Genomic DNA, 57,671 nt, shown 5'->3' with positions numbered 1-57,671 from the left:
CGCCTCCCTCCTCGCCTTCCACAACGCCATCAACCGGTACGTGCTCGCCCTCGCCGAGGAGGGCGTCCTGCCCGCCGCCCTGGGCCGGATCCACCCGCGCCACGGCTCCCCGTACCTCGCCGGGCTCGCCCAGACCGCCCTCGGCGCCGTCATCGTGCTCGGTTTCGCGCTCGCCGGAGCCGACCCGTACCAGCAGCTCCTGCTCTGGGTGAACACCCCGGGCATGATCGGCCTCATGGCCCTGATGCTGCTCGCCGCCATCGCCGTACCCGTCTACTTCCGCCGGATCCGCCACGACGAGGGCCCCTGGCGGACCCTGATCGCGCCCGTCGCCGCCGCGGTGCTGCTGGCCGTCGCGATCTGCCTGGTGATCTCCAAGGTGAGCCTGTTCACCATGGCCTCCACCACCGTCGACACCGTCCTGGTCGCCCTCGTCCCCGCCGTGTTCCTGGCCGGCCTCGTCCTCGCGCAGCGGCTCAAGACCCGCCGCCCCGAGGTCTACGCCCGGTTCGCCGAAGAGCCCGTAGCCGAAGAGCCCGTAGAAGCGCTCGACCCGCAGGCGCTCGACCCGCAAGGAGAAGCCCCGTGCCCGCTGCCGACACCGTCCTGACCGGAGCCCGCGTCCGCACCCTCGACCCCGCCCGCCCCGAGGCCCGCGCGGTGGCCGTACGCGGCGGCGAGATCGTCGCCGTCGGCGACGAGGCCGACGTGCGCGACTGGCGCGGCCCCGGCACCGAGGTCGTCGACCTCGGCGGCGCCACCCTCACCCCCGGTCTCACCGACGCCCACAGCCACCCCGTCTGGGGCATCGAGATGGCGGTCGGCACGGACCTCTCCGCCGTCGGCGACCTCGACCAGCTGCGCGCCGCCCTGCGCGCGGCCGACCGGGGCCCCGGCGGCTGGGTCACCGGCTTCGGCCTCGACCACAACGCCTTCGGCGGCCGCCCCGTGGACAAGTCGCTGATCGAGGAGGCCCTCGCAGGGGCCCCCGCGTTCCTGCGGCTCTACGACGGCCACTCCGCCCTGGCCTCCGGCGCGGCCCTGGCCGCCGCCGGGATCACGGGCCGGCGCACCTTCGCCCAGCGCTCCGAGATCGTCTGCGACGCCGACGGGCGGCCCACCGGCCACCTGATCGAGCACGCCGCGATGGACCTGGTCGGCTCCGTCGCGCCGAAACCCTCGTACGCCGAGCGCCGCGGCCGCCTCACCCGGCTGCTGGGCGACATGGCCGCCACTGGCCTGACCGGCGCGCACGTCATGGACCTGGGCGACGGGGACGTACCGGCCCTGCTCTCGACCGTGGAGTACGAGGGCGACCTGCCGCTGCGGCTGAAGCTCGCGCCCTGGTGCATGCCGGGCGCCACCTCGGAGGACCTGGACGAGCTGATCGGGCTCCAGCGGCTCACGGGCCGCCACTGGCAGGTCGACGGCGTGAAGTTCTTCATGGACGGCACCGTCGAGGGCGGCACCGCCTGGCTGGAGCACGCCGACTGCCACGGCCAGGGCACCGACGCCTTCTGGCCCGACCCGCACGCGTACGCCGCAGCGGTACGGGTCCTCGACGTGGCCGGGGTCCGCACCGCGACCCATGCCATCGGTGACGCGGCGGTCCGCCACGTCCTGGACACCGTGGCGGGGCTGGGCCCGCAGGCCCGCATGCGACACCGGATCGAGCACATCGAGACGGTCCCCGACGACCAGCTGGAGCGGTTCGCGCAGCTCGGGGTGGCCGCCTCGATGCAGCCGCCGCACACCGCGTACACCCGGGCCGACCACAGCGACGAGTGGTCCAAGCGGCTGGGCGGGGAGCGGGCCGGCCACGCCTGGCGCTGCCGTGACCTGCGCGACGCGGGCGCGGTGCTGGCCCTCGGCTCCGACTGGCCGATCGCCCACTACGACGCCCGCCAGGTGCTGTCCATCGCCCGCAGCCCGCGCGGCGCGGCCTCGGCCGGTACGGGGGCCGGGCCGGGCGCGGCCCTGACCGGGCTGATGGCCCTGGAGGGCATGACCTCGCACGCCGCGCTGGCGGCGGGGGAGGAGCGGGTGGCGGGCCGGATCGCGGCCGGTTTCCGGGCGGACCTGACCGCCTTCGGCGCGGACCCGGTGGACGCGACTCCGGAGGAGCTGGCCGGGGCTCCGGTCCGCCTGACGATGTCGGGCGGCCGGATCACCCACCGGGAGGCGGCGGTCTGATCAGATCCCGGACTCAGATCCCGGAGGCGGCCAGACCGCTGCGGAGCTCCTGCTCGGAGAGGTCGGCGAGGTGGGTCAGGAAGACCCACATGTGACCCGAGGGATCCCTGAGGATGACGGTGCGGTCCCCGTGGAACATGTCCGTCGGCGGCTGCAGGATCTGCGCCCCCGCGGCCTCCGCACGCTCCGCCAGCGCGTCGACGTCGGCGACGAACACGTGCAGGGTGACGGAGGTACCCCCGCCGAGCGCGGCCGGGGCGGCGAAGGGGCCCGCCCCGGTCGCCTCCACGCTCGCGTCACCCAGCATCAGGACCGACGGTCCGATGCTGATCTCGGCGTGCAGGACCCCGCCGCCCGGGGCGTCCAGCCTGAACTCCTCCCGGGCGCCGAAGGCCCGCTCGTAGAACGCGATGGCCGCGGCGGCGTCGTCGACCATGATGTGCGGGACCACGGCGTGGCGGTAACGCTCGGGGATGACGGGGGCCACGGGGTGGGCTGCACGCTCGGTCATGGGGAGCTCCTCCTGGAATCCCGCCGGTCGGTTCCGGCGGCCTCTGGAGCGACCGTAAAACCTCAAGCTCCCTTGAGGTCAAGGTCCGTTGCCGCGCCGAATCCTGGGCATGCGCATGGCATGATCCCGGCGTGAGAACACTGCCATCCGCCGTACGCGCCGTGATCCGCCACCGCAGGCCTGCCCCGTGGTGCTGGGAGGCCGTCGTCGCGGCCGTGGACGCCGGGGCGACGAGTGCCAATGGCGCGTTGGCCCAGGCGGGTCCCGCCGTCCGCGGGCACGCCGATCGGATCGCCGTGTCCCTCGACGGGTATCTCGACCGCCTGTTCCCCACGACCGACGGCTCCATCGAGGCCCTCACCCTCGCCCTCGCCGGGATGGGTGACGTCCGGGCGCTGCCCGGCGCGCGGTTCCTCGCGAAGAAGGGCCGGCTGCCCAGCCTCCGCCCCCGGGCCCACATCCTGGCCCTGCTGCCCGCCGCCGAGCTGCTCCCCGCGGTGCTGCCGGTCCTGCGGAAGAAGACGGAGCGCCACTACCAGAACACCGCCGTCTTCGAACTCCTCGCCGCCTGGGGTCCGGCCGCCGCGCCCGCCGCGCTCGACGTGGTCCGGTACCTGGAGACGGCCTTCGCCTACGACGCCCTGCGCATCCTCGGCCGCATCGGCCCCCCGGCCGCCGCCTTCGCGGACCGGTTGGCCGCCTTCGCCACCGGCCGCGATCCGCAGTCCCGCCGCCACCACGAGGCAGTGGCCGCCTGGGCGCACTGGAGGGCCACCGGGGACGACACCCTGGCCCTGAAGGTGTGCGGAGCGGCCGTGCGGTCCGGGGGCGCAGGCCGCGGCCTGCCCTACCTCGCCGATCTCGGCCCGGCCGCCGCCGCGCACGCGGACGCCGTGCGCGGCCTGCTGGAATCGCCCGGCGCGTGGACCCGGGTCGCCGCAGCGCACGCGTACTGGCGGATCACCGGGGACCCGGAGCCGGCCGTGCCGGTGCTGCTGGCGGCGGTGGACCCGGCCTGGACGGGCAACCCGGCCCTGCCGACGCGGGAGGCGGTTCGCCTGCTGGGGGAGATCGGCGGCCCGGCCGGGGCGGCGGCGCCTCTGCTGCGCCCGATCCTGGCCTCCGAGGAACGCCTCGGGCACCCCTTCGAAGGGGAACGGATCCTGGCCGACGAGAACTACGTCCGCACCCTCACCGAGGCCCTGGAGCGGATCGGGCCGGGCGCCGAAGGCCCCGTACCGGCTTCGCCGCCAGCCCTCGCGGCGGATCCTGCGCCCGCCGTCGGGGCCGGGTTCCACTTGCTGCGGGGATGGCGGGGGTGGCGGGCCCGCTGACCCGGCCCCTCGTGCGTGAGCTCAGGCGCGGGTGCGGACGCGGGCGCGGTTCAGGAGGTCCGCCACCGGGTGGCGGCCGGTCTCCAGCGGGCTGCGCGGCAGGCGGTGCGGGAGGGATCCGTACCAGGCGCGGGAGACGGTGAAGCCGAAGGCCAGGCAGAGCATGCCGCCCACGGCGTCGAGCCAGAAGTGATTGGCGGTGGACACGATCACGATCAGCGTCGCCGCCGGGTAGAGCAGGCCCAGGATCCGGGCCCAGGGGGCGGAGGCGACCGCGAAGATCGTCAGCCCGCACCAGAGCGACCACCCTATGTGCATGGAGGGCATGGCCGCGTACTGGTTCGACATGTGCTTGAGGTTGCCCGAGGCCATGGAGCCCCAGGTGTGGTGGACCAGCACGGTGTCGACGAAGTCCTGCCCGTTCATCAGCCTGGGCGGCGCGAGCGGGTAGAAGTAGTAGCCGACCAGGGCCACGCCCGTGGTGGCGAAGAGGACCAGGCGGGTGGCCGCGTAACGCCCCGGATGGAAGCGGTAGATCCATACCAGGACGCCGATGGTCGTGATGAAGTGGAGCGTGGCGTAGTAGTAGTTCATGCCCACCACCAGCCATGTCACCGAGTTGACGGCGTGGTTGACCGTCTGTTCCACGGCGATGCCGAGCGAGTGCTCCGTCTTCCAGATCCAGTCGGCGTTCGCGAGTGCGGCCGCCTTCTGTTCGGGTACGGCGTTTCGGATCAGCGAGTACGTCCAGTAGCTGACCGCGATGAGCAGGACCTCGAACCAGATCCGTGGCCGCCGGGGTGCGCGCAGCCGGGAAAGCAGGGTTCGCTCGGACGACGCCGGGCGGGTCTGGTCCTCGGTCACGGTGGGTGACGAGGCGTCCGTCCGGGTATCCAGTGTTTTCACGCTCGCTTCACCCATAGGAAAAGAGTCTGCCAGATGCGTTCTCGCCTCCGATCATCCCTTGGGACGGTCTTGGGCGCAGCATGTCCACCTCGCGGACTACTGGAGGCCATGCGCCCCTAGGGATTTTCCCGGGGGTACGGGACCGCGCAGCCTCAGGAGCGGGCCGGACCCCGGCCCTGCTGCGGGCCCGAGGCCGTCGATCCGCGGACCACCAGTTCGGGCAGGAACACGAACTCGCTGTGGGGCGCCGGGGTTCCCCCGATCTCCTCCAGCAGCGTCCGCACGGCCGCCTGGCCCATGGCCTGCACGGGCTGGCGGATGGTGGTCAGCGGCGGATCGGTGAACGCTATGAGCGGGGAGTCGTCGAAGCCCACGACCGAGACGTCCTGCGGGACCTTGAGCCCCTGCTGGCGGGCCGCCCGGATCGCGCCGAGCGCCATCATGTCGCTCGCGCACACCACCGCCGTGCAGCCCCGCGAGATGAGCGCGGCCGCGGCGGCCTGGCCGCCCTCCAGCGTGTAGAGGGAGTGCTGGATGAGCTCCTCGACCTCGTCCTCGCCGAGTCCGAGCCGCTCCTTCATGCCGAGCCGGAAGCCCTCGATCTTGCGCAGGACCGGTACGAACCGCTTGGGTCCGACGGCCAGCCCGATCCGGGTGTGCCCGAGCGCGGTCAGGTGGGTCACCGCGAGCTGCATGGCGGCCCGGTCGTCGGGGGAGACGAAGGGGGCCTGCACCTTGTCGGAGAAGCCGTTGATGAGGACGTACGGGACGCCCTGCCCGCGGAGTTGGTCGTAGCGGCCCATGTCGGCCGTGGTGTCCGCGTGCAGTCCGGAGACGAAGATGATCCCGGAGACCCCGCGGTCCACCAGCATCTCGGTCAGTTCGTCCTCGGTGGACCCGCCGGGCGTCTGCGTGGCCAGCACCGGGGTGTACCCCTGCCGGGTCAGCGCCTGGCCGATGACCTGGGCCAGCGCCGGGAAGATGGGGTTGTCCAGCTCGGGGGTTATGAGTCCGACGAGTCCCGCGCTGCGCTGGCGCAGCCGTACGGGGCGTTCGTACCCGAGCACGTCGAGTGCGGCCAGTACGGATTCACGGGTGCCTGCGGCCACACCGGGCTTGCCGTTGAGCACGCGGCTGACTGTGGCTTCGCTGACCCCCGCCTGGGCTGCGATGTCGGCTAGCCGTGCGGTCACGGATAGGACTGTACCGGTCACGCGTCACCTTGGTAACCGAGGTGCAGGGGGCTTCGGGACGCGGCCGCGCACGGGGTGCCGCTGGAAGGGCTTGCAAGCCGGGGGTCGGCCGACGTGCGGGTCGAACCGGGTCGAGGCGGGTATTCATCCCCTGGTCCGCCGCCTGGTCCGCCGCCTGGTCCGCCGCCTGGTCCGCCCCCTGGTCCGCCCCCTGGCCGCGGGCCTGGAGAGTCCAGGAAGGTTCGAATCAACAGCAAGCTGCGGCAACCGTACGGACACACGGATGTAACGATCACCAGGTCTTGCAGAAAATTGCCGCAAGGTCTTTCGGTCGGCTTGCAGGCTTGTTACGTTCTCGGCAACTCGGGACCGCGAGGCGCGGCCGGGATCATCGAAGGAGTTCATATGCGGCGTGGCATAGCGGCCACCGCGCTGGTCGCGACTCTGGCGCTCGCGGCGACGGCTTGCGGCGGTGACACCAAGGACAGCAACGGCGGCGCCAAGGCCGACGGGGAGCTCTCCGGCACCGTCACCTGGTGGGACACCTCGAACGACGCCGAGAAGGCGTCCTTCCAGAAGCTCGCCGAGGCGTTCACCGCCAAGCACCCCAAGGTGACCGTCAAGTACGTCAACGTCCCCTACGGTGACGCCCAGAACAAGGTCAAGAACGCCTTCAGCAGCGGCTCCGAGGCCCCGGACGTCATCCGCTCCGACGTGGGCTGGGTCGCCGACTTCGCATCCCTCGGCTACCTCGCCGAGGTCCCGGCCGAGACGGCCAAGAAGGTCGACGCCGAGTTCCTGCCCCAGGCCGCGGCCAGCGGCAAGTACGAGGGCAAGACCTACGCCGTCCCGCAAGTCATCGACACCCTCGGCCTCTTCTACAACAAGAAGATGCTCGCCGACGCCGGCGTCCAGCCCCCCAAGACGCTGGAGGAGCTGAAGACGGCCTCCGCCGCGATCAAGGCCAAGACCGGCAAGGCCGGCCTCTACCTGCGCGGCGACGAGTCCTACTGGTTCCTGCCCTTCATCTACGGAGAGGGCGGCGACCTCGTCGACGCGAAGACCAAGACGGTCACCGTGGACAACGCGGCGGGCGTCAAGGCCTTCAAGACCGCCCGCGACCTGGTCACCTCGGGTGCGGCGATCACCAACGCCACCGACGGCTGGACCAACATGCAGACCGCCTTCAAGTCGGGCGAAGTCGCGATGATGATCAACGGTCCGTGGGCCGTCGCCGACAGCTACGCCGGTGACCAGTTCAAGGACAAGGCCAACCTCGGCGTCGCCGCCGTCCCGGCCGGTTCCGTCAAGGCGGGCGCCCCGCAGGGCGGCCACGACCTCGCCGTCTACGCGGGCTCCAAGAACATCGCCGCCGCGAACGCCTTCGTCGACTACATGACCTCGCAGGAGGTCCAGGTCCAGTCCACCAAGGAACTGAGCCTGCTCCCGACCCGGACCGCCGCCTACGAGCAGCCCGACGTCAAGTCGAACGAGATGGTCCAGTTCTTCAAGCCGGCCGTGGACAAGGCCGTGGAGCGCGCGTGGATCCCGGAGAACGGATCCCTCTTCGAGCCGCTCAAGGTCGAATACACCAAGGCGATCACCGGGGCCTCGAGCCCCGAGGACGCAGCCAAGGCGGCCGGCGTCGAATTCCGCAAGATCCTCAAGGGTTGGAAGTAGCGAAGAAGATGGCTGCTCACACCAGCCAGTCGGTGGCGAAGGCCGCGGGCAGCGAGGCCGGTCCTGACGCCGGCACCGCCGCCCGCGGCCGGAGCCGCAGGACTGACGGCAAGGCCGGCGGCAAGGCCGGCGGAAACAACCGTCCGGGGCTGAAGCGGGCCCTCGCCACCCACTGGTACGCCTGGGCCATGGTCACCCCCGTGGTGCTCGTACTCGGCGTGATCATCGGCTGGCCGCTCGTCCGCGGCGTCTACCTGTCGCTGACCGACGCCACCGAGCGCAACGTCGGCCGCACCATCGGCGCCAACCACATCGAGGCGACGTACCAGTTCGTCGGACTCGACAACTACGCCGCCGTCCTGGCCGACCCGGTGTTCCTGCAGCGGCTGGTGTGGACGGTGCTGTGGACCGTCGCCTGCGTGTCGGTCACCTTCGTGCTCGGCCTCGGCCTCGCCGGAGTGCTCAACCGCGAGTTCAAGGGCCGCGCCGCCTACCGGATGGCACTCATCCTGCCCTGGGCCGTCCCCGGATTCGTCTCCGTCTTCGCCTGGCGGTTCCTCTTCAACCGCGACAACGGCATCCTCAACAAGATCCTGGACGGCGGCGGCATCTCCGCCGTCCCGTGGCTCGACGACCCGACCTGGGCCAAGTTCTCGGTCATCGCCGTGAACGTCTGGCTCGGCATCCCCTTCATGATGGTCGCCCTGCTCGGCGGCATGCAGTCGATCCCCGGCGAGCTCTACGAGGCCGCCGAGATGGACGGGGCCGGACCCTGGCAGCGGTTCCGCCACATCACCCTGCCGGGGCTGCGCACGGTCAGCATGACCGTGATCCTGCTCTCCACCATCTGGACCTTCAACATGTTCCCGGTGATCTTCCTGCTCACCCGGGGCGGACCGGGCGACTCCACCGAGATCCTGGTGACCCAGGCCTTCCGCGAGGCGTTCGTGACCAGCCCGCGCGACTTCGCCGTCTCGGCGACCTGGGGCGTACTGATCCTCCTGCTGCTCATGATCTTCGCGCTGGTCTACCGGCGCTCGCTGCGCAAGCAGGGAGAGGTGTGGTGACCACCGTGACGACGGCCTCCAAGACGGCCTCCAAGAAGGCGGCCCCCGTCCGCCCGCGCGGCAAGCGGTCCCCGCTCGCCTCCGCAGGCCTGCACGGCACTCTGATCGTCGCGTCCGTGATCGCCGTGTTCCCGGTGCTGTGGGTCCTGCTGACCTCCCTCAAGCCCGCGAAGCACGCCATCTCCACGGACTTCGTGAAGGAACCCACCCTCGACAACTACCGCTACCTGGTGGAGTCGACCTCCTTCCTCACCTGGTTCGGCAACTCCGTCCTGGTCGCCGGCATCACCACCGTCCTCGGGGTGTTCATCGCCGCCACCACCGGATACGCCGTCAGCCGCTTCAAGTTCCCCGGAATGAAGCCGCTGATGTGGACCCTGCTCATCACGCAGATGTTCCCGATGGCCATCCTCATCGTCCCGCTCTACAACCTCATGGGACAGCTGGGGCTGCTCAACCAGCCGCTCGGCCTGGTCATCACCTACCTCACCATCGCCGTGCCGTTCTGCGCCTGGATGATGAAGGGCTTCTTCGACACCATCCCGGTCGAGATCGACGAATCGGGCCGCGTCGACGGGCTCAACCCCTTCGGCACCTTCTGGCGCCTGATCCTCCCGCTGGCCAAGCCCGGCCTCGCCGTCACCGGCTTCTACGCCTTCATCACGGCCTGGGGCGAAGTCGCGTACGCCTCCGCCTTCATGGTCGGCGACGAGCACCTCACCCTGGCCGGAGGCCTGCAGACCTTCGTCACCCAGTACACCTCCAACTGGGGTGCGATGAGCGCGGCCTCCGTCCTCATCGCCATCCCCGCGGCCTTCTTCTTCCTCTTCGCCCAGCGTCACCTCGTCGCCGGGATGACGGCAGGCGCGACCAAGGGCTGACGCCCTCGCGAGCACGGGCTGACCACCCGCAGCCTGCCCCCTCTCACCCCCGGCCCGATCTCCCAAGGACGACATGACCCAGCACCTCGCCGCCGAAAGCTCGTTGGACGGCCTCCCCACCTCCACCGGCACCCTGCCCGGCTGGTGGAGAGAAGCGGTGATCTACCAGGTCTATCCGCGCAGCTTCGCCGACTCCAACGGGGACGGCATGGGGGACCTCGAAGGCATCCGCACCCGACTGCCCTACCTCAAGGAACTCGGGGTCGACGCCGTCTGGCTCAGCCCCTTCTACGCCTCCCCGCAGGCCGACGCGGGCTACGACGTCGCCGACTACCGGGCCATCGACCCGATGTTCGGCAGCCTCCACGACGCCGACGCCGTCATCCGCGAGGCACACGGGCTGGGCCTGCGCATCATCGTCGACCTGGTTCCCAACCACTGCTCCGACCAGCACGAATGGTTCAAGCAGGCGCTGCGCGAAGGCCCCGGTACGCCACTGCGCGAACGCTTCCACTTCCGCGCGGGGCGCGGCGCGGACGGGGCCGAGCCCCCGAACGACTGGGAGTCCATCTTCGGTGGGCCGGCCTGGACCCGGGTCGCCGACGGCGAGTGGTACCTGCACCTCTTCGCACCCGAACAGCCCGACTTCAACTGGGAACACCCGGCCGTCCAGGACGAGTTCCGCTCGATCCTGAGGTTCTGGCTCGACCTCGGCGCCGACGGCTTCCGCATCGACGTGGCCCACGGCCTGGTCAAGGCCCCCGGCCTGCCCGACCTCGGCCGCGGCGAACAGCTCAAGCTGCTCGGCAACCAGGTCCTGCCCTTCTTCGACCAGGACGGCGTCCACGAGATCTACCGGTCCTGGCGCCGCGTCCTCGACGAGTACGCGGGCGACCGCATCGGAGTCGCCGAGGCCTGGACGCCGAGCGCCGACCGCACCGCCATGTACCTGCGCCCCGACGAACTGCACCAGGCCTTCAACTTCCACTACCTGAACACCGGGTGGGACGCGCAGGCGCTGCGCGCCACCATCGACGAGTCGCTGGACGCGATGCGTCCGGTGGGGGCGCCGACGACGTGGGTGCTGTCGAACCACGATGTCGTACGCCACGTCACGCGGTACGGGGGCGGCGCGCAGGGCCTGGCCCGGGCGCGCGCGGCCGCGCTGCTGATGCTGGCCCTGCCCGGGTCGGCGTACGTCTACCAGGGCGAGGAACTGGGCCTGCCCGAGGTCGTGGACCTGCCGGACGGGGTGCGGCAGGACCCGGCGTTCGCCCGCGGCGAGGGCCAGGACGGGCTGCGCGACGGCTGCCGGGTCCCGATCCCGTGGTCGGGCCACGAAGCCCCGTACGGCTTCGGCGACGGCGGCAGCTGGCTGCCGCAGCCGGCCGAATGGGCGGGCCTGAGCGTGGCCGCGCAGACCGGCGACCCCGCCTCGACCCTGGAGCTCTACCGCACGGCCCTGCGGCTGCGCCGCTCGCACCCGGACCTGGGCGCGGGCGAGGCGGTGCAGTGGCTGGAGGCACCGGAGGGCGTGCTGGCCTTCCGCCGGGGGGACTTCATCTGCACGGTCAACACCACGGACCAGCCGGTACGCCTTCCCGCGCCGGGCACGGTCCTGCTGTCGAGCGGCGGCCCGCTCGAGGACCCCTCGTCCCTGCCCGCCGACACGGCGGTGTGGTGGCAGGGGTGACTTCCCCCCTGCGGCTGACGGACATCGCCGCGCAGGCCGCGGTCAGCGAGGCGACCGTCAGCCGCGTGCTCAACGGCAAGTCGGGCGTGGCGTCCGGCACCCGTCACAAGGTGCTGGCCGCCATGGACCTGCTGGGCTACGAACGCCCGGTGCGGCTGCGGCGGCGCAGCAACGGGCTGGTGGGACTCCTCACGCCGGAGCTCACCAACCCCATCTTCCCGGCGTTCGCCCAGGTCATCGAGCAGGCCCTGGCCGGCCACGGCTACACCCCGGTGCTGTGCACGCAGACCCCGGGCGGGGCCACCGAGGACGAGCTGGTGGAGCAGTTGGAGGAGCGCGGTGTCACCGGCATCGTGTTCCTCTCCGGGCTGCACGCCGACTCCTCGGCCGACCCGTCCCGTTACCAGCGGCTCGCCTTGCGGGGCGTTCCGTTCGTTCTGATCAACGGTTTCAACGAACAGGTCCAGGCCCCCTTCATCTCCCCCGACGACCGCGCGGCGGCCGAGATGGCCGTCCGCCACCTGGAGGACCTGGGCCACCGCAGGATCGGCCTGGCCATAGGGCCCACGCGCTACGTGCCTTCGGCGCGCAAGGAGGCGGGTTTCACCGCCGCCCTCCCGTCGGCGGCGGCCGAGGGGCTCATCCAGCGCACCCTCTTCACCGTCGAGGGCGGCCACGCGGCGGGCGGAGCCCTCCTGGACCGGGGCTGCACGGGCATCGTGTGCGGCAGCGACCCCATGGCCCTGGGCGTCATCCGCGCGGCCCGCGAACGCGGACTGCGCGTCCCCGAGGACATCTCGGTCGTCGGCTTCGACGACTCCCCGCTCATCGCCTTCACGGACCCGCCACTGACCACCATCCGCCAGCCGGTCCGCGCCATGGCCACGGCAGCGGTCGGAGCCCTCCTGGAGGCCGTGGCCGGCACCCCGGTCCAGCGGACCGAATACATCTTCCAGCCGGAGCTCGTGGTCCGGGGGTCCACGGGACAGGGGCCGGGGCCGGGGGAGTAGGGGTTGGGGGGTAGGGGGCTTCGCTTGGTCAGGGCCCTCGCCCCCTCGCGCCACCGCCCTCGGACGGTGGTTGCCCACCCGCCCCGGCGGGGGTGAGACGCCGGCGCGGAGCACTGCGGAGCGGGACTTCGGCGACCTGGGCTGCGGGGTGTTCGGTGGCTTTGAGGGTCCCTGGGGGCGTCCCTCCAGTCCAGTGTCCTTCCGGGCCGGGTCGGTCCCTCAAGGGCGCTCCCTTCGGTCGCGTCGCTGCGCGATGGCCTGCGGCCACCCTTGACCGACCGACCCGTCCCGGAATGCCACAAGACTTCCGGGATCCCCCCCCGGGGGATGGCCGGGGGTCATATACGGAGGGGCGGCCGTGTCGCAGCCCCCGGCCCCGGTCCCGCCGGTCGGCCGACGTCCGGACGGTCGGAAGCCGCCCGCCTGGTCGGGGTTGGGGGCGCCGGGGAGTTCGGGACATCCACCCGACACCGATCGAGGACCCTTCCCGAGCCCGTCGCACGCCAACCCGCACGACAGGACGATGAGATGGCCCTCCGGGGCCCTGAGGCGCATCAGATCGCTATACAGTCGCGCTCGGCTCAGCGACTGACTGCCGGCTGGGGTCGGTAGGGCTTCGGGCAGCCCCGCCTAGCCGATGGCCGGGACCGGCAGCGTCGCCTTGGACCAGGACCTCCCCGGTGTCCAGGTCCTCGTACAGGGTCGGGCAACCGTCGTTGCCGGAGTTGGTATCGATGAACCGGAGTCGCCGTGCCATTGCCGTTCCCCTCCTGCCAGCGGGCAAGTCCCGATCAGGATGGGACGAGCAGGGGCTCCCCGTCCTGCGTGATTCGCAGTGATTCTCGGGGCGTGAGGCAAAAGGCCCCCGGCAGCGCGGAACCTGCCCCGTCCGCCAGCTGTCTTGGGCCGGCTAGAGGCCGGTTGGACGGCGGCGCATCACCACGCGCCAGGCGCCGAACTTCAGGCCTGCCGGGGCCATGTCCCAGGACTCGGCGGTCCAGCCCTTCGCCTCCAGCGTCGCCACTCCCCAGAAGATCTCGTTCGGTGTCGAAGCGCCTCCCCGGGCTATCAGGAGGAGGAAGGAGTACGGGTACGCGTCGATGGCGTTCGGGTTGGCTCGCAGGGTTTCGACGTGGACCGCTCCTTCCGCGAGGAGTGATTCGGCTGCTGTGTCGGTGGTCGACTTCTTGTCCGGGCGCATGGCCCCCACTGTGGCACCCCGGAGCCAGTACTGGCCGGGTGCGGGGGGCGGGGTGTCCGTGATGATGTGCGGATGATCGAGAAAGAGCATGCCGTGCGGTTGGTTCAGGTGCTTGTGGAGCGGAACAACGAGGAGGCTCGGGCGGCCGGGCCGCCTGTGGTGGAGACCGCGGTCTCGCAGGTGACGGAGCATCCGTTGTGCTGGGTGGTGGCCGTGGACAGCGCGGAGTACGTGCGCACGGGCGACTACAGTCACCGGCTGATGGGCGGGAGGCTTTATCTCGTGGACCGGGTCAGTGGCGGTCTCTACGAGATCGGTGGGCGGGCCTTCGCCATTGAGGACTGGGAGCCCAGCTACCGCCGGTTGGTCCGGGGTGAGTCGCAGGACTCCGGCGGGGTGGTGCGCCGGTTGTTCCGGCGAGGGGCGCGCAAGGGCGTGCAGTGGGTTGCTCCCGCGGGTGGTCCGTACTCCTCCTGATTTCGGGGTTCCCCCGACTCCGGCCTGAAACAATTCTGCAATCTCTTGCGCAAGGTCTTGCAGGGCTTCCTCCTGGCACCTACGGTCGCTCCAATCCCCAACTCGGCCGTGACCGGTCCCCACCCGGTCGCGTACCTCTCCGCCAGGAGGAACACCGCATGCTCACCCGTGCTCGCGCCGTCAGAGCCGCCGCCGCGCTGCTTTCCGTATCCGCCATATCCGCCGGAGCCGCCCTCGCCGTCGTCGGCGGGCCCGCGCCGCAGGCCTTTGCCGCCGCGCCCGGTGAGAAGGACGTCACCGCCGTCATGTTCGAGTGGCGGTTCGACTCCGTGGCGAAGGCCTGCGGGGAGAGCCTCGGGCCCGCCGGGTACGGGTACGTCCAGGTCTCGCCCCCGCAGGAGCACATCCAGGGGTCGCAGTGGTGGACCTCGTACCAGCCCGTCAGCTACAAGATCGCCGGGCGGCTCGGTGACCGGGCTGCCTTCAAGGCGATGGTCGACGCCTGCCACGCGGCCGGTGTGAAGGTCGTCGCCGACTCCGTCATCAACCACATGGCGGCCGGGGACGGGACCGGGACGGGCGGGAGTTCGTACACGAAGTACAACTACCCGGGCGTCTACTCCGGTACCGACATGGACGACTGCCGGGCGACGATCTCCAATTACACCGACCGCGCCAACGTCCAGAACTGCGAGCTCGTGCAGCTCGCCGACCTGGATACGGGCGAGGAGTACGTGCGCGGACGGATCGCGGGCTATCTCAACGATCTGCTCTCGCTCGGCGTGGACGGCTTCCGGATCGACGCCGCCAAGCACATGCCCGCCGCCGACCTCGCCAACATCAAGTCGCGGCTGACGAACCCGAGTGCTTATTGGAAGCAGGAGGCGATATACGGGGCCGGGGAGGCCGTCTCACCGACCGAGTATCTGGGCAACGGCGACGTGCAGGAGTTCCGGTACGCCCGCGACCTCAAACGGGTCTTCCAGGGCGAGAAGCTCGCCTACCTGAAGAACTTCGGCGAGGCCTGGGGGTACATGCCCAGCGGTCAGGCGGGCGTGTTCGTCGACAACCACGACACCGAGCGCGGCGGGGACACCCTCAACTACAAGGACGGGTCCGCCTACACGCTCGCGAGCGTCTTCATGCTGGCCTGGCCCTACGGGTCCCCCGACGTGCATTCCGGCTACGAGTGGACGGATCGGGATGCAGGGCCGCCCAATGGGGGTGCTGTGAACGCCTGTTACGCCGACGGGTGGAAGTGCCAGCACGCCTGGCGGGAGATCTCCTCCATGGTCGGCTTCCGCAACTCCGCACGCGGGCAGGCAGTCACCGACTGGTGGGACAACGGTGGAAACCAGGTCGCCTTCGGGCGGGGGACCAAGGCGTACGTGGCCATCAACCACGAGGCTTCGGCTCTGACCCGGACCTTCCAGACCTCCCTCGCGGCCGGGGACTACTGCGACGTGCAGAGCGGTCGCGCGGTCACCGTGGACTCCGGCGGACGGTTCACCGCGACCCTCGACGCCGGGACGGCCGTGGCCCTGCACGTCGGCGCGCGTAGTTGCGGGAGCGCTACTTCTACGCCGACTCCGACCCCCACCTTGACTGCCGCCGCCGGGGCTTCCTTCGCCGTCAACGCCACCACCGCCCTCGGCCAGAACATCTACGTCACCGGCGACCGCGCCGAGCTCGGCAGCTGGAACACCGGCAGCGCCCTCAAGCTCGACCCGGCCGCGTACCCCGTCTGGAAGCTCGACGTCAGCCTCCCGCCCGGCACGGTCTTCGCGTACAAGTACGTCCGCAAGGACGCCGCCGGAAACGTCACCTGGGAGAGCGGAGCCAACCGCTCCGCCACCGTCCCCGCGAACGGCAAGGTCACGCTGACCGACACCTGGCGCAACTGACCCTCCCGCTCCGCCCCGTCCCGCACCCGAGGAGATCCGCCTTGATACGCCCCGCCCTCGCCGGCGCGGCGGGAGTGCTCGCAGCCACCCTGGCCGTGACGCTCCTGCCCGCCCTCCCCGCCGCCGCGGCCGTTGCCGCCAAGGCGCCGCCGGCCCCGCCCTCGGACGCCAAGCTGGCCGCCGAGCCCGCGCGGCACGACCTGACCCGCGAGCAGTTCTACTTCGTGCTCCCGGACCGGTTCGCGAACGGTGATCCCGGCAACGACCGGGGCGGCCTGACCGGTTCCCGGCTGGAGACCGGGCTCGACCCGACGGACAAGGGGTTCTACCAGGGCGGTGACCTCAAGGGGCTGACCGACCGGCTGGACTACATCAAGGGGCTCGGCACCACGGCCATCTGGATGGCGCCGATCTTCAAGAACCAGCCGGTCCAGGGCACGGGCAACGGGGGCACCTCCCAGGCCGAAGGCTCTGGGGGAGTATCGGCCGGCTACCACGGCTACTGGATCACCGACTTCACCCAGGTCGACCCGCACTTCGGGACCAACGCCGACCTGGAGCGGCTGATCGACAAGGCGCACCGCAAGGGGATGAAGGTCTTCTTCGACGTCATCGCCAACCACACCGCCGACGTGGTCGACTACCGCGAGGCCTCGTACGGGTACCTGTCCAAGGGGGCGTTCCCCTACCTGACCAAGGACGGGGTGCCGTTCAACGACTCCGACTATGCGGAAGGGAAGGGGAAGTTCCCCGCCGTGGACGCGGACTCCTTCCCCCGGACTCCCTTCGTCCCGGAGGCGAAGAAGAACCTCAAGTCCCCGGCCTGGCTCAACGATCCGACGATGTACCACGACCGGGGCGACTCCACCTTCGCCGGAGAATCCTCCGGCCAGGGGGACTTCTACGGCCTCGACGACCTGTGGACCGAGCGTCCCGAGGTCGTGGAGGGGATGGAGAAGATCTACGAGAAGTGGGTCAAGGACTTCGACATCGACGGGTTCCGGATCGACACGGTCAAGCACGTCAACACCGAGTTCTGGACCCAGTGGGCCACCGCCCTGGACAAGTACGCGGCCCAGCACGGGCGCAAGGACTTCTTCATGTTCGGCGAGGTCTACTCCGCCGACACCGCCGTCACCTCCCCGTACGTGACCCGGGGCCGGCTCGACGCCACCCTCGACTTCCCGCTGCAGGACGCGATCCGCGCCTACGCCTCCCAGGGCGCGGGGGCCGGGCGGCTGGCGTCCGTCTTCGGCGACGACTACCGGTACACGACCGACAAGGCGAACGCGTACGAGCAGGTCACCTTCCTCGGCAACCACGACATGGGGCGCTTCGGGACCTTCCTGAAGCAGGACCGGCCGGCGGCGGGGGAGCAGGAGCTGCTGGACCGCTACCGGCTGGCCAACGAGCTGATGTTCTTCTCCCGCGGAAATCCGGTGATCTACTCCGGCGACGAGCAGGGGTTCACCGGCGCGGGCGGGGACAAGGACGCGCGACAACCGCTCTTCGCCTCGAAGGTGGCCGACTACCTGGACGACGACCAGCTCGGAACGGCGCGCACGCACGCGAGCGATGCTTACGATCCGGAGCACCCGCTCTACAAGGAGATCAGTGCTCTCTCGAAGCTGACGAAGGAGCACCCCGCCCTGCGGGACGGCGTTCAGAGCGAACGTTTCTCCGACGGGTCCGTCTACGCCTTCGCCCGTACCGGCACCGGCTCCGGCAAGGACGCCCGCACCCGCACCGAATACCTGGTCGCCGCCAACAACGGCACCGAGCCCCGCACCATCGAGCTCGACGCCCCGGCGGGCGCCCAGTACCGCACCCTCTACGGAGGGGGAGCGGCCGGAAGCAACGCCCTGACCCGCGCCTCCGCCGCCGGCAAGCTCACCATCACCGTCCCCGCGCTCGGCTCCATCGTCCTCCAGGCGGCCACCCCGACCGCCGAGCCCGCCGCCAAGCCCACCCTCACCCTCAAGGCCCCGGCACCCGGCGCCACCGGCACCGTCGAGCTCACGGCCGAGGTGACCGGCGACCCGCTGAGCCGCGTCGTCTTCGCCGCCCAGACCGGCACCGACAAGTGGCAGGTCCTGGGCTCCGCCGACCACGCGCCCTACAAGGTCACCCAGAACATCACCGCCCCGGCCGGCACGGCCCTGCGCTACAAGGCCGTGGCCGTCGACCCCTCCGGCCGCACCGCGAGCGCCCTCGCCGCGTCGAGCACCGGCCAGGCCCCGCCCGCCGAGGTCCCCACCGCCACCCAGCGCGAGTACGCGATCGTCCACTACAACCGCCCCGACGGCGACTACACCGACTGGCGCCTGTACGCCTGGGGCGACCTCGCCGAAGGTGAGGCCACTCCCTGGCCCGCCGGGCACGCCTTCACCGGCCGCGACGCCTACGGAGCCTTCGCCTACGTCCGGCTCAAGCCCGGCGCGAGCAGCATCGGCTACCTCGTCATCGACAAGGACGGCAACAAGGACGTGGCCGCCGACCGCACCGTCGACGTGACGAAGACCGGCGAGATCTGGCTCGACCAGGGCAAGGAAGCCCCCCGCCCCGAGCGCCCCGCCTACCCCGCGCAGGACCAGACCAAGGCCGTCCTGCACTACCAGCGCCCCGACGGCGCCTACGAGGGCTGGGGACTGCACGTCTGGACGGGCGCCGCGACGCCGACCGACTGGTCCAAGCCGCTGCTCCCCGTCCGCACGGATTCCTTCGGGGCCGTCTACGAGGTCCCGCTCGCCGCCGGGGCCACCAGCCTCAGCTACATCCTCCACAACGGTGACGCCAAGGACCTCCCCTCCGACCAGTCCCTCGACCTGAAGGCCACCGGCTCCGGCCACGAGGTGTGGATGCTGGGCGGCAAGGAGAAGTACCTCCTCCCGCAGCCCGCCGGTTCCGCCGCCGCCCTGGACCTCACCAAGGCCCAGGCCGTCTGGATCGACCGCGACACTCTTGCCTGGAACGCACCGCCGGCCGCCGCCTCGCTCCAGCTCCTGGCCTCCCGCGACGGCGCGATCACCGCCGAGAACGGCGTCCTCCACGAGGGCGGTGCCGCGTGGCTGCGCCTGTCGAAGACCGAGCTCACCGCCGCCCAGAAGGCGAAGTTCCCGCACCTGGCCCAGTACGCCGCCTTCACCGTCGACCCGCGCGACCGGGACCGGGTCCGCGAGGCCCTGCGCGGCCAGCTGGTCGCCAGTGCCCGCGCCGCGAACGGCGCCGTCCTGGCGGCGACCGGGGTCCAGCTCGCGGGCGTCCTCGACGACCTGTACGCGAAGGAAGCCGGAACTGCCCCGCTCGGCCCCGTCTTCAAGGACGGCCGCCCCACCCTCTCCGTCTGGGCACCCACCGCCCAGCAGGTCGCCCTGGAGCTCGACGGCGGCCGCACCGTCCCCATGCGCCGCGACGACGCCACCGGCGTCTGGTCGGTGCGCGGGGAGCGCGACTGGACCGGCAAGAAGTACCGCTTCGCCGTCACCGTCTGGGCCCCCAGCACCCGCCAGATCGTCCGGAACCTGGTTACGGACCCCTACTCCACCGCCCTGACCGCGGACTCCACGTACAGCCTGGCCGTGGACCTGGCCGACCCGAAGCTGGCCCCGCCCGGCTGGCGCGAGCTGAAGAAGCCCGCCGCCGTCCCCTTCGCCTCCGCCCAGATCCAGGAGCTCCACATCCGCGACTTCTCCGTCGCGGACCGCACCACCACCCACCCCGGCCAGTACCTGGCCTTCACCGACACCGGCTCGGCGGGCATGGGCCACCTGCGCGACCTGGCCGCCGCCGGGACCTCGTACGTCCACCTGCTCCCCGCCTTCGACATCGGCACCGTCCCGGAGAAGGCCGCGGACCGCACCGAGCCCGCCTGCGACCTGAAGGTCTACGCCCCGGACTCCGAGGAGCAGCAGGCCTGTGTGGCCGCCGCGGCCGCGAAGGACTCGTACAACTGGGGCTACGACCCACTGCACTACACGGTTCCCGAGGGCTCGTACGCCAGCGATCCCAACGGCACGGCCCGCACGGTGGAGTTCCGCCGGATGGTGCAGTCGCTGAACGGCGCGGGCCTGCGCACGGTCATGGACGTGGTCTACAACCACACCGTGGCGGCCGGGCAGTCGGACAAGTCCGTCCTGGACCGCATCGTCCCCGGCTACTACCAGCGGCTGCTGGCCGACGGCTCCGTCGCCACCTCCACCTGCTGCGCCAACACCGCGCCCGAGAACGCCATGATGGGCCGCCTCGTCGTGGACTCGGTCGTCACCTGGGCCAAGCAGTACAAGGTGGACGGCTTCCGCTTCGACCTCATGGGCCACCACCCGAAGGCCAACATCCTGGCGGTGCGCGCCGCCCTCGACGCGCTGACCGTGGCCAAGGACGGGGTCGACGGGAAGAAGATCGTCCTCTACGGGGAGGGCTGGAACTTCGGCGAGGTCGCCAACGACGCCCGCTTCGTCCAGGCCACGCAAGCGAACATGGCCGGCACCGGCATCGCCACCTTCTCCGACCGGGCCCGCGACGCGGTGCGCGGCGGCGGCCCCTTCGACGAGGACCCGCGCGTACAGGGCTTCGCGTCCGGGCTGTTCACGGCGCCGAACTCCTCGCCCGCCAACGGCACGGCCGCCGAGCAGCGGGCCCGGCTCCTCCACGACCAGGACCTGATCAAGGTCGGACTGACCGGCAACCTGGCCTCGTACGCCTTCACGGACTCCACGGGCAAGGCGGTCAAGGGCTCCCAGGTGGACTACAACGGCGCCCCGGCCGGTTACGCGGCGGCGCCCGGCGACGCGCTGTCCTACGTGGACGCCCACGACAACGAATCGCTCTTCGACGCCCTGAAGTACAAGCTCCCGGCGGGCACTTCGGCCGCCGACCAGGCCCGTATGCAGGTCCTGGGGATGTCGGTCGCGACCCTCTCCCAGGGCCCGTCCCTGTCCCAGGCCGGCACGGACCTGCTGCGCTCGAAGTCCCTGGACCGCAACTCCTTCGACAGCGGCGACTGGTTCAACGCCGTCCACTGGGACTGCCGGGACGGGAACGGCTTCGGCCGCGGCCTGCCGCCGGCCGCCGACAACCGCTCCAAGTGGCCCTACGCGAAGCCGCTGCTGGCCGCCGCGACCAGCGCGGCCCCCGGCTGCACGGAGATCACCGGCGCCTCGGCCGCCTACCGGGACCTCCTGAAGATCCGCACGAGCGAACCCGCCTTCGGCCTCACCTCGGCCGAAGCGGTCCAGTCCCGGCTGGCCTTCCCGCTCTCCGGGCCCCAGGAGACCCCGGGCGTGATCACGATGACCCTGGGCGAGCTGGTGGTGGTCTTCAACGCCACCCCCGCGCCGCAGGCCCAGCGCCTCCCCGCCCTCGCGGGCACGGCCTACGGACTGCACCCGGTCCAGGGCTCGGGCACGGACGCCACGGTCAAGGGGTCGGCGTACGACGCGGGGACGGGGGAGTTCACGGTCCCCGCGCGCACGGTGGCGGTCTTCAAGCGGAGCTGATTCGCTCGGAGGGGCGGCTCGGACCAGGCTCGGACCAGGCTCAGACCAGGGTGAGCTGATCGAGCCGCTTCTCCAGCAGGATCACCCCGTACACCTGCCCGTTCTTGCCCACCTTGTGGGGGAACTCCCCGACCACCCGGTAGCCCGCACCCTGGTAGTACGCGATCAGCCGGGGGTTGGTGGAGACGCAGTCCAGCCGCGCCCGTTCGCGGCCGGTCCTGGCGATGCGCCGCTCGGCATGTTCGAGCAGCCGCCGGCCGGCCCCGGCGGGCGCGGTCTCGCGTTCGACCATGAGCCGGTGCACGTAGCCCGCGACGGGCGGCTGGATGCCCCAGGCCTCCTCGTCGCACCACCACAGCTCGTACGCCCCGACGGCGTGCCCGTCGCCGTCCGAGGCGAGCCACACCTCGCCCTGCCGCATGACCGCCAGGAAGTGCGCAGGGTCCCTCTCCCCGGGCTTCCACTGCTCGATCCCCTGCGCGCGCATCCAGCGGGCGGCCTGGTCGTACAGCTGCACCAGCGTGCCGGCGTCCTTCTCCTCGGCCTGCCGGAACAAGATCCCGTCGTCAATGATCACGCGGGCATTATCGCCCGACGGATGATCAAGGAGGGTCGTCCGGAGCGTGGTTATCGACGCGGCGCGGGCACGCCCGCCTCCGCGGCAGCCGGTACGAGCGCCGCGAGCCGCCCCACCAGCTCCCCGAACGGCCCGTCGGCCGGCTCGTCCACGAGGATCCGTACGAGGATGCCCGCCATCTCCGCGTCGTAGGCGGCGCTGACCGCGGCCAGGGCCGCGAAGTCGTGCACCAGTTGCAGCTCCAGCTCGGCGCGCGGGATCCGCCGCCCGTCCAGCCAGATCAGCGCGGTGGACTCGGCCAGCGACACCCACGAGCGCACCACCAGCTCCAGCCGTGCGGGCGGAGCCTGTGCGGGGACCCCCAGATGGGCCAGGATCTGCTCGTACGCGGCCTGGCGCACCTCGTCGATCATCGCGTTGGCCCGGTTGCTCCCGACCGCCGGCCCGCCCCGCATCAGCGCCGAGAACCCGGGCCCGTGATCGTCCACGAAGGCGAAGAAGCGCCCCATGACCCGCAGCAACCGCGCCCCGAGCGGCCCCTCCTGCGGCTCCACGAACCGCAGCGCCAGCTCGTCGGCGGCCCGGCGCAGCGCAGCCTCGTACAGGCTGAGCTTGCCGGGGAAGTAGTGGTAGACGAGCGGCCGCGATATCCCGGCGGCCGCCGCGATCTCGTCGATCGACACGTCGTCGGGCGAGCGGTGGCTGAACAGCTCCAGCGCCACCCCGATCAGCTGCTGCCGCCGCTCCTCGACACCCATCCTGCGCCGCACCCCGGTTGTCATGCGGAACACCCTACTGCGCGTCCCCGCGGGGCCGTCCGGACCGTCCCTCAGAGGTCCAGGACCAGGTGGTCCGTGGCCGCGCGGGAGACGCACAGGAGCATCGAGTCCTCGCGTTCGCCGTCCGTCAGGAGGGTGTCGCGGTGGTCGACGGTCCCCGACAGCACCCGGTGCTGACAGGTGCCGCAGAAGCCCTGCTCACAGGAGTACGGGGTGTTGGGGAGTTCGCGGCGCACGGCCGTCAGGGCGGATTCCTCCGCGGCTACCTCCACCAGCCGCCCCGAGCGGTGGAGTTCCACCGTGAAGGCCCTCGCGTCGCTGCCCGAGGCCGCCGGGGTGAAGCGTTCCAGGTGGACCGGGACGGACTCCGGGACCGCCGCCTCGACCGCCGCCATCAGAGGGGCCGGGCCGCAGCAGTAGACCAGGGTGTCCGGGCCGAGCGCGGCGAGCGGCGACAGGTCGGGGAGGCCCGCCTCGTCCTCGGGCACCAGCGTGACCCGGTCCCCGTACGTGGCCGCCAGCTCGGTGGCGAAGGGCATCGAGGCGAGCGAACGGCCCCCGTAGAGCAGGGTCCACGCCGTACCCGCCGCCGTCGCCGCCCGGAGCATCGGGAGGACCGGGGTGATGCCGATGCCGCCCGCGACGAAGGCGTACGAGTCCGCGGGCTCCAGCGGGAAGCGGTTGCGGGGCGGGCGCACCGGCAGCTCCGCGCCCTCCACCAGCTGGGCGTGGGCCTCGCGCGAGCCGCCGCGGCCGTCCTCGACGAGGCGGACGGCGATCGTGTAGCGGCCCTGTTCGGAGGGGTCGCCGCACAGGGAGTACTGGCGGACCAGGCCCGACGGGAGCTGTACGTCCACGTGCGCACCCGGGGTCCAGGCCGGGAGTTCCGCCGATTCCAGGGTCAGGGACAGGACGCCGTCCGCGGGCTCCGTACGGGACACGATCAGGGCCGGGATCCACCGCCGCGGCGAGTACCCCGAGACCGGGGTCTCCAGCGCGGGCAGGGGCCACAGGGGCGACCCGGCATTGATGCGCCTGCCGATCGCCCGCTTCGTCAGCCAGGCGGCGCCCGCGAGCGCCCCCACCGCCAGTGCCTTGCTCCGCCTCATGCCGTGAAACCACCGTTCGCGCCGGGGGAGGAGGCCAGGTAGGCGACGGCCTGGGCCGTCGAGCCCTCCTGCGAGGGGTGGTAAGTGCGCGACAGGTACGTCGGGATCGACTTCAGCATCGCGCCCGTGGACGGCAGGGTGCCCTTGCGCCCCGAACGGTGGAACTGGCCCACCGAGGCCTTGGAGCCGGGCGGCAGTTCGGGGTCGTGTTCCATGAAGTAGCGCGAGCCGCGCTGCCACAGGAAGACCAGCGCGGTGAAGGCGGTGGCCCAGGTCCGGGCGCGGCGGCGGTAGTTGCCGTCCAGATGCATGAAGAGGTCGAAGGCCACCGAGCGGTGCTCGACCTCCTCCGCGCCGTGCCAGCGCAGCAGGTCCAGCATCACCGGGTCCGCGCCGCGCCGGTCCAGCTCCTCGGCGTTGAGCACCCAGTTGCCCAGGAACGCCGTGTAGTGCTCGATCGCGGCGATCATCGCCACGCGCTCCATCAGCCACCACTTGCGCGCCTTGCCCGGCGGCAGGGTCCGGTCGCCGAGCATCTTCTCGAAGAGCCAGTCGACCTGGGCCGTGTACGGGGTCGGGTCCAGGCCCAGCCGCTTGAGGTGCGGGAGCACGTCGTCGTGCGCGCTCGCGTGCATGGCCTCCTGGCCGATGAACCCGACGACGTCCTCGCGCAGCCGGTCGTCCGTGATGTACGGGAGCACCTGCTTGTAGACGTGCACGAACCAGCGCTCGCCCGCCGGGAGCAGCAGGTGCAGCACGTTGATGGTGTGGTTGGCGAAGGGGTCGCCGGGCAGCCAGTGGAGCGGGGTGTCCTCCCAGGAGAAGGACACGTTCCGCGCCTTGAGTTCTATGTGTTCCGACGCCACGGGGGCGGGCGACGCGGGCGGCGTATTAGACATGGCGTCAATGTACTGATGGGTATGGGGGAGGGAAACCCCTCTGCGTCCATCAAGTTCCGCGCCCCCCGGGGCTCGGGGGGCGCGGTCCGGCTACCGACCCGTCCGCCCGCTCGCGAGCGCCCACTCACGGTTGAGGGTGCCCAGCGGGATGCGGCGCTCGAGGACGGGCGTGCCGAACAGGGACAGCTGGAGGTGGAGCTGCCCGCTCAGGTCGAAGCCGCCGTACAGGGCCCACGCGCCGTCGAGGGAGGTCTTGCCGTCGGTGGACGCGCCCGCCTTGGCGTCGGCCTCGCCGCGCAGGTACGGGGCGAAGTCCGCGCTGACGCCGACGGCCCCGTACAGGCCGACGGAGGCCTCGGCCCCGAGCGCGCCCCTGACCTTCCCGGCGGCGGTGACGCTCGCCCGGAGCGGGGTGCTCCGGACGGTGGACGCGCTGACGGGAGTCCAGCCCTTGCCCGTCGCGTAGGAGCCGCCGACCTTGAAGTCGCCCTTGACGTCCTGCTGGACGTCCAGGGTCACGCGGCCGTCGGCCTCCACCTGGACGTAGCAGGTCAGGTCGAGGTTGACCACGACCGGCACCGGTCCGACCTGGATGACCGGAGCGCTGTGCAGCTTGGCGAACGGGATCCGCTTGGGCGCCCCGGCGCTCGCGGCGGCGCGGCCCTGGAGCTTCCACTGCGAGGACCAGTCGCCGCTCATGCCGAGGAAGGCGGAACGCGGCCCGGCGGCGCCCCCGCCCGGGCTGCCGTCGTACGCGAACTCCACCTGGGGGGCCAGCTGGACGAACCCGGACACCGAGGCGCCGGCCGAGGCGGGGGCGTCCGGGGCGGTGTCCACGGCGGCGTTCACGTCGAGCCGCAGGGTGCCCAGGGGCAGCTTCGCGCCTTCGGGGCCGAAGGTCGTGCCGTGGCTCTTGGCCCAGGAGAAGGTGACGCCCTTCATCAGGGGTTCGACGGTGACCGACGCGGGATCGACGGGGACCTTGCCGTCGGCCTTGTCCTCGTTCAGGACGGACGCCAGTGTCGCGGAGGCGGTTTTGACCTCGGTGCCGAGGTCGGTCTTGCCGACGACCTCGGTGACCTTGGCGAGCAGGCCGTTGGGGGCGCCGGGAGCCGGTGCGCTGGCGATGACGTCGCCGACCGCGACGGGCTTGTCGGCCTCGGGCTTCTTGCCGGGCTCCGGGTTCTTGCCCGGCTCCGGCTTATTGCCGGGCGAGGACGACGGTGCGGCCGAGGACGACGGGGCGGGCCCCTGCGGGGCCTTGGCTATGACGGCCCGTCCGCTCGCCTGGTCGTACGAGGCGACCTTCAGCGAGGACTGCCCGGCCCTGCCCTTCCCGTCGGCGCGGGACACGGCCGCCGGTGTCGGTGTGCCCTGTGGCGCCGCGGCCACGTCGAGCTGCCGCGGCGTGCCCTGGTCCGCGGACGCGAGGGCGGCGGGGGCGGCCGGGTCGGCGGCGCCGGTGTGCGGCGCGGAGGAGCAGCCGGTGGCGGTGAGCGCGAGTGTGGTCAGGCCGGGGAGCAGGAGCCGTCGGGCGAGCATGCGCACGTGGGTGAACCTTCGGTACGTGAGGGGGGTGGGTCGGTTACCTGTCGGTAACCGGAATCCGATCATGTCATGTACGCCTACTGGCAGTCATGTCCGGATCGCGCCAACTACCCGCCCGTTCGCGACGGTTGAAGATTCACCCACCTGCGGGTGCGACTACCGCAGCACCCCCGCCTTCGAGCCGTCCGTCAGCTTGCCCGACAGCTCCACCTGCGCCCCCGCCGGAGCCTTCACCGCCAGCCGGTTGCCCACCGCGGACCCGCTCACCTGGCCGCCGCCCACCGTCAGCGAGGCGAACTGCGCACTGCCCGCGGCCAGGACGTACCACTGCCCGGCCTTCGACTTCCACAGCACCCCGGCCAGCACCCGGGGCTCGCGCGCCCCGCACGCCGGCGAGCCCTCCGCCTTGGCGGCCTGCGCCGCCAACGGAGCCCCCGGGGCCAGGAACTGCGCCTGCACCCGGTCCGCCGTGCCCTGCCAAGTCTCCGCCCGCGTGCACAGCCAGGTCGCCGAGCCGTCGCCCTCGGGCAGCGGCTGCTTCGCGTACGTCCACGCGTTGACCGTGCGCACCCCGTGCGAACGCACCGAAGGCAGCAGGCAGGCGATCCGCGACCAGTCGCCCAGCTCCGCGCCCTCCGTCACGTTCCGCTCGGCGCCCGGCGCCCCCGAGGTCAGCCGGGCCGGGGTCAGCTCGCCCAGGTCGGTGATCAGCCGGGTCGCGCCGTCGCCGGTCAGGGCCAGCGCGTTCCAGCTGGTGCAGGTCCCGTCGGGGGCCGGGCTGGGCACCGGCGGAGTCATCCCGCCCGGCGTCAGCTTCAGCTCGGAGGGGGCTTCGCCCGGCTTGAGCAGGTCCCGCAGCGCGGCCCCCGTCACCCAGGGCGCCGCCAGGTAGCGGACGTTGCCGTCGACCCGGCTGAGTACGAGCGCGGTCGCCGTGTCCGCGGAGGCGCCGTCGGTCCGGGCGAAGTCCAGGGCCGCGATCTCGGTGCCGGAGCGCGGTTCCGCGTACCGGGCCACGCGCAGCCCGTCGTAGAGCAGCACCACGACGGCCTGGTCGACGGTCCCGGCGAACAGCAGCTGCGGCGGCCCCATCGGCGGACCCGACGGGGTGCCGGGGGTGGCCGAGACGACCACCGAGCGGCCGGGCCGGGCCCAGACGGCCAGCGCCCGCCGCAGCAGGGCGGTGTCGTCGGCCCGGTCCCCGCGCGCGGGCCAGGCGGAGTAGTCGGTACGGGAGGACGTGCGCCAGGCCCCCGGCGCGGCCCGGACCAGCTGCCCGGGATCCAGGGCCTGCTCTGCCGCCGCGTTCTTCGCGTACAGCGGGGCCGCGGCCCCGTCGGCCCCCCAGCCCCCGCCGGGCAGGGCGAGCAGCGCCCCGCACACCACGAGGGCGGCCCCGGCGGCGATCCCGGCCCGCGCGAAGCGGCGTCGGCGCAGCAGATCGGTGGGCCGGGCCTGGAGCACGCACGGATCGAACTCGGGGGAGGCGAACAGCTCGTCGGTCCCCGGATCCCCGGACTCGGCGACGGCGGCGGCTGGATTCACGACCCCGGCCTCCGCCAGCACCCGCAGCACCTCCGCCTCGGGCAGCCGCTCCAGCGCCCGCAGGACACAGGCGGCCCGCCCCGGCCCGTCGAGGGTGGCCAGCCACTGGTCGAGCGCCAGCTCCTCGGCGCCGCCCGAGCGCGGGAACAGCCGCAGCCCCCACACCTGGGGGAGCAGCGGCGGCAGTTGGGCCCGCCGGGGCAGCGCGCGGAAGGTCAGCGGGATCCCGGCCTCCAGGGCGGCCCGCAGCACGCGCAGCCGTACGTACGCGTACCCGGACTCGGGACCCGCCCCGCCCCGCTGCCCGGGAACCCCGCCCTGCACCGCGGCCTGGGCGGCGACCGCCCCGTCCCGGCGGCCGCGCGGCAGGGCGCGCTGGGCCAGCGAGTGGGCGGTGAGGACCCGGCGGTTGCGGCCGAGGGCGGGCGGCAGCACCAGGTAGGCCAGCCGCACCAGCCGCGGATAGTGCTCGACGATGGCGGCCTCGGCCTGCTCGACGTCGGGCGAGAGGGGGCGGGTGGCGGTATCCGGCGCAGTCACATTCAGCAGAACGAGCGAATGGTCGGATGGTCACCCGTCGCCAGTGCACGCGTTCGGATCGACCCGTCCCTCGGCGTGGTGACGTCTAGTCGATGAGGCGGGCGCGCAGCGCCTCGACCGTCTCGTCGGAAATGCCCAGGCCCTCGCGCACGTACTTCTCCATCGAGCCGTAGCGGGTGTTCACCTCGTCCATCGCCGCCTCCAGGTAGGAGGGGAAGACGCCGATCAGGGCCAGCGCGATGTCCGGGTCCCCGCCCGCCGCCGTGAACCCCTCGATCATCGGGGCGAAGGCCTGGCGCACCGCCGGGTTGACCGACAGGTACTCGCTCATCAGCGTCTCGTCGTCGGCGCCGAGCAGCGACAGGACGACGGTCGCGCCCCAGCCCGTACGGTCCTTGCCCGCCGTGCAGTGGAAGAGCAGCGGGCCCGACCGCGGGTCGGCGAGCTCGGTGAGCAGCGTCCGGTACGAGGCCTGCGCGGATGCGGAGCTCACCAGCGAACGGTAGACGCCGCCGAACAGCGCCTGCGCCTTGCCGCCGCCCAGGTGCTCCTCGGCGACCGCCGGGTCGGACAGCAGGTCCTTGAGCTGCGCGGCGACGGGCATGCCGGCCGGGCCGGAGCTCATCTTGTCGGCCAGGACGTCGGCTATGAGCAGCCGGGCATCGGCCGGCACCCGGTCGGGGTGGTCGGCGCGCTCGGCGTCGGTGCGGAAGTCGATGACCGTACGCAGGCCCAGCGCGGCCACCGCCGGGTCGCTGTCCACGTCGAGCCGGTCGAGCTGGCCGGAGCGGAGCACCAGGCCGGGGCGGACCGTGCGGCCGCCGGAGAGCGGGGTGCCGCCGAGGTCGCGGAGGTTGGCGACGGTCGTGGCGGGGGTGGCGGTCATCTTGGCGACTCCAGCGTTGGCGTGGCGGTGGATTCACATGGGGCACGTGAATTCAGGAGGTGACGCGTGTCATCCATACGATTTTCGGAGATTTCGCTCCGGAAAGGTAATCGGCGGCCACGGACACCCCCAGTCCGAGCCCCAGCGCCACCAGGTGCCCGGCGTCCGTGAAGGTCCGGCCCCGCATGAGGACGGGCCGCACCGCGAGCGCCAGCAGCCCCGCCCGGGCGGCCGTGCGCACCGGCCCGCGCGGCAGCGCCGAGGTCAGCACGCCGAGCACGGCGTTGAACCCGTAGCTCGTGCCCACGTCCACCGCCCGCCGGGTCCGCGGACCGGCCGTCCTGCGCAGCACCTCGTAGACCAGCAGGGTCGCCGCGCCGTGCCCGAACAGGAAGGCGGCGGCCGTCCACCAGGCCCCGTACGCGTATTCGCAGTAGCCGAGGACCGCCGTCAGCAGCAGCGCGTACGGCAGCGGCATCGGCTCCTCGACGAGGAACGCGCTGGCCGGCAGGGTCTCCCAGCGGCCCGCATCGAGGTTGTCGGCATTGGTCGAGCAGGCGCGCAGCACCCGCTCGCGGGCCGCCGGATCCAGCCGTTCCAGGGCGTACGCCCCCAGCTGGACCCCGCCCGTGTACACGGCGCCCAGCGGCACCTTCCAGCGCAGTGAGTTCACCTGGTCATGATCGGACACCCCCGCGCGTCGGGCGAGGCGGGTATCCATGGCAGCATTTCCCGGTAATGCCACCCAGCCCCGTGCCACTGCGCGCCGCCCGGGCCGCGATGTTCGCGGCGGTGGCTGCCGCACTGGGTGCCGTGGGGCATTCGTACATGTCCGGTACGGACATTCCCGCACTGGGGCTTCTGTCCGCATTCGGGCTGACCGGCGGACTCGCCTGGCTCGGCGCCGGACGGCGCCGCGGACCGCTCTCGATCGGCTCGGCGCTGCTCGGTGTGCAGGCGGTCCTGCACCTGGTCTTCTCGGCGTCCACGGATGCGGGGGCGATGGGGTCGGCGGGATCGATGGGGCACATGGGGTCCATGGGTGCGGCGGGTACGCACGACATGGACGCGATGGACATGAGCTCGGGCATGGACATGGCCTCAGGCATGGACATGGGCATGGACATGGGCGCGGCGATGGCCGGGCACGCCCACGACGGCCTCGGCATGATCGCCGCGCACGTCCTCGCCGGACTGTTCTGCGCGGCCTGGCTGGCCTGGGGCGAGGCGGCCGTCTTCCGGCTCGCCGCCGTCCTCGCGGTCGGAGCGCTGCTCGCCGCCCGGCCGCTCTCCCGGGTCCTCGCCCTGCTGCGCACGCGCGTGGCCCCCGTACCGCCGAGGCCTGCCCTCCGTCCCCGGTACGAGCGGCCGCGCACCCTGCGCGGGGCCGTGCACGCGCACACCGCCGAGCGGCGCGGGCCGCCCCGGCCGGCCCGGATCCGTATCACGGCCCCCGGCCGTCCTGTCCGCGCCTGACCGAACGGCGCACCTCCTTGGTGAGGCGGCGAGACCTGGGGCCGGTCACCCATGTCTGCCACGTCTTCGCCAATACCTAGGACACCCATGTCTTTCGACCAGGCCAGGGGGGCCCGCGCCGCGGGCGCCGGCCAGCTCGACACCACGCCCGACGGCTCCGCACCCGATGCCACGCCCGACGCCGCGCCCGAAACGGCGCCCGCTAGCCCCGGCCGCGGGCCCGGCACCTGGGCCGCGCTGCGGCCGCTGCTCCTGCGGCTGCACTTCTACGCCGGGGTGCTGATAGCCCCGCTGCTGTTCCTCGCCGCCGCCACCGGGCTGCTCTACGCGGGTTCCTGGCAGGCCGAGAAGATCCTCTACTCCGACCAGCTGACGGTCGACGGCGTCGGCGACAGCACGCTGACGCTCGGCTCCCAGGTCGCCGCGGCGAAGAGGGCCGCGCCCCAGGGCACGGTGACCGCCGTGTGGCCCGCACCCGAGGCGGATGCCACCACCCGGGTGATCATGGAGAGCCCGGGACTCGCCGAGGGCGAGACCCTCACGGTGTTCGTCGATCCGTATACGGCCGAGGTGCGCGGGAAGCTCACCACCGTCGGCGACGCGCTGCCCCTGCGGGCCTGGCTGAGCGAGTTCCACGCCAGCCTCCAGCTGGGGGAGTTCGGGCGGAACTACAGCGAGCTCGCCGCGAGCTGGCTGTGGGTCGTCGCCCTGGGCGGGCTCGCGCTGTGGATCGGCCGCAGGCGCACCCGTAAGGCGCTGCTGGTCCTTCCCGACCGGGCAGCGACCGGCCGGCGCCGGACGCTGTCCTGGCACGGATCGGTCGGCGTCTGGCTCGCCGTCGGCCTCGTCGGCCTCTCCGCCACCGGCCTGACCTGGTCGAAGCACGCCGGCGAGAACGTCGGAGAGCTCAAGGACAGCCTCGGCGGGGCCACCCCGGCCGTCTCCGCCACGGTCGGCGGCTCCGCGGCCGGCGCCGCGGGCGGGGACCACGCCGGCCATGTCATGACCGAAGGCATGGAGGGGATGGAGATGCCTCCGGCCCCCGTCGACAACGTGGACATCGACCAGGCGGTGGTGCTGGCCGAATCCGCCGGGGTCACCGAGTACCTGCGGATCACCCTGCCCGCCAAGGGCAAGGGGTACGTGATCAAGGAGCAGGACAAGCAGGTGCCGGTGCACCTGGACGCGGTCTCGATCGACCCCGCCGACGGTCGGGCCATCGACGAACTCCGCTTCGCCGACTACCCGTTGCTCGCCCAGCTCACCCGCTTCGGCATCGACCTGCACATGGGCCTGACCTTCGGGCTCGTCAACCAGCTGGCGCTGGCCCTGCTGGCGGTGCTGCTGATGTGCACGATCGTCTGGGGCTACCGCATGTGGTGGCTGCGCCGCCCGACGAAGGAGCGCAGGCTCTCGGCCGGACGCCCGCAGCCGCGCGGGGCCTGGCGGAAGCTGCCGGTGGCGCTGCTGCTGCCGCTGGCCGCGGCCACGGCGGTCGTGGGCTGGTTCCTGCCGCTGCTCGGGATCAGCCTGGTGGCGTTCCTGGCGGTCGACGTGCTGCTGGGCTTCGCGGCGACGCGCCGGTCGCGGAAGGCCGAGGGGGTCTAGCGGGTCGCGTCCGGTCCGGCGGGCCGGGCATGCGCGTGGGCCCGTACTCCCCCTCGTGAGTACGGGCCCACCCGTCATAGGTCTTGCCGCGTGCGCCGGGTGTCATGCGGGGGCTCAGGGGGCGTACTTGTACCCCACCCGGCGCACGGTCTGGATCGCGCCGCGGTGGGCCGTGCCGAGCTTGCGGCGCAGCCGGGCGACGTGGACGTCGACGGTACGGCCGTCACCGACGTGGCCGTAGCCCCAGACGGTGGTCACCAACTGGTCCCGGCTGTGCACCCGGTGCGGGTTGGCGACCAGGTGGGCCAGCAGCTCGAACTCCAGGTAGGTCAGGTCCAGGACCTGGCCGTCCACCTCGGCGGTGCGCTGTGACGGGTCGATGCGGACCAGGGCGTCCCCGGCGATGGTGGAATCACCCTCGGGTCCGGCCTGGGCGGCGGGAACGGACTGGGGGGCGAAGGCGATCGGCTGCTGATCGGCCGGTACGAGGACCAGGTAGCCGACCATCGGCGGCTGGCCCGGCAGGGTGGGCAGGGTGTGCTGCGGGGCCGGCAGCCAGGTGGCGCCGGGCGGGAGGAGGTCCACGACGCGGGCCACCTCGTCCCGGTCCACGGACCGCAGGCGGTGGCGCGGACTGGGGGGGAAGTTCGGGTAGGTCAGGGGAGAGGTCGCAGCGGAGGAGGCAGGGGCGAAGGAACGGGTGTTTGCCATGAGTGGTCAGCTCTTTCACGCGGAGTAGTCGGCAGGAGACGTACGTGCAGGCGTCGTCTTGTGTCGTACCGCGCAGACCGAAGGCCTCGGGGGAGGTCTGTGAGGAGGTCCCGGAGGCTTTAGAGGGCCGGCGCGTTCTTCGCGCGGCAACACACCCGGTCGAAATCGTGATCCTGACGGGAAGGCCAGAACGGCTCGAGGTCGCTGCGACCGATCGAGGTGTGCGAGTGGCTGGCCATGCGCCCATTCAAGCAGATGTACGGGCGCCAAGGCAGACCTCGTCTCACGTGCTGGATTGGAATCCCATATTCCGCGATCACTCCATGAACGGACCGTCACAATCCCGACAAACCTTCAGCCGTTCAGCCGCCTCCGCCAGTCCAGTCCGGTCACCTGTATCGCATCGTGGGCAGATCCGTCCCACTGCCACTCCAGCCCCACCGCGTCCAGGGCGGCCACGACCTCCCGTCCCACGGCTACGGTCCTCGCCTCGTCGGCGCCTTCGTCGGCCGCGTCGCCATCCGGGGCGAAGCCCCCGTAGAGGAGGTACAGGTCCCCGCCGTCGGCGGCGCCCTCGGTGCACTGGCTGTGGAAGAAGACGAACCCGCGGGCGTCCTTGGCGCCGTCCCCCCAGATCTCCGCCGTACCGCAGCTGCGGCAACAGGTGAAGTTCTCCCGCGCGGTGAGTCCGGCCTCGCCGAGCGCGGCGAAGGCCCGCGCGAGGCGCTCCGGGTCGGTCTCGCCCACCCAGTCGGCCTGCTCGGCCACCCGCTCCCGCCAGAGCCGGTTCACCAGCTGCGCGGCCTGCTGCCGGGACACCGGCCGGACCGTGCCGTCGACCAGGTGGTCCTCGGCGCTCTCGGTGAGGGTCGCCCGGCTGTGGTAGCCGCAGCGCAACCAGCCCCGTACGACCTGCTCCAACTGCGCTTCCACCTCGGGCGGCAGCGGCTCCGCCGGCTCCTCGGCTTGGAATTCGAGCCGCTTCCAGACCGGGCCGAGGTCCCAGCCCTCCTCCTCGCGGGCCCAGCGGGCCATGACCTCCACGACCTCGGTCGCGGTGGGGAGGCGGGTCTGGAAGTGCCGGTCGTGACCGCCGGCGCGGTGCTCCAACAGGTACCCGCCGTCACCCTCGTACGCGACCTGGATGTAGACCTCCAGGTCGCTCGTCAGCCGCTCCACTATGAGGAAATCGTTCTCGTCCGCGTCGAGGCGCCCCACCAGTTCGGACAGGAAGGGCAGCGCGGGGCGCTCGTGGGAACGGCCGTGGGCGGTCTGGACTCTGATCGGCAGCATGCGGACACCGTGCCAGAGGGGACTGACAGGGCGCCAGGGAGGGCCCTGCCCTGTGGAAAACGCCGGCGCCCGCCGGGCCACGGGGGCTCGGCGGGCGCAGGGTCGTGCTGGTGGAGCGGGAGCGGGAGGTCCTCAGACCAGGCCGTCCTTCTCCAGGGCGGTGCAGCAGGTGTCCGTGATGAGGCGGGTCACCACGTACGGGTCCACGTTCGCGTTCGGGCGGCGGTCCTCGATGTAGCCCTTGCCGTCCTTCTCCACCTGCCACGGGATGCGGACGGAGGCGCCGCGGTCGGAGACCCCGTAGCTGTACTCGTTCCACGGGGCCGTCTCGTGCAGGCCGGTCAGGCGCTCGTCGATGCCCGCGCCGTAGTTCTTGACGTGGTCCAGCGGCTTGCTGCCCTCGCCCAGCGACTCGGCCGCGGAGATGATCGCGCGGTAGTCCTCGCGCATCGCCTTCGTGGAGAAGTTGGTGTGCGCGCCCGCGCCGTTCCAGTCGCCCTTGACCGGCTTCGGGTTCAGCGTCGCGGAGACGTTGAAGTCCTCGGCGGTGCGGTAGAGCAGCCAGCGCGCGATCCACAGCTGGTCGGAGACCTCCAGCGGGCCGACCGGGCCGACCTGGAACTCCCACTGTCCGGGCATGACCTCGGCGTTGATGCCGGAGATCGCCAGGCCCGCCGCGAGGCAGTGGTCCAGGTGCTTCTCGACGATCTCGCGGCCGAAGATCTCGTCCGAGCCGACGCCGCAGTAGTAGCCGCCCTGCGCGGCCGGGAAGCCGTTGACCGGGAAGCCGAGCGGGCGGGTCCCGTCGAAGAAGGTGTACTCCTGCTCGATGCCGAAGATCGGGGCCTGGCCCGCGAACTTCTCGGCGATCGGACGCAGCTGCGCGCGGGTGTTCGACTCGTGCGGGGTCATGTCGATGTTGAGGACCTCGCACAGGACGAGGACGTGGTCGCCGCCGCGGATCGGGTCCGGGCAGGTGAACACGGGCTGCAGCACGCGGTCGGAGGCGTGGCCCTCGGCCTGGTTGGTGCTCGAACCGTCGAAGCCCCAGATCGGCAGGGCGTCCCCGTCCGCCATGATCTTCGTCTTGGAGCGCAGCTTCGCCGTCGGCTCGGTTCCGTCGATCCAGATGTACTCAGCCTTGTAGCTCACGGGCCCCATCCTTCGGTGCGTCGCTCCGGCGCAGACTCTGCGGGTGCTGCGGTGGTGTGCTGCAGTCTTCGAACTGCGGTGTCGAACTGCGGTCTCGAACGGCGATGTCCGAACTGCGGTGTAGACCGCAGCGTGCCCGCTCGCGATTTCTCTTCCGTTGCCCGTGTGTGAACCCCGTGTTACCGAGGTTTACGCCGCAGGTGGGCGCGGCTGTGCGGGTTGGCCGCGGGGCACCCGTCCGGGTGGGGCAGACTGGGCAGGTGAGCATTTCGTACGATTTGAAGTCCACCGAAGACGGTTCCGCAGGGGCCGCTTCCGGGCCGCGCCCCCGTGTCGGACTGCTGGGGACCGGCCCTTGGGCCCACCGCACCCACGCCCCCGCCCTCGCCGCGCACACCGGCTCCGAGTTCGCCGGAGTCTGGGGCCGACGGCCCGAAGCCGCGGCCGAGCTCGCACGCCAGTACGGCGTGAAGGTGTACGAAGACCCCGACGCGCTGTTCGCCGACTGTGACGCCGTGGCCTTCGCCCTGCCGCCCGACGTACAGGCCCCGCTCGCCGTCCGCGCGGCCGCCGCCGGATGCCACCTGCTGCTAGACAAGCCCGTCGCCACGACCGCGGCCGACGCCCGCGCGGTCGCCGACGCCGTCGTCGCACACGGGGTCGCCTCCGTCGTCTTCCTAACCCTCCGCTTCGCCGAGCCCACCGCCGGCTGGGTGACGCAGCAGGCGGAGCGCTCGGGCTGGTTCACCGCCGCCGCCCACTGGCTCGGCGCGGTCTTCCCGCCCGACGGCGAGCCCAGCGCCTACGCCGACTCGCCCTGGCGCAAGGCCAAGGGCGGGCTGTGGGACGTGGGCCCGCACGCCCTGTCCGTACTCATCCCGGTCCTCGGTGACGTCACCTCGGTCAGCGCCACCCGCGGCCCGTCCGACGTGGTCCAACTGGCCCTGCGCCACACCTCCGGCGCGGCCAGCACCGCCGTCCTGAGCCTGAGCTCGCCGCGCGCCGCAGCCGGGGTGGGCCTGGAGCTGCGCGGGGCCGAGGGCGTCTTCGGCCTGCCGGAGTGGAGCAACGTCCCGGGCGCCTACGGCAGCGCCCTGGACGCACTGCTCACGGCCGCCCGCACCGGGGTGCCGGACACGCGGGGCGCCGAGTTCGGGGCCCGGCTGACGGAGATCCTCGCGGAGGCGGAGGGCCAGCTGCCGGAGTGACGGGGCGGCGCCCGTTCGACGGGGGCGGTGCCTATGTGATGAGGGCGCCGCGCTTATTTGATGAGGGCGTTGGCCACGATGATGGCCAGCCCGATCGTGGCGTCGGCGACGCCGATCAGGAGCGCGGAGCCGAGCTTGTAGCCGACCCGCAGGGCCACGAAGCAGCCCCAGGCGAACAGCATCGCCGTGTTCAGGCCGAGCCCGATCGCGGTGACCCCGTGCGAGTCCCAGTCGGTGAGCCCGGCGACGAGCAGCAGCAGGACGGTGGGGAGGGTGGCCGCGATCATCGGCCACTCGTTCCACAGCGCCCGCCCCAGCAGCCGCCACCGGTGCCCGGCGGAACCGGGCTGGTGGGTGGCCATGTGGTGCGAGTACCCGTGCGCAAGCCCGGCGGTGGCGGCGGTGACGAGGACCCAGCTGGCGTCGTAGAAGGGCGTGTAGTCCCCGCCCTTCTGGTCGAGCGCGGCGAGCAGCCCGGATGCGAGGACCGTCCCGTACACCCCGCCGAACATCCAGTCCGCGTTCCGGCGGGGCGGGGGGAGGAGGGGCGCTGCGGGGGTTTCCGGAGACTGCTCGGTCACGGAGGGCGGTCCTTGGGTGCGATTCATCCCCGTTTGGGCTGACCTCGGCAAGCGTAGGGGGTGGGGGATGGGGTCCGTGTGAGGGGAGGGGGCCCCTGCCGCGCCGAAGGGTCCGCGGCCGGGCTGGGTCCCGCGGCGGCAGGACCTTGGTCCGCCCGCTCTCGGCCAGCGCGGCCCGGAGAGATGGCCGGTCGATCCATTTCGGGGCCCGGCGCGGCGGCCGTAGGATCCGGCCGCCCGCACGGTGTCCGTGGATCGGCACGGACCGACCCGGGCGTCTTCGGACGCCCGAATCCGGTGGCGGGCCGCGGACGGCGGGGGAGCCATGACCAGTTCGGAGCGGGAGAGTCCGGGTCGGAGCGTCGGCGGCGGCGACGGCCGGGAGGGGGCGGATCCGGGACGGCTGCGCACCGTGGCCGGGTTCATCGAGGCCCTGCGCGCGCTGAAAGCGGTGGAAGGCCTGTCCTTACGGGAGTTGCAGCGCCGCACCGGACTGCCGCACACCACCATCGCGCACGCCCTCCAACCGGAACGCCCCTCGCTGCCCCCGTGGGACCGGGTCCGGGCGCTGCTCGTGGCCTTCGGCGTACCGGAGGCGGCGCTGCCGCGCTGGAAGGAGGCCTGGACGAGGCTCCGGCTGTCCCCGGACGGACACACCGGCCCGGCCCCGGCCGGGGACCCGCAGGCGCCCCTGACCCCGATCGAGGTGGAGGCCTCAACCCCGGTTCACGGTCCCGGCCCTGACCCCGCCCCCGCTCCCGAGGAGCCGACCCCGGGGGTGGACGCGCGGGGCCTCCAGGACCTACGGGTCCCACGGACCGTACGGAGCCCAAGGCGCGGCGGCCCGAGGTGGCGCCGGGCGGTCACCCACACCGTGGCCCTGGTCCTCGGCGCCGCCCTCGGAGCAGCGGCGATGGCCGCGACGGTCCCGCCCCCGACCCCGGCCGCCGCGCACGCGGGCTATCCGGTGGAGGAGCAGGGCTGCCCGTCCGCGAGCCCGGCGCCGCCGGCCAAGTCGCCCAAGCCGGCCCCGTCCACGGGAAGCAGTGCCGCACCCTCGTCGGCCACGTCACCGAAGGCGCCCGCCGCTTGGGTGGCGCGCCCCGCGGGGGACCAGCAGATCCTGTCCGGCACCGATTTCGTGCTGCCGGTCGTGTCCCCGGTGGCGGAGGGGGACGCGCTCGTCGTCAGCCTGATGCTGACGAGCACCTGCCCCGGCCGGGTCGAGGTGACGGACACCGGAGGGGACGAGTTCCGGATCGTGGGCGACGAGACGGACAGCTCCAGGCATCGGACGATGCTCCTCGCCGCGTTCCACGTGCGTCCGCTCACCACGGCCGACTCGATCCACGTGGTCTACCCGCACGCGAGCAAGTACAACGTCACGGTGGACGAGTTCCGCGGGGTCGGTGGGGCCGTGGGCCGTGCGCAGGCCCACGGCGAGTCCGGCAGGACCGCTTTCAGCACCGGTTCGAGCAGGCTCGACTGCGCGGCGGGGGACCTCCTGGTCGGCGCGGTGGGCACCAACACCGGGACCGCTCCGGCGTTCGCGGCCGAGTGGACCGCGCTGCCGGAGAGCAAGCTGTCCTCCTACCGGCTGACCAGCGCCTACCGGACCGTCCCGGCCGCCCAGTCGTGCGCGCTGACGGGAACCACCACGGCCCAGTGGGGCGCGGTCATGACGGCCCTGCGCTGACGCTCCGTCCTCCGCTCCGACACTCCCTAGCCCTTGCGCGAAATCGCCTCCCGGACCGCCTCATCCGACCGGGCCACCACCGCGGTGCCGTCCTGCGCCGTGATGATCGGGCGCTGGATCAGCTTCGGGTGCGCCGCCAGATGGCTGATCCAGCGCTCCCGGGCCGCTTCGGTCTCCTCGCGCGGGAGGTCCCGTACGCCGGTCTCCTTGGCGAGCGGGTCCGAGGTGCGGGTGATGTCCCACGGCTCCAGGCCCAGGCGGCCCAGGACCTCGCGGATCTCGGCCTCGGAAGGCACGTCCTCCAGGTAGCGGCGGACGGTGTACTCGGCGCCCTCCGCATCCAGCAGGGTCAGCGCGCTGCGGCACTTCGAACAGGCCGGATTGATCCAGATCTCCATGCCCGCAAGCTTAGCGAGGCGGCGCCTGGCCAGGTCCTTTGTCAGTGGTCGCCGGTAAAATCGAAGGAGAAGGACAGGATGCCAACTACCGTTTGGGAGGCTGTAGATGGCCACTGCCATGACCCTGCGCACCATCGAGACCGTCAAGAAGAAGCCGCTGCCGGCGGGGCTGCCCCGCGAGTGGTACGAGAGCCACAACCGGCGGCTGAAGGCGATGCGGCTGGCGATATCCCTGCTCGACTCGGGAACCTATGACGTCCGGCGCGCCACCAACCGCAAGATCCGAGCGATGGCCGTCCGCACGGGCATCCACCGGCCGTCCAACGTCACCTGCAAGCTGGTCCGTTCCTTCATCCGCGAAGCCGCGTAACCACCCCACCGGCCGGTCGCCCACCCGGGCCGACCGGCCGGCGAGGTCGTACGATGCCCAGGCCTGTGGCCGGGGGTTCGACCGCAGGCCCGACCGGGCGAAGGGGGCGCTGAAGTGACGGGAAGCGCAGGTTCGGCACCGGCGGTGTCCGGCGGGCCGCAGTCGAAGTCCACGGGCCGGGTCGGTGCGGCGGTGTGTGCCACCGTCCTCGTTCTCGGTCACCTGGTGACGTGCTACTTCGTGCTCACCGCCTACATGGTCGAGCCGGACGGCCCCTGGGACCGGCAGGCCGTGACCAACTGCGGCGTCGCCGCGGGTGCCGCCCTCTGCTGCACCGTCGTGACGACACTGCTCTCGTGGCTGTTCGTGAAGGTGGGCTGGCTGCGCCGGTGGTGGTTCGCGTTGCCGGCGCTGTGGGCCGTCGCCGCCGTTCTGAGGCTGACTCTTCTCGGCCCTCAGCTCTGAGGCGAGGTCGGTCCGTCGTCGAGGGTGACGTTGATGACGGCCTGGCCCTCGTCCTCGGCCGTGTGGAGCAGGGCCGAGCTCGCCTTCAGTCGGGCGGGGGCCTCGATCACCTGGTGCTGCGCCGAGTCGGCGTCGGGGGCCATCGCCTCCTGCCCGGCCGCGCCGAGCACCATCGCTCCGGTCAGCAGGGCCATGGCGCCCGCCGCCGCCAGGACGGCCGTGATTCGCTGGTTGTGCTTCCGCGGTGCGTGCATGGAGTGGGCCTCGGTTTCCGTGCTGGGGGGAGCGGAAAACCGAGCGAAGCACGGAGGATGGCCCAAATGGGTCGTTGTCATCGTTTGATCACATGATCGGTGCCGTGTGGTCATGGCGGTAGCAGTGGAGGCGGCGGTGGCGGCTATCGCGGCCGTCACGGCGTGCCGTGCGCGCCGTCGGGGGCGCCGTCCGGGGAGAGCACCAGCAGCGCCACGTCGTCGCGCGGCCCGCCCCCGCTGAAGGACGCCAGGTCCCGCCACACCGCCTGCGCCAGCCCCGCCGGGTCCGTCGCCAGTACGGGCACCCGCGCGGCCAGCGGGTAGAAGTTCCCCGCCGCGTCGCGGGCCTCCGTCACCCCGTCCGTGTACAGCAGGACCCGGTCCCCGGGTCGGACCAGGAGCTCGGTGGGCTGCGACGGGGCCGGGCCGGCCAGCCCCAGGCCGAGCGGGGGCCCCGGCTCCACGTCGAGCTCCGAGACCACGAAGCCCCGTAGCAGCAGGGGCGGGGGATGCCCGCACGACACGATCCGTACGAGGTCCAGCCCCGGCGGGAACTCCAGCAGCACGGCCGTCGCGAACAGCTCCGCGTGCTCCACCGCGGAGCCCGCCGCGTCCGCCAGCAGCCGTCGGTCCAGCCGGGCCGCCACCGCCGTGAGCTCCGCGTCGTCCAGGACCCCCTCCCGGAAGGCGCCGAGCAGCGAGGCGACCGTACCGACGGCGGCCAGGCCGTGGCCCTGGACGTCGCCGACCACCGCGCGCACGCCGAACGGGCCGACCCGGACGTCGTACAGGTCGCCGCCCACCAGGGTGCCGCGCTGGGCCGCCCGGTAGAGGCCGGAGCAGCGGACCTGGCCGACCCGTTCGGGGACGGGCGGCAGCACCGCCAGCTGGGCGGCCTCCGCGACGGTCCGGACGCTGATCAGCTGGGCGTCACGACGTTTTCGGACCCAGGCCACGACCACGCTCAGCAGGCCGATCGCGGCCACGGTGGCGAGGTCGGAGCCGCGGGCGTGCGCGATGCCGATGCCGGGCAGGCCGAGGAGTACGAGCACCACGCCGGCGAAGACGGCGGTGCCGGCGGCGCCGTACGCGAAGGCTGCCACCGGGGGGAGCCCGGCCAGGAAGTAGCCGAACTCGACATCGCCGGGGGTGACGCGCTGGGCGCAGACCAGCACGAACAGCGCCACCGCGGGCGCGAGCCGGGCCCAGAGCGGCGGCGGCGCCCCGCGGAGCCAGCCCGGCTCCTCGCGTACGCGTCTCACTCCTCCACCCTGGTACCGGCACGGAAGGCGCGCACGCCGGGTGGCCCCGGGCGGCGCAGGCCACGACAGTGGGGGCGTGACGGAAACGACGGACGGCGGCGCGGGCGGCGGCTCGGGCATGGGCATGGGCGCGGGCGCAGGCACGGGCCCCGACGGCGGTACGCAGAGCGCGGCGATCAGCACCCGGCTGAACTGGCTGCGCGCGGGGGTGCTCGGCGCGAACGACGGGATCATCTCGACGGCGGGCCTGGTCGTCGGCGTCGCCGGGGCCACGACCTCGCGGTCGGCGATCCTCGCGGCGGGCGTGGCGGGGCTGCTGGCGGGAGCGTTGTCGATGGCGGCGGGGGAGTACGTGTCGGTCAGCTCCCAGCGGGATTCCGAGAAGGCGGCGCTGGACCTGGAGCGGCGGGAACTGGCGGAATCCCCGGCGGAGGAGCTGGAGGAGCTGACCGGGCTCCTGGTGGAGCGGGGGCTGAGCAGGTCGGTGGCGCGGGAGGCGGCGGAGCAGCTGACGGAACGGGACGCGCTACGGGCCCACGCGCGGGTGGAGCTCGGCATCAACCCCGACGAACTGGCCAATCCGTGGCACGCGGCACTGGCGAGCCTGGTGGCGTTCACGGTGGGGGCCCTGCTGCCGCTGCTGGCGATCGTGCTGCCGGGGCCGTCGGGGCGGGTGCCGGTGACGGTGGGGGCGGTACTGCTGGCCCTGACCCTGTGCGGAGTGCTCAGCGCACGGCTGGGCGGGGCGGGTGCGGCGCGGGCGGTCCTGCGCAACGTCGCCGGTGGCGCCCTCGCGATGGCCGTGACCTACGCGGTCGGCACTTGGCTGGGCGGGGCGTCTTCCTGACACGGGCCCGGTGGTCGGATGCGGGTGGGCGGCCCTGCGGGGGCTTGTCCCCTACCCGCCCCTACCCGCCCTTCCGGCGTTCCCTGGGCTCCGCCCGGACCCGTACGGGGGGTCGGCCCCCCGGCAACGGGCCCGCGCGGCGCGCACGGCCCGGCATCGTGGCCGCGGCTGCCAAGATGAGGCCATGCGTATCGCGATCACCGGTGCCACCGGGCTCATCGGCAGCGCCCTCGGGCGGTCCCTGAAGGCCGACGGACATGAGGTCATCCGGTTCGTCCGGCGTGAGCCGGGTGCTCCGGACGAGGCGCGATGGGACCCCGCGCGGGGCTACGTGGACTCGGCCGGACTCGCCGGCTGCCAAGCCGTCGTGCACCTGGCCGGGGCCGGTGTCGGGGACCACCGGTGGACGGACGCGTACAAGCGGGAGATCCGCGACAGCCGGGTCAACGGCACGGCCGCCATGGCCCGTGCCGTCGCGGCCATGGCCGAGCCGCCGGAGGTGTTCGTCTGCGGGTCCGCCATCGGCTACTACGGCGACACCGGCGACCGGGCGGTCGACGAGAGCGCCCCGGCGGGAGAGGGCTTCCTCCCCGAGGTGTGCATCGCGTGGGAGGCGGCCGCGGCCCCCGCGCAGGACGCCGGCGTCCGGACGGTGTTCGCCCGTACCGGGCTGGTCGTCGCGGCCGAGGGCGGGGCCTGGGGGAAGCTGTTCCCGATCTTCAAGGCGGGGATCGGCGGCCGGCTCGGCAACGGCCGCCAGTACTGGTCGCACATCTCGATGCACGACGAGCTCGCCGCCCTGCGCCACGTCCTCGACACCCCGGCGATCACCGGCCCGGTGAACCTGACCGCCCCCGAGCCCCTGACCAACCGCGAGGTCACGGCCGCGATGGGCCGGGTCCTGCACCGCCCGGCGGTGTTCGCCGTACCGGCTCCGGCCATGCGCCTGGTCCTCGGCGAGTTCGCCCAGGACGTGCTGGGCAGCCAGCGGGTGCGCCCCGCCCGGCTGCTGGAGTCCGGCTTCGTCTTCCGGTACCCCGGGATCGACGAGTCGATCAGGGCGGCGCTGGCCAGCCGGTGACCCGCTGAACCCCTCCGGCCGCCCCGACAAGGGGCCCGGCGGGGTCCGAGGGGGCCCGAGGGGGAGCGTCCCGCGTCCGCGTGCGACCGTACGTGACCCGAATGCGACCGCCGTGCGACCGGAGTTGACCGCACTGCCCGTAATAGCTCCGTCAACTCGGGTTCCGCTGGAGCCGGTTGGGGGAAGGAGGATTCCCACACAGCCGGGCCGACCTCGGGGAGGGGCACGTGCTCAACAGCGCACACGCACACCATGCGGACGTAGTCATCGTAGGAGCCGGAGTCTCGGGACTTGCGGCCGCGCACCACCTGATCGCGGCCGGGGTCACGGTCATCGTCCTGGAGGGCGCGGACGACTCCGGCGGACGGATGGCCACCGAGACCGTGGACGGCTTCCGGCTCGACCGGGTCGGCCAGTTGCTCAACACCGCTTACGCCGAGCCGGCCCGCACCCCCGGCCTGGAGGACCTGGTCCTGCGGCCCTTCGCGCCCGGCGCCCTCATCCACACGGAGGGCCGGATCCTGCACGCCGGCGCACTCACCACCGCCCGCGCCCTGACCAGCGGTTCCCTCGACCAGGCCCGGATCGGCGCCGCCCTCGGCCGCCTCGCCGCGCTGCCCGAGGAACGCCTGCTCGCCCGCCCGGAGCGCACCGCGCACGCCGCCCTGAGCTCCCGGAGCCTCGGTACGGCGCTGCGCCCGCTCCTCGCGGCGCTCCTGCGCGACCCCGCGCTCGCCACCTCAAGCCGCGTCGCCGACCTGGCCCTGCGCACCTTCGCCCGCGGCCGCCTCGCCGTGCCCGAGGGCGGCGCCGCCACCCTGCCCGGACTGCTCGCCGCCGCGCTGCCGCCCGGCACCGTGCGCACCGGGGTCCGGGTCCGGTCGGTGGCCACCAACCTCGTCACCACCGAGGGGCACGGGGACTTCACCTGCCGCTCCGCCGTCCTGGCCACGGGGGCGCGGGCCGCGGCCGAACTGCTCCCGGGGCTGCGCGTGCCCGCCTTCCACGAGGTGACCGTCATCCACCACGCCACCACCGCCACCCTGCCCTGGGACGGCTCGCTGCTCCTGGACGGCGACCCCAAGTGGCCCGTCGCCCACACCGCCGTGATGAGCGCCGTCGACCCGACGCGCGCCCCCGCGGGCCGCAGCCTGGTCACCACCACCGTGCTCGGCCCGCCGCCGCCCGCGCGCACGGTCGCCTCGCGCCTCGCCCGCCTCTACGAGACCTCGACCCGCGAGTGGGAGCTCCTCGCCGTCCACCACACCCCCGAGGCCGTCCCCGCCATGCCCCCGCAGCAGGACACGCGCCGCCCGGTCCGGGTCCTCGCAGGGCTCTACGTGTGCGGCGACCACCGGGACACCAACACCGTCGAGGGCGCGCTGCGTTCGGCCCGGCGCGCCGCCGGAGCCGTCCTGAAGGACTTCGGCATCCCGCTCCCGGCCGCCCCGGAAGCCATGCTTCCGGTGGCGGCCTGAGGGAACCGCGCCGGCGGGGCAAATCCAGCCTCGCCGGCGTTTGCCCCGGCAGCCGACCCGCGCAGGGTCACGACAAGGCAGCCACCCGGTCCCGATAGCTCCGCACCGCGGACGCGTCCCGGTACGGCTCGAGCCGACGCTCGAAGTCCCGTACGTACTCCACCGCCCGCACCGACCGCATCTCCATCGCCTGCTGCGCCGCCTCCGCGCCCAGCGCGCAGGCCTGGTCCAGCTCGCCCAGCCCCAGCCGCGCCGTGGCCAGCACCACCCGGCAGAACAGCCGCGAGCGCGCGTACCCCGGCGCCCGCAGCTGGAGCGAGCGCTCCGCGTGCTGCGCCGAGGCCCGGTACTGCTGCAGGTCCCGGTGGCAGTGCCCGAACTCGTCCGCCAGCTGCCCCTCGTCGTAGGACCGCGCCCAGTGCGGTACGTCGTCGCCCGGCCGGGCCGCGCCCAGCGCCCGCTCGGCCCGCACCAGCGAGGCCGTCGCCGCCCTGACCTCGCCGAGCACCGCGTGCGCGCGGGCCTCCGCCGAGTGCAGCAGCGCCTGCACCACCGGGGGCGGGCCCGAGCCGACGCCCTGCTGGGCCACCCGGGCCAGCTGCACCGCCTCCCGGCCGTGGCCGAGGTAGACCGCCTGCCGGCTCATCGTGACCAGCACGTACGCCCCGTACGGCCGGTCCCCGGCGGCCTGGGCCAGGCGCAGCGCCTGCACGAAGTACCGCTGGGCGAGCCCGTGCGCGGCGATGTCGTACGAGGTCCAGCCCGCGAGCCGGGTCAGGTCGGCGGCGGCCGAGAACAGCCGCCGCCCGGTGGTCTCGCCGTACGTCCCGCGGAGCATCGGCTCCGCCTCGTGCTCCAGGTAGCGCACCAGCGCCTGGCGGGCATGGCCGCCGCCGTAGGCGTGGTCCAGGGTGCGGAACAGCTCGCTCACCGATCTGAGCGCGGCGATGTCCCCGCCCGTGACCCGCTGTCCGGGACCGCGGTCGATCTGCCGCTGCCGGGGCACCGAAGCCCGTACCGGTACGGGTCGGCCCTGCTCGGGAACCCTCGCGGCGGCCTGCTCCGCGCCCCGGCCGACCCGCTCGTCGGCCCGCCCGATGAGCCAGTCCCGGCTGGGCACCACCAGCCCGGCCGGGGTGAAGGCGATCTTGCGCAGCTCGGCGTGCGAGCCGGAGTCCTTGCGCCACAGCCCGCTGGCGATGTCCACGGCCTCCTCCGGGGTTGCCGCGAACTCCAGCCCGGCGTACACGGGGGCGCACGCGTCCAGCCCCAGGTCCTGGGCCGACAGCCGCCGCCCGAGGCGCCGGGTGAACACCTCCGCGATCAGCGCCGGGGTCGTACCGCGCGGCTGTTGCCCGCGCAGCCAGCGGGTCACGGAGGTCTTGTCGTACCGCAGATCGAGACCGTGCTCCAGACCGAGCTGATCGACGCGGCGGGCGAGCCCGGCGTTGGAGAACCCGGCCTCGGCGATCAGTGCCGCGAGCTGCCGGTTGGGGACACGCTGGGCAGGTCGTTCCGTCATCTGCTCCACGGTTTCCTGACGTGACGGACCGGAGTCCCGGCCCTGTGAACGGCGTGAATGTAGCGGCCAACTCCGCCCGCACCGCCCTGTCTGCCCCACATTCATCCGATCGTGTGCAGAACCGGTAGGGCTCTTTACGGACTGACCCCCTCCACCCGCGTACGCTGCGCCCCATGACCCGCCGGCCCACCGGGGCGCACCGCCCCGGCACCTTCGAGCGCCTCTACGGCGACGACAGCTGCGCAGAGTCCACGGCCCCGCTGCATGTACCCGAGCTGGCCGCGCCCGAGCTGACCGAGGCGGAGTGCCGGCGCTGCGGGACGTACATCGCGGGCCTCGACGGGCGGTACGCGTGCGGCGTGTGCGGCTGGGTCAACGACCACTCCGAGGGGCACCGGCGGCTGCCGCGGGCGGACGAGGACCCGGACCGGCCGCCGAAGGGGCGCAGGCGGCCCAGGCAGCTGCCGGAGCCGGCTCCCGAGCTGACGGCGGAGCTGTCGGCGGAACCGACCGGGGAACTGCCCGCGGAACCGACCGGGGGACGGCCCGTGGAACCGACCGCAGAGCTGCCCGCGGAGTCGCCGCCGGGGCCGCGTCCAGAGCCCGTGACGGGCGGCTGAAGGGCCGCGCGCGGGCCGCCGTACCCTTGCTTGGTGCGATACGTGCACACAGCAAGTTCGACGGCAGGTTCAACGAGGAGGCGCCGCGGTGGCTGAGCTTGGGTTTGTCCGTCTGGGCTTCGGACCGGAGGCCGTCGAGTACACGGCCGCGTGGGAGGAACAGCGCCGGGTGCACGCCGCCCGCTTCGCGGACGAGGTCGAGGACACCTGCCTGCTGCTGGAGCACCTGCCGGTCTACACCGCCGGCCGGCGCACCGCCGACAGCGAGCGGCCGCTCGACGGCACGCCCGTCGTGGACGTGGACCGCGGCGGCAAGATCACCTGGCACGGGCCGGGCCAGCTGGTCGGCTACCCGATCATGAAGCTGCCCCGCCCGGTGGACGTGGTCGCCCACGTCCGCCGCCTGGAGGACGCGCTGATCCGCACAGCCGCCGAGTTCGGCCTGGAGACCACCCGCGTCGAAGGGCGCAGCGGGGTCTGGGTGCTGGGCGACCCGGTGGAGGACCGTCCGAAGATCGGCGGGCTCTCCCTCGACTTCGACCCGCGGCTGGCGGACGAGGAGTTCGACCCGCGCCTGAACGGCCCCGAGTACGCCCCGTCCAACGCCGGCCAGCGCCGCGAGGACCGCAAGCTCGCCGCCATCGGCATCCGGGTCGCCAAGGGCGTCACGATGCACGGCTTCGCCATCAACGTGAACCCCGACAACACCTGGTTCGACCGGATCGTCCCCTGCGGCATCCGCGACGCCGGTGTGACCTCGCTCTCGTACGAACTCGGGCGCGAGATCACCATCGCCGAGGTGCTTCCGGTGATCGAACGGCACCTGAAGGACGTACTGGAGCAGGCGGAGCTGCGGCCCCGCGAAATAGAGCCGGCCGCGAGCTAGCCGCGGGCCGTCCCTCCGGGGAATGGGCCGGGCCCCTCGCAGGTTGGCCGACGTAAGAACGTACGAATTACGGGCGTACCCTGGTGGGCGCCGAAGAATCGAAGTCACAGGGAGCCGGTCGTGTCCGCAGTCGCACCCGACGGACGCAAGATGCTGCGCCTGGAGGTCCGTAACGCCCAGACGCCCATCGAGCGCAAGCCCGAGTGGATCAAGACCCGGGCGAAGATGGGTCCCGAGTACACCAAGATGCAGGCCCTGGTGAAGGGCGAAGGACTGCACACGGTGTGCCAGGAAGCCGGTTGTCCGAACATTTACGAATGCTGGGAAGACCGCGAGGCCACCTTCCTCATCGGTGGCGACCAGTGCACCCGGCGCTGCGACTTCTGCCAGATCGACACGGGCAAGCCCGAGGCGCTGGACCGGGACGAGCCGCGCCGCGTGGGCGAGTCGGTCGTCACCATGGACCTGAACTACGCCACCATCACGGGCGTCGCGCGCGACGACCTGGCGGACGGCGGTGCCTGGCTCTACGCGGAGACCGTGCGCCAGATCCACCAGCAGACGGCGGAGCGCGCGTCCGGGCAGACCAAGGTCGAGCTGCTCGCCCCGGACTTCAACGCGGTCCCGGAGCTGCTGGAAGAGGTCTTCGCCTCCCGCCCCGAGGTCTTCGCGCACAACATCGAGACGGTGCCGCGGATCTTCAAGCGGATCCGCCCCGGCTTCCGCTACGAGCGCTCGCTGGACGTCATCACCCAGGCGCGGGCGTACGGCCTGGTGACCAAGTCCAACCTGATCCTGGGCATGGGCGAGGAGCGCGAGGAAGTCAGCCAGGCGCTGCGCGACCTCCACGAGGCGGGCTGCGAGCTCATCACCATCACCCAGTACCTGCGCCCCTCGGCGCGGCACCACCCCGTGGAGCGCTGGGTGAAGCCGGCCGAGTTCGTGGAGCTGGCGAAGGAGGCCGAGGACATCGGCTTCTCCGGCGTGATGTCGGGCCCGCTGGTGCGGTCCTCGTACCGCGCGGGACGTCTGTACCAGCAGGCGATGGAGAAGCGCGCCTCGGTCTGATGACTGTGTGAACTCGCGCACAAATGCTTACTGGTGGGTAACACCGCATCGACGCGGCCCCTAGGCTCTTCAAGGAAGAGTCCGGCGGGCCGCGTAAATGTTTCATCACTGTTTGACCAGCCGGTCACGCCCTGGTAACACCAATCAGTGACGATTGCTCGACGCACCGCGCACGCCACCGCGCACGCGCTGGTGCACACGCGGGGCGCACAGCGCTCCGCACCACGCTCCGCACGCCCCATGTGAGCTCCGTGAAAGGGATCGACATCATGCAGGCCGCGCCCGTACGCGCCATCGCCATCCCGACCGTAGGCGACGCCTTCCGGGGCATCGAGTCGCTGCTCATGAGCGGCGCCCGCCGCAACGCATGGACGGCGGTGCTCGAAGACCGCCGCAGGGCCCAGGACCGGGTCGAAACCGAGCACGTACTCGAGGCCGCGGCGACCCGGACCGAGAAGGCCACGTAAACTTCGCTCCATGGCGAGGAAGTCAAACGCAGAGACTGCTGCGAACCCCGGGCGACTGAAGCAGATCGCCCTGACGTACAAGATGACGCGCAAGGCCGACCCGAAGGTCGGTCTGATCGTCGCGGGCGTGGGAATCGTCACCTTCGGTGTCTTTCTTGCGATCGGCTTCCTGATCGGCCACCCGGTCTACCTGGGCATCCTGGGCTTCCTGGTGGCGTTCCTCGCGATGGCGATCGTCTTCGGACGACGGGCCGAGCGGGCTGCCTTCGGGCAGATGGAGGGCCAGCCGGGCGCAGCCGCGGCCGTGCTGGACAACGTGGGCAGGGGCTGGAACACCACCCCCGCCGTCGCGATGAGCAAGCAGCAGGACATCGTCCACCGGGCCGTCGGCAAGGCCGGCGTGGTGCTGATCGGTGAGGGCAACTCGAACCGGGTGAAGGCACTGCTCGCGAACGAGAAGAAGAAGCTGTCCCGGATCATGCCCGACATCCCGGTCCACGACTTCATCGTGGGTACCGGTGAGGGCGAGGTGCCGCTCAAGAAGGTCCGTACGACCCTGCTGAAGCTGCCCCGCGTGCTCTCGGGCCCCCAGATCACCCAGGTCAACGACAAGCTCCGGGCCATGGGCGACTTGCTGAGCAACATGCCCATCCCGAAGGGCCCGATGCCCAAGGGGATGCGCATGCCGCGCGGCGGAAAGATGCGCTGACCAGCTTTTCGTATACAACGACGCAAGGGCGCCCCGAGCCGATGGCTCGGGGCGCCCTTGCGTTCGTGTCGCGTGTGCTCAGTCGCGTGCTCGGACGCGTGTGCTCAGATCCGGACCTGGACGGCGCGGCCGAGGCGGTCGTGCAGCCCGCGGCCGTCGCGGTCCCAGACCAGGGCCGGGACCACCAGGGCGAGCAGGAGGGTGCGCAGCACCACGCGGCCGACGCCGAGCGGGCCGCCGTCCTGCGAGATGACCCGGAGGCCCAGGATCCGCTTCCCGGGGGTAAAGCCCACGGTGGCGATGGTCAGGATGCTCAGGACCACGAAGAGGGCCAGCGTCCAGTTGCCCGCGCCGGTCCAGTCGCGGCCTGTGATCAGGCCGTATGCGATCAGCTGGCAGGCCAGCCAGTCGATGACCAGGGCCGCGAAGCGGCGCCCGAAACGGGCCACGGAGCCGGGCCCCTGCTGCGGCAGGCCCAGCTGCTTGCCGGGGTAGCCGAAGTCGACACCCATTCCTTCGGCGGCCTCGCGGGGGCCGGAGAGCCAGGATCCGATTGCTTGCCTCTTGTCCACCCGAACACCGTACCCGTGCTGCTTCACGCCGTTCCGCCGGGACCCTGGTTAACTTGTGCGAAACAAATGGGTCATGCTTGGGAAACCCCGTCTGCTTATGGTCGGGTCAGCGTGCGGCACCGCACTGACGCACCACTAGCTATAAAGCCCGCCCCTGCCCCGGGGTCGGGAGTAGGAGGAGTTGGATGTTCAAGAACGCCGACGAAGTGACGCAGTACATCAAGGAGAACGACGTCAAGTTCGTTGACGTCCGCTTCTGCGACCTGCCTGGTGTGATGCAGCACTTCACCATCCCGGGGCGCGCGTTCGACCCGAACGAGGAGCTCGCCTTCGACGGCTCCTCGATCCGCGGCTTCCAGGCGATCCACGAGTCCGACATGGCGCTGCGCGCCGACATCACCACCGCGCGCCTGGACCCGTTCCGCAAGGACAAGACGCTCAACATCAACTTCTTCATCCACGACCCGATCACGGGCGAGGCCTACAGCCGCGACCCGCGCAACATCGCGAAGAAGGCCGAGGCGTACCTGGCCTCGACCGGCATCGCCGACACCGCGTTCTTCGGCCCCGAGGCCGAGTTCTACGTGTTCGACAGCGTGCGCTTCGCGACCTCCGCGAACGAGGGCTTTTACCACATCGACTCCGAGGCCGGCGCCTGGAACACGGGCTCCGAGGAGAACAACCGTGGTTACAAGGTCCGCTACAAGGGTGGTTACTTCCCCGTAGCCCCGGTCGACCACTTCGCCGACCTGCGCGCCGAGATCTCCCTCGAGCTGGACGCCCAGGGCCTCCAGGTCGAGCGTCAGCACCACGAGGTCGGCACCGGTGGCCAGGCCGAGATCAACTACAAGTTCAACACGCTGCTCGCCGCGGCCGACGACCTGATGCTCTTCAAGTACATCGTGAAGAACGTCGCCTGGCGCAACGGCAAGACCGCGACCTTCATGCCGAAGCCGATCTTCGGCGACAACGGCTCGGGCATGCACGTGCACCAGTCGCTGTGGGCCAACGGCGACCCGCTGTTCTATGACGAGGCCGGCTACGCGGGCCTGTCGGACATGGCGCGCTACTACATCGGCGGCATCCTCAAGCACGCCCCGTCGCTGCTGGCGTTCACCAACCCGACGGTGAACTCCTACCACCGCCTGGTCCCGGGCTTCGAGGCGCCGGTCAACATGGTGTACTCGCAGCGCAACCGCTCGGCCGCCATGCGCATCCCGATCACGGGCTCGAACCCGAAGGCCAAGCGCGTCGAGTTCCGCGCCCCGGACCCGTCCTCGAACCCGTACCTGGCGTTCGCGGCCCTCCTGCTGGCCGGCCTCGACGGCATCAAGAACAAGATCGAGCCGATGGAGCCGATCGACAAGGACCTCTACGAGCTCTCCCCGGACGAGCACGCGAGCGTCCCGCAGGTCCCGACCAGCCTCGAGGACGTCCTCAAGGCCCTCGAGGAGGACCACGAGTACCTCCTGGCCGGCGGTGTCTTCACCCCCGACCTGATCGAGACCTGGATCGACTACAAGCGCACCCACGAGATCGCCCCGATCGCGCTGCGCCCGCACCCGCACGAGTTCGAGCTCTACTTCGACCTCTAAGCCGTGCCGTGCTGACGCACTGATCGTCCGGAGCCCCGTCCCCTTCTCAGAGAGGGGGGCGGGGCTCCGTCGTGTGGCGCTACGTTCGGCGGATGGACGACACGTGGAAGACCATCGGGGCGCTCGCGGCACGGTTCGACGAGCACGACCGGGAGCGCGGGATCGGGCACGAGGAGAGCGTGATGCTGCAGATCCTGAAGATCGGCGAGGAGTTCGGCGAGGCCGCGCAGGCCGTCGGCGGGGCCAAGGGGACCAATCCGCGCAAGGGCGACTCGCACACCTGTTATCTCCAGTAGGTCCTGAAGTTCAGTTACCTAAGTGACGTTTGCGCGTTCTCTACGTGACAGACAACTATCTTGGGGGACTTCAGTGACGTTACCCGGACTCTCTTCCGAGCCCCGCGCCTACCGAGCGGAGAAGGCCATCAGGCCCTCCGACGGGGCAACGACGTGGATCGTCATCAGCAAGGACTACGAGATCCACCCTGAGGCGACCTCGTACCTGACCGCGCTGGCCTCCCAGGAGGACGCTTCCGTCAATACCCTGCGCAGCTACGCGGGCCGGGTGGCGCTGTACCTGTCCTACTGTGCGGAGTTCGGCATCTGCTGGTCGGCACCCACCATCGTGCAGCTTGCCCAGTTCCTGCGCTGGCTGGTTGACGAACCGCTGCCGGCCAGGGGCAAGAGGGTGCCCGTCGAGCCACGGCACCGCAGCAAGAAGACCGCGAACGCGATCATGACTACCTCATGCCAGTTCCTCAGGCACTGCTCCCTACACGGGTGGGTCGCTGCAGAGCTGATCGCCCTGCTGACCGAGCCGCGGCTTCTCCACCACATGCCAGCCGGCTACAACACCGGTGAGGACGAGCAGTACCGCACTGTCCGTGCGCGGAAGCTGAAGTTCAAAGTCGCAGTCTCCGGCTACGAGTACCTGACCGACGAGCAGATCGTCCGCATCATCGACCTCACCTGCCACGCTCGCGACCGGTTCCTCGTAACGCTCCTGGCAGAAACGGGTGTGCGTATCGGAGAAGCCCTGGGGCTGCGACGGGAGGACATGCACCTGCTGTCGAACTCGACGTCGCTCGGGTGCCCCACGGCCGGACCTCACATCCATGTGCGTCGTCGCCAGAACTCCAACGGAGCCCTGGCCAAGTCCCGGCAGCCTCGATCGATCCCTGTCAGCGACGACCTGGTCGGTCTCTACGCCGATTACCAGTGGGAACGGGAAGCCGTACCCGAGGCCGCCGATTGCGACATGACATTCGTCAACCTGTTCCGTGCACCCCTCGGCTCGCCGATGAAGTACCAAACCGCATACGACCTGTTCGCGCGGATCGCCGAGCGGGCGGGCTTCGCCACCCGGCCACACATGTTCCGGCACTCGGCCGCCACCCGATGGATTCGCCAGGGCAAGCAACGCCATGTGGTGCAGAACCTTCTCGGTCACGTCAGTGAGCAGTCGATGGAGGTCTACCTGCACGCCAGCGACCAGGAGAAGCGTGACGCTGTAACTGCGGTCTCGGATATGCGAAGGGCTGCCCAGCTGTGACCGGCGTGGCTGACCTGGCCGGGTCCCCGGGTAATACGGCTCTACCGATTGACGATCACCATCTCCGATCCTGGCAGGCCTGGCTTCAGGGCGCCGTCGATGAGAAGTGGAGGCCCGGCGAATGGCATCTTCGTGATCTCCTGTTCGTCGGAGATCCGGAGAACCCGCTCACCGGTACACGGCAGTGCCACCATCCGCGCTGCGACGCTCCCACCGACAGCCCGATGTACTGCGGAAGCTGCGGTATCGACCACCGTAAGTCGAAACTGGCGCCCGAGGAATTCGATCGGACCTTCGTCCCGCAGCGCAATCGGCGATTCCACGCCACTCCTGAGCGGTGCGTTGTTCCCGCTTGTGGACGGGACGGGATCAAAGCGCAGCTCTGCCACAGCCACTACTCGATCTGGCGCAGTCACATTCGCAGGACGTACGGCCAAGGCGCCCGAATCAGCCGTTACGAGGCCGAGCGCACGTTCTGGGCGGCAACCCAGGAGCCGTTTGCCGGACTACCGCTCTGCGCGGTCCACGGGTGCCGAAGCGAGGAGAGTCTTCCGACTCATCTCTGCTACCAACACCGCGGCCTGTGGGCAGCGTACGTGCGTGAGAGCGGCCGGTCCGGCGACGGGGAGCTGACAAGGTGGACCGAGGCGCGGGTGCCGTTTCTTCTCCAGAACGAGTTCAGCCTCGTACCCCTTGAGGAAACGACGCGCCTTGAGCTCCTGTACGCACTCCAGCAGCGGGACAAGCGAGGCCAGGTCCTTCGCCCGACTCTGGTCAGGAAGATCGTCAAGCTGTTCACCGGCATTCCCTCCGTGGCCCTCGCGGTTGGCACCACACCCGGACCCGCCGACACCACGTGTACCGGCACGCAGTCCCTGATCAAAGAGGTCAAGCGGGACATCACCAGGGGTCTCGACGCATTCCGTGGAATCGACGAGACCACGAAACTGGTCTGGGACCTACGAGCACTGGATACTCCTCTTCCTGGACATACGCGGACCGGGTTCCGTATGAGAGAGGGCGAGGTCGACTTCGCCCCCGTCCTTCAGCTATGGCTTCGTGAAGCAGTCATGCACTGGGCTCGTACAACGCTCCCGGGATCGTCGGCTCTGCGGGATCGGCTCCTTTCCTGCACCATCGCCTCGCAGGCCCTCGCCACCCGACACGCGGGCGCCAATCCTGCCCTCCTTGGCTTCGCCGACATGACGGCCGTCGTCGACGAGTTCAGGGCGGCCCTATGCATGGACGGGACGCCCCGTAGCAACGATTCCCGCGCCCGGCTGCTGAAGCTCTTCACGGAACTGCTGGAGTTCGGCCGCGTGGAAAGCATCCTGGACGATCTCTCTCCTCGATTCGTTCCCCATCCGAACGAGCACCGCATCAAAAGGGAAAAGGTCGACGAGGACAACATCGGCAAGGCGCTCCCCGAGTCGGTGATCGCCCAGCTCGACAGACACCTCGACCTGATCGGCGCCGAGATGACCTACGGCAACATGCCGGCCGACTGCATCCAGGCCATGTTCCGCACGATCTACGTACTGCTGAGGGACACCGGACGCCGCCCCAACGAGATCGGCTCCCTCGGCTTGAACTGCCTGGAGTACGACGGGGGCGAGTACCAGCTGCTCTGGGACAACACCAAGGCGGGCAGGCTCCGGAGACGCCTACCTCTCGACAGAGACACCGTCAGCGCGATCAAGGACTGGACAGCGGTCCGAGAGCGACTCGACCTGCCTTCCCGCGCCCTCCCCTTCCTGTTCCCGGCGATCACCGATAGCGCCGCCACCGGCCACCTGACCACCGGGAACATAGGTGCTGCCATCCGGACATGGGCTGGTTCAATCCCGGAGATCCACTCTGAAGAACTCGGCCCGGACGGCACACCATTGCCCTTCGCCCCATCCCTCATCTACCCGTACGCCTTCCGCCACACCTTCTGTCAGAGATACGCCGACGCCGGTATGCCGCAGCACGTCCTTCAAGATTTGATGGATCACAAGTCCGCCGACACCACCGCGGCTTACTACAAAGTGAGCATCAAGATGAAGCGGGAGGCCATCAACACCATCAAGAGCCTGACCACCGACCGCTTCGGCAATCCTGCTCCGATGAGATCGAGCACGGCGTACGAGATGCGGTCGGTAGCGGTGGCCTTCGGGAACTGCATTGAACCCACCAACGTGAAGGCCGGCGGGAAGGCGTGCCCCATCCGGTTCCAATGCGCCGGCTGCGGCTCCTACCGCCCCGATCCGTCCTACCTGCCCGCAGTTGAGGAGCACATCCGTGCACTGAAGGCGGACCGCGAGGTCGCTGCCGCCGCGGGAGCAGCCGATTTCGTCATCCGGAACCTGGCCGACCAGATCACCGCGTTCCAGGCCGTCCGCGAGAATCAGAAGGAGAAACTGGCTTCGATGCCCGATGAGATGCGACACGAGGTCGAGGAGGCCAGCAAGGTTCTGCGAAAGCTCCGTGCCGGGGCCTCGAAGGGTGCTGTGAGCCTGGGCATGCCCGCCTTCGGTCCTCCAGAGGTGGTCGCATGACGAAGGAGCCGCGCACGCCTGCTCAGGTGCTGCTTGAATCCCGGCAGAGGGACAGCCGGGAGAAGCGGGCCAAGGTGCTCGCAGTGGTGGACACGATGAAAGCCGATGGCGACCCGATCACGTTCCTCGCAGTCGCCAAGCGGGCTGGCGTCTCAAACTGGCTTGTCTACGCCGAGGGGGTCCGCGAGCACATCGAAGCCGCTCGTGGAGGCCAGGCAAAAGCCGGAGCACGGAAACGCAAGGAAGGTTCGGCAACCAGCGCCGCGAGCCTGGCCACCGACCTTGAGTTCGCGCGTGCTCAGGTCCGGGCGCTCACCGAAGAACGGGACCGGCTCAGAGCCGCTATGCAGCGCAATCTCGGCGAGCAGGTCAACGTCCTCGCGTCCAAGGACTTGGTAGCCCGTGTTCAAGAACTGACCGTGGCCAACCAGCAGCTCACCGCGGCTATGGCGCAGGCCGAAGCCGACAGGAATGACATCCTGGCCGAACTAGCCGAAGCTCAGGACGACTTGGTTGCAGCTCGGACGGCCCTGCGGAACATGATGCGAGATCAGAATCGCGACGCACCTCAATAAGCACCTGTGTCCACCTTGGACCTCTCCCAGGGTGGCTATGTAGGTGAGTTCCAGGAACGTCTGTCGCTCAGCAGCGAGAACGCCCGGATCCACGGGAGAGTGATGTCGCCGAGTTCTGGAAACACCTGGGTTCTTGCTTCGGGACCATGGTTGTGCTCTGCACGACGAGGGGCCTGGGTGCTGCCGAAGTCCAAGGTCGATCTGTACGCGGCGATCCGCCGTGACGCCAAGGCCGGCCTGTCGCTGCGTGCGGTCAGG

At 71.5% G+C, this 57,671-nt stretch carries 52 protein-coding genes (2 of these 52 cut by a window edge); 30 read left to right on the top strand and 22 right to left on the bottom strand.

The window, feature by feature from the left end; all coding sequences use genetic code 11:
* Positions 1–610, top strand: partial view of an APC family permease gene (locus tag OG490_RS11120; RefSeq protein WP_330296121.1) — the 3' portion only. 1,007 nt of this gene lie to the left of the window's left edge; the window shows 610 of its 1,617 coding nt (coding positions 1,008–1,617); the start codon falls outside the window, past its left edge; its stop codon occupies positions 608–610.
* Entirely contained in the window at positions 586–2,193 is a 1,608-nt protein-coding gene (locus OG490_RS11115; RefSeq protein WP_330296120.1) for an amidohydrolase, read from the top strand. Before OG490_RS11120 ends, OG490_RS11115 begins: the two co-directional genes overlap by 25 nt.
* Positions 2,194–2,206: 13 nt before the next feature.
* Here OG490_RS11115 and OG490_RS11110 read toward each other — a convergent pair whose 3' ends face one another.
* The gene (locus tag OG490_RS11110; RefSeq protein ID WP_330296119.1) at positions 2,207–2,704 is read right to left on the bottom strand and encodes a VOC family protein; all 498 of its coding nucleotides are present in this window, start codon (positions 2,702–2,704) and stop codon (positions 2,207–2,209) included.
* 131 nt (positions 2,705–2,835) lie between these two features.
* Between OG490_RS11110 and OG490_RS11105 the strand changes: the two genes are divergently transcribed.
* The gene (locus tag OG490_RS11105) at positions 2,836–4,038 is read left to right on the top strand and encodes a hypothetical protein (protein ID WP_330296118.1); all 1,203 of its coding nucleotides are present in this window, start codon (positions 2,836–2,838) and stop codon (positions 4,036–4,038) included.
* Positions 4,039–4,059: 21 nt separating this feature from the next.
* On the opposite strand, the gene OG490_RS11100 is transcribed toward OG490_RS11105, so the two are convergent.
* Together OG490_RS11100 and OG490_RS11095 are read right to left on the bottom strand one after the other, a co-directional pair.
* Positions 4,060–4,959 carry a phosphatase PAP2 family protein gene (locus OG490_RS11100; RefSeq protein ID WP_330296117.1) on the bottom strand — a complete coding sequence of 300 codons (900 nt, stop codon included), beginning with the start codon at positions 4,957–4,959 and terminating at the stop codon, positions 4,060–4,062.
* A gap of 137 nt (positions 4,960–5,096) precedes the next feature.
* Positions 5,097–6,137, bottom strand: a complete 1,041-nt coding sequence (locus OG490_RS11095) for a LacI family DNA-binding transcriptional regulator (RefSeq protein WP_330296116.1) — start codon at positions 6,135–6,137, stop codon at positions 5,097–5,099.
* Between the two features lie 405 nt (positions 6,138–6,542).
* Here OG490_RS11095 and OG490_RS11090 point away from each other — a divergent pair, with 405 nt between their 5' ends.
* The 5 genes from OG490_RS11090 (at position 6,543) to OG490_RS11070 (ending at position 12,468) form a co-directional block, all read left to right on the top strand.
* Positions 6,543–7,817, top strand: a complete 1,275-nt coding sequence (locus OG490_RS11090; RefSeq protein ID WP_330296115.1) for an extracellular solute-binding protein — start codon at positions 6,543–6,545, stop codon at positions 7,815–7,817.
* Positions 7,818–7,825: 8 nt separating this feature from the next.
* Complete coding sequence (locus tag OG490_RS11085) at positions 7,826–8,884, top strand: carbohydrate ABC transporter permease (RefSeq protein ID WP_330296114.1); 1,059 nt, start codon at positions 7,826–7,828, stop codon at positions 8,882–8,884.
* Positions 8,881–9,765: a sugar ABC transporter permease gene (locus OG490_RS11080; RefSeq protein WP_443065791.1), complete on the top strand. Its 885-nt coding sequence runs from the start codon at positions 8,881–8,883 to the stop codon at positions 9,763–9,765. Before OG490_RS11085 ends, OG490_RS11080 begins: the two co-directional genes overlap by 4 nt.
* 73 nt (positions 9,766–9,838) lie before the next feature.
* Positions 9,839–11,458, top strand: a complete 1,620-nt coding sequence (locus tag OG490_RS11075) for a glycoside hydrolase family 13 protein (RefSeq protein WP_330296113.1) — start codon at positions 9,839–9,841, stop codon at positions 11,456–11,458.
* Positions 11,443–12,468: a LacI family DNA-binding transcriptional regulator gene (locus OG490_RS11070; RefSeq protein ID WP_443065790.1), complete on the top strand. Its 1,026-nt coding sequence runs from the start codon at positions 11,443–11,445 to the stop codon at positions 12,466–12,468. Before OG490_RS11075 ends, OG490_RS11070 begins: the two co-directional genes overlap by 16 nt.
* Before the next feature lie 910 nt (positions 12,469–13,378).
* Here the strand turns inward: OG490_RS11070 and OG490_RS11065 are convergent.
* Positions 13,379–13,669: a hypothetical protein gene (locus tag OG490_RS11065; RefSeq protein WP_330296111.1), complete on the bottom strand. Its 291-nt coding sequence runs from the start codon at positions 13,667–13,669 to the stop codon at positions 13,379–13,381.
* 72 nt (positions 13,670–13,741) lie between these two features.
* On the opposite strand from OG490_RS11065, the gene OG490_RS11060 reads away from it, so the two are divergent.
* The 3 genes from OG490_RS11060 to pulA all read left to right on the top strand — a co-directional run bounded on the left by OG490_RS11060 (position 13,742) and on the right by pulA (position 21,545).
* Complete coding sequence (locus OG490_RS11060) at positions 13,742–14,146, top strand: YrhB domain-containing protein (protein WP_330296110.1); 405 nt, start codon at positions 13,742–13,744, stop codon at positions 14,144–14,146.
* Positions 14,147–14,304: 158 nt separating this feature from the next.
* Positions 14,305–16,050, top strand: coding sequence for a carbohydrate-binding module family 20 domain-containing protein (locus OG490_RS11055; protein ID WP_330296109.1), 1,746 nt, complete (start codon positions 14,305–14,307; stop codon positions 16,048–16,050).
* A gap of 41 nt (positions 16,051–16,091) precedes the next feature.
* Positions 16,092–21,545: a pullulanase-type alpha-1,6-glucosidase gene (gene pulA, locus OG490_RS11050; protein WP_443065789.1), complete on the top strand. Its 5,454-nt coding sequence runs from the start codon at positions 16,092–16,094 to the stop codon at positions 21,543–21,545.
* Positions 21,546–21,585: 40 nt separating this feature from the next.
* Here the strand turns inward: pulA and OG490_RS11045 are convergent, their stop codons facing one another.
* From OG490_RS11045 to OG490_RS11010, 8 genes are all read right to left on the bottom strand, one after another.
* On the bottom strand, positions 21,586–22,122 hold the full coding sequence (locus OG490_RS11045) for a GNAT family N-acetyltransferase (protein ID WP_330296108.1): 537 nt from the start codon (positions 22,120–22,122) through the stop codon (positions 21,586–21,588).
* A gap of 50 nt (positions 22,123–22,172) precedes the next feature.
* A complete protein-coding gene (locus tag OG490_RS11040) occupies positions 22,173–22,904 on the bottom strand; it encodes a TetR/AcrR family transcriptional regulator (RefSeq protein ID WP_330296107.1) in 732 nt (243 codons plus the stop codon).
* A gap of 47 nt (positions 22,905–22,951) precedes the next feature.
* On the bottom strand, positions 22,952–24,010 hold the full coding sequence (locus OG490_RS11035) for a PDR/VanB family oxidoreductase (protein ID WP_330296106.1): 1,059 nt from the start codon (positions 24,008–24,010) through the stop codon (positions 22,952–22,954).
* Complete coding sequence (locus OG490_RS11030; protein WP_330296105.1) at positions 24,007–24,909, bottom strand: metal-dependent hydrolase; 903 nt, start codon at positions 24,907–24,909, stop codon at positions 24,007–24,009. Before OG490_RS11030 ends, OG490_RS11035 begins: the two co-directional genes overlap by 4 nt.
* 90 nt (positions 24,910–24,999) lie before the next feature.
* The gene (locus tag OG490_RS11025; protein WP_330296104.1) at positions 25,000–26,457 is read right to left on the bottom strand and encodes a hypothetical protein; all 1,458 of its coding nucleotides are present in this window, start codon (positions 26,455–26,457) and stop codon (positions 25,000–25,002) included.
* Between the two features lie 156 nt (positions 26,458–26,613).
* Positions 26,614–28,542, bottom strand: a complete 1,929-nt coding sequence (locus OG490_RS11020; protein WP_443065788.1) for a hypothetical protein — start codon at positions 28,540–28,542, stop codon at positions 26,614–26,616.
* An 85-nt stretch (positions 28,543–28,627) separates the two neighbouring features.
* Positions 28,628–29,428, bottom strand: coding sequence for a tyrosine-protein phosphatase (locus OG490_RS11015; protein ID WP_330296103.1), 801 nt, complete (start codon positions 29,426–29,428; stop codon positions 28,628–28,630).
* A 52-nt stretch (positions 29,429–29,480) separates the two neighbouring features.
* Entirely contained in the window at positions 29,481–30,101 is a 621-nt protein-coding gene (locus tag OG490_RS11010; RefSeq protein ID WP_330296102.1) for a rhomboid-like protein, read from the bottom strand.
* Positions 30,102–30,166: 65 nt separating this feature from the next.
* Between OG490_RS11010 and OG490_RS11005 the strand changes: the two genes are divergently transcribed.
* Positions 30,167–30,904, top strand: a complete 738-nt coding sequence (locus OG490_RS11005) for a hypothetical protein (RefSeq protein ID WP_330296101.1) — start codon at positions 30,167–30,169, stop codon at positions 30,902–30,904.
* Between the two features lie 87 nt (positions 30,905–30,991).
* Positions 30,992–32,512 carry a PepSY-associated TM helix domain-containing protein gene (locus tag OG490_RS11000; RefSeq protein WP_330296100.1) on the top strand — a complete coding sequence of 507 codons (1,521 nt, stop codon included), beginning with the start codon at positions 30,992–30,994 and terminating at the stop codon, positions 32,510–32,512.
* Positions 32,513–32,626: 114 nt separating this feature from the next.
* Here OG490_RS11000 and OG490_RS10995 read toward each other — a convergent pair whose 3' ends face one another.
* The 3 genes from OG490_RS10995 to glnII all read right to left on the bottom strand — a co-directional run bounded on the left by OG490_RS10995 (position 32,627) and on the right by glnII (position 35,668).
* Entirely contained in the window at positions 32,627–33,223 is a 597-nt protein-coding gene (locus OG490_RS10995; RefSeq protein ID WP_330296099.1) for a winged helix-turn-helix domain-containing protein, read from the bottom strand.
* 354 nt (positions 33,224–33,577) lie between these two features.
* Positions 33,578–34,516, bottom strand: a complete 939-nt coding sequence (locus OG490_RS10990; protein ID WP_330296098.1) for a DUF6891 domain-containing protein — start codon at positions 34,514–34,516, stop codon at positions 33,578–33,580.
* Between the two features lie 132 nt (positions 34,517–34,648).
* Positions 34,649–35,668, bottom strand: coding sequence for a glutamine synthetase (gene glnII / locus OG490_RS10985; protein ID WP_330296097.1), 1,020 nt, complete (start codon positions 35,666–35,668; stop codon positions 34,649–34,651).
* 266 nt (positions 35,669–35,934) lie between these two features.
* Between glnII and OG490_RS10980 the strand changes: the two genes are divergently transcribed.
* Positions 35,935–36,876, top strand: coding sequence for a Gfo/Idh/MocA family protein (locus OG490_RS10980; RefSeq protein ID WP_443065946.1), 942 nt, complete (start codon positions 35,935–35,937; stop codon positions 36,874–36,876).
* 53 nt (positions 36,877–36,929) lie between these two features.
* Here OG490_RS10980 and OG490_RS10975 read toward each other — a convergent pair whose 3' ends face one another.
* Positions 36,930–37,457: a hypothetical protein gene (locus tag OG490_RS10975; RefSeq protein WP_330296096.1), complete on the bottom strand. Its 528-nt coding sequence runs from the start codon at positions 37,455–37,457 to the stop codon at positions 36,930–36,932.
* Positions 37,458–37,782: 325 nt separating this feature from the next.
* Between OG490_RS10975 and OG490_RS10970 the strand changes: the two genes are divergently transcribed.
* Positions 37,783–39,153 carry a helix-turn-helix domain-containing protein gene (locus OG490_RS10970; protein ID WP_330296095.1) on the top strand — a complete coding sequence of 457 codons (1,371 nt, stop codon included), beginning with the start codon at positions 37,783–37,785 and terminating at the stop codon, positions 39,151–39,153.
* Between the two features lie 26 nt (positions 39,154–39,179).
* Here OG490_RS10970 and OG490_RS10965 read toward each other — a convergent pair whose 3' ends face one another.
* The gene (locus tag OG490_RS10965) at positions 39,180–39,551 is read right to left on the bottom strand and encodes an ArsC/Spx/MgsR family protein (protein ID WP_330296094.1); all 372 of its coding nucleotides are present in this window, start codon (positions 39,549–39,551) and stop codon (positions 39,180–39,182) included.
* 106 nt (positions 39,552–39,657) lie between these two features.
* Here OG490_RS10965 and OG490_RS10960 point away from each other — a divergent pair, with 106 nt between their 5' ends.
* Together OG490_RS10960 and OG490_RS10955 are read left to right on the top strand one after the other, a co-directional pair.
* Positions 39,658–39,921, top strand: coding sequence for a hypothetical protein (locus tag OG490_RS10960; RefSeq protein ID WP_330296093.1), 264 nt, complete (start codon positions 39,658–39,660; stop codon positions 39,919–39,921).
* 114 nt (positions 39,922–40,035) lie between these two features.
* Positions 40,036–40,386, top strand: a complete 351-nt coding sequence (locus tag OG490_RS10955) for a hypothetical protein (protein WP_330296092.1) — start codon at positions 40,036–40,038, stop codon at positions 40,384–40,386.
* On the opposite strand, the gene OG490_RS10950 is transcribed toward OG490_RS10955, so the two are convergent.
* Positions 40,377–40,640 (bottom strand): hypothetical protein, encoded by a 264-nt coding sequence (locus OG490_RS10950; RefSeq protein ID WP_330296091.1) that lies wholly within the window; start codon positions 40,638–40,640, stop codon positions 40,377–40,379. The two genes, OG490_RS10955 and OG490_RS10950, sit on opposite strands and share 10 nt — an antisense overlap.
* Positions 40,641–40,795: 155 nt before the next feature.
* Positions 40,796–41,902 (bottom strand): PP2C family protein-serine/threonine phosphatase, encoded by a 1,107-nt coding sequence (locus OG490_RS10945; protein ID WP_330296090.1) that lies wholly within the window; start codon positions 41,900–41,902, stop codon positions 40,796–40,798.
* Between the two features lie 124 nt (positions 41,903–42,026).
* Here OG490_RS10945 and OG490_RS10940 point away from each other — a divergent pair, with 124 nt between their 5' ends.
* The 3 genes from OG490_RS10940 to OG490_RS10930 all read left to right on the top strand — a co-directional run bounded on the left by OG490_RS10940 (position 42,027) and on the right by OG490_RS10930 (position 45,308).
* Positions 42,027–42,749, top strand: a complete 723-nt coding sequence (locus OG490_RS10940) for a VIT1/CCC1 transporter family protein (RefSeq protein ID WP_330300877.1) — start codon at positions 42,027–42,029, stop codon at positions 42,747–42,749.
* A 184-nt stretch (positions 42,750–42,933) separates the two neighbouring features.
* Complete coding sequence (locus tag OG490_RS10935; protein ID WP_330296089.1) at positions 42,934–43,830, top strand: TIGR01777 family oxidoreductase; 897 nt, start codon at positions 42,934–42,936, stop codon at positions 43,828–43,830.
* A 227-nt stretch (positions 43,831–44,057) separates the two neighbouring features.
* Entirely contained in the window at positions 44,058–45,308 is a 1,251-nt protein-coding gene (locus tag OG490_RS10930; RefSeq protein WP_330296088.1) for an FAD-dependent oxidoreductase, read from the top strand.
* 67 nt (positions 45,309–45,375) lie between these two features.
* On the opposite strand, the gene OG490_RS10925 is transcribed toward OG490_RS10930, so the two are convergent.
* Entirely contained in the window at positions 45,376–46,830 is a 1,455-nt protein-coding gene (locus OG490_RS10925) for a regulator (protein ID WP_330296087.1), read from the bottom strand.
* A 173-nt stretch (positions 46,831–47,003) separates the two neighbouring features.
* Here OG490_RS10925 and OG490_RS10920 point away from each other — a divergent pair, with 173 nt between their 5' ends.
* The 5 genes from OG490_RS10920 (at position 47,004) to OG490_RS10900 (ending at position 50,580) form a co-directional block, all read left to right on the top strand.
* Complete coding sequence (locus OG490_RS10920; protein WP_330296086.1) at positions 47,004–47,450, top strand: hypothetical protein; 447 nt, start codon at positions 47,004–47,006, stop codon at positions 47,448–47,450.
* 88 nt (positions 47,451–47,538) lie between these two features.
* Positions 47,539–48,336, top strand: coding sequence for a lipoyl(octanoyl) transferase LipB (gene lipB / locus OG490_RS10915; protein ID WP_330296085.1), 798 nt, complete (start codon positions 47,539–47,541; stop codon positions 48,334–48,336).
* Positions 48,337–48,456: 120 nt separating this feature from the next.
* Positions 48,457–49,404: a lipoyl synthase gene (lipA, locus tag OG490_RS10910; RefSeq protein ID WP_330296084.1), complete on the top strand. Its 948-nt coding sequence runs from the start codon at positions 48,457–48,459 to the stop codon at positions 49,402–49,404.
* Between the two features lie 269 nt (positions 49,405–49,673).
* Entirely contained in the window at positions 49,674–49,871 is a 198-nt protein-coding gene (locus OG490_RS10905; RefSeq protein WP_330300876.1) for an SCO2195 family GlnR-regulated protein, read from the top strand.
* A gap of 10 nt (positions 49,872–49,881) precedes the next feature.
* Positions 49,882–50,580 carry a DUF4191 domain-containing protein gene (locus OG490_RS10900; protein WP_330296083.1) on the top strand — a complete coding sequence of 233 codons (699 nt, stop codon included), beginning with the start codon at positions 49,882–49,884 and terminating at the stop codon, positions 50,578–50,580.
* 104 nt (positions 50,581–50,684) lie between these two features.
* On the opposite strand, the gene OG490_RS10895 is transcribed toward OG490_RS10900, so the two are convergent.
* Entirely contained in the window at positions 50,685–51,152 is a 468-nt protein-coding gene (locus OG490_RS10895) for an RDD family protein (RefSeq protein WP_330296082.1), read from the bottom strand.
* Positions 51,153–51,337: 185 nt separating this feature from the next.
* On the opposite strand from OG490_RS10895, the gene glnA reads away from it, so the two are divergent.
* The 5 genes from glnA (at position 51,338) to OG490_RS10870 (ending at position 57,413) form a co-directional block, all read left to right on the top strand.
* The gene (glnA, locus tag OG490_RS10890; RefSeq protein WP_330296081.1) at positions 51,338–52,747 is read left to right on the top strand and encodes a type I glutamate--ammonia ligase; all 1,410 of its coding nucleotides are present in this window, start codon (positions 51,338–51,340) and stop codon (positions 52,745–52,747) included.
* A 92-nt stretch (positions 52,748–52,839) separates the two neighbouring features.
* The gene (locus tag OG490_RS10885) at positions 52,840–53,043 is read left to right on the top strand and encodes a MazG-like family protein (RefSeq protein ID WP_330296080.1); all 204 of its coding nucleotides are present in this window, start codon (positions 52,840–52,842) and stop codon (positions 53,041–53,043) included.
* A gap of 73 nt (positions 53,044–53,116) precedes the next feature.
* On the top strand, positions 53,117–54,298 hold the full coding sequence (locus OG490_RS10880; RefSeq protein WP_330296079.1) for a tyrosine-type recombinase/integrase: 1,182 nt from the start codon (positions 53,117–53,119) through the stop codon (positions 54,296–54,298).
* A 596-nt stretch (positions 54,299–54,894) separates the two neighbouring features.
* On the top strand, positions 54,895–56,838 hold the full coding sequence (locus OG490_RS10875; RefSeq protein WP_330296078.1) for a tyrosine-type recombinase/integrase: 1,944 nt from the start codon (positions 54,895–54,897) through the stop codon (positions 56,836–56,838).
* Positions 56,835–57,413: a DUF6262 family protein gene (locus OG490_RS10870; RefSeq protein ID WP_330296077.1), complete on the top strand. Its 579-nt coding sequence runs from the start codon at positions 56,835–56,837 to the stop codon at positions 57,411–57,413. The genes OG490_RS10875 and OG490_RS10870 overlap by 4 nt, the downstream gene beginning before the upstream one ends.
* Before the next feature lie 253 nt (positions 57,414–57,666).
* Here the strand turns inward: OG490_RS10870 and OG490_RS10865 are convergent, their stop codons facing one another.
* A protein-coding gene (locus OG490_RS10865; RefSeq protein ID WP_371619920.1) for an NUDIX domain-containing protein crosses the window boundary here: on the bottom strand, positions 57,667–57,671 show its 3' end. It continues 496 nt past the right edge of the window; only the last 5 of its 501 coding nucleotides appear in the window; its start codon lies beyond the right edge, outside the window; it ends in the stop codon at positions 57,667–57,669.

Origin of the sequence: Streptomyces sp. NBC_00503 (assembly GCF_036346895.1) — a bacterium.
In the GTDB taxonomy this organism is placed as follows: Bacteria; Actinomycetota; Actinomycetes; order Streptomycetales; family Streptomycetaceae; genus Streptomyces.
Note: the sequence above shows the minus strand (reverse complement) of the source record. Positions and strands in the feature narration are given on the sequence as shown.

Bases quoted from the DNA above. Each gene is read 5' to 3' on its own strand.
- OG490_RS11110 (WP_330296119.1), bottom strand. From the start codon at position 2,704: ATGACCGAGCGTGCAGCCCACCCCGTGGCCCCCGTCATCCCCGAGCGT.
- OG490_RS11100 (WP_330296117.1), bottom strand. From the start codon at position 4,959: ATGGGTGAAGCGAGCGTGAAAACACTGGATACCCGGACGGACGCCTCG.
- OG490_RS11090 (WP_330296115.1), top strand. From the start codon at position 6,543: ATGCGGCGTGGCATAGCGGCCACCGCGCTGGTCGCGACTCTGGCGCTC.
- OG490_RS11085 (WP_330296114.1), top strand. From the start codon at position 7,826: ATGGCTGCTCACACCAGCCAGTCGGTGGCGAAGGCCGCGGGCAGCGAG.
- OG490_RS11075 (WP_330296113.1), top strand. From the start codon at position 9,839: ATGACCCAGCACCTCGCCGCCGAAAGCTCGTTGGACGGCCTCCCCACC.
- OG490_RS11065 (WP_330296111.1), bottom strand. From the start codon at position 13,669: ATGCGCCCGGACAAGAAGTCGACCACCGACACAGCAGCCGAATCACTC.
- OG490_RS11060 (WP_330296110.1), top strand. From the start codon at position 13,742: ATGATCGAGAAAGAGCATGCCGTGCGGTTGGTTCAGGTGCTTGTGGAG.
- OG490_RS11055 (WP_330296109.1), top strand. From the start codon at position 14,305: ATGCTCACCCGTGCTCGCGCCGTCAGAGCCGCCGCCGCGCTGCTTTCC.
- OG490_RS11040 (WP_330296107.1), bottom strand. From the start codon at position 22,904: ATGACAACCGGGGTGCGGCGCAGGATGGGTGTCGAGGAGCGGCGGCAG.
- OG490_RS11035 (WP_330296106.1), bottom strand. From the start codon at position 24,010: ATGAGGCGGAGCAAGGCACTGGCGGTGGGGGCGCTCGCGGGCGCCGCC.
- OG490_RS11030 (WP_330296105.1), bottom strand. From the start codon at position 24,909: ATGTCTAATACGCCGCCCGCGTCGCCCGCCCCCGTGGCGTCGGAACAC.
- OG490_RS11015 (WP_330296103.1), bottom strand. From the start codon at position 29,428: ATGACCGCCACCCCCGCCACGACCGTCGCCAACCTCCGCGACCTCGGC.
- OG490_RS11005 (WP_330296101.1), top strand. From the start codon at position 30,167: ATGCCACCCAGCCCCGTGCCACTGCGCGCCGCCCGGGCCGCGATGTTC.
- OG490_RS11000 (WP_330296100.1), top strand. From the start codon at position 30,992: ATGTCTTTCGACCAGGCCAGGGGGGCCCGCGCCGCGGGCGCCGGCCAG.
- OG490_RS10995 (WP_330296099.1), bottom strand. From the start codon at position 33,223: ATGGCAAACACCCGTTCCTTCGCCCCTGCCTCCTCCGCTGCGACCTCT.
- OG490_RS10990 (WP_330296098.1), bottom strand. From the start codon at position 34,516: ATGCTGCCGATCAGAGTCCAGACCGCCCACGGCCGTTCCCACGAGCGC.
- OG490_RS10970 (WP_330296095.1), top strand. From the start codon at position 37,783: ATGACCAGTTCGGAGCGGGAGAGTCCGGGTCGGAGCGTCGGCGGCGGC.
- OG490_RS10965 (WP_330296094.1), bottom strand. From the start codon at position 39,551: ATGGAGATCTGGATCAATCCGGCCTGTTCGAAGTGCCGCAGCGCGCTG.
- OG490_RS10960 (WP_330296093.1), top strand. From the start codon at position 39,658: ATGGCCACTGCCATGACCCTGCGCACCATCGAGACCGTCAAGAAGAAG.
- OG490_RS10950 (WP_330296091.1), bottom strand. From the start codon at position 40,640: ATGCACGCACCGCGGAAGCACAACCAGCGAATCACGGCCGTCCTGGCG.
- OG490_RS10940 (WP_330300877.1), top strand. From the start codon at position 42,027: ATGGGCGCGGGCGCAGGCACGGGCCCCGACGGCGGTACGCAGAGCGCG.
- OG490_RS10935 (WP_330296089.1), top strand. From the start codon at position 42,934: ATGCGTATCGCGATCACCGGTGCCACCGGGCTCATCGGCAGCGCCCTC.
- OG490_RS10925 (WP_330296087.1), bottom strand. From the start codon at position 46,830: ATGACGGAACGACCTGCCCAGCGTGTCCCCAACCGGCAGCTCGCGGCA.
- OG490_RS10920 (WP_330296086.1), top strand. From the start codon at position 47,004: ATGACCCGCCGGCCCACCGGGGCGCACCGCCCCGGCACCTTCGAGCGC.
- OG490_RS10905 (WP_330300876.1), top strand. From the start codon at position 49,674: ATGCAGGCCGCGCCCGTACGCGCCATCGCCATCCCGACCGTAGGCGAC.
- OG490_RS10900 (WP_330296083.1), top strand. From the start codon at position 49,882: ATGGCGAGGAAGTCAAACGCAGAGACTGCTGCGAACCCCGGGCGACTG.
- glnA (WP_330296081.1), top strand. From the start codon at position 51,338: ATGTTCAAGAACGCCGACGAAGTGACGCAGTACATCAAGGAGAACGAC.
- OG490_RS10885 (WP_330296080.1), top strand. From the start codon at position 52,840: ATGGACGACACGTGGAAGACCATCGGGGCGCTCGCGGCACGGTTCGAC.
- OG490_RS10870 (WP_330296077.1), top strand. From the start codon at position 56,835: ATGACGAAGGAGCCGCGCACGCCTGCTCAGGTGCTGCTTGAATCCCGG.